This window comes from Sphingomonas sp. CD22, assembly GCF_034556155.1.
GTDB lineage: Bacteria > Pseudomonadota > Alphaproteobacteria > Sphingomonadales > Sphingomonadaceae > Sphingomonas.
Window position 1 is genome coordinate 230687 of sequence record NZ_JAYDYX010000006.1, and the last position, 55487, is coordinate 286173.

At 70.2% G+C, this 55487-nt stretch carries 56 protein-coding genes and 1 tRNA gene (2 of these 57 running past the window's edge); 17 read left to right on the forward strand and 40 right to left on the reverse strand.

The genetic code is table 11. The annotated features are described in order from the left end of the window. From uca to SFC76_RS13640, 11 genes are all read right to left on the reverse strand, one after another. A protein-coding gene (gene uca / locus SFC76_RS13590; protein WP_322849963.1) for an urea carboxylase crosses the window boundary here: on the reverse strand, window positions 1–1602 show its start. It extends 2022 nt beyond the left edge of the window; the window shows 1602 of its 3624 coding nt (coding positions 1–1602); it begins with the start codon at window positions 1600–1602; its stop codon lies off the left edge, out of view. Then, window positions 1602–2225: an urea amidolyase associated protein UAAP2 gene (locus tag SFC76_RS13595; RefSeq protein WP_322849964.1), complete on the reverse strand. Its 624-nt coding sequence runs from the start codon at window positions 2223–2225 to the stop codon at window positions 1602–1604. The genes uca and SFC76_RS13595 overlap by 1 nt, the downstream gene beginning before the upstream one ends. 9 nt (window positions 2226–2234) lie before the next feature. Then, window positions 2235–3044 (reverse strand): urea amidolyase associated protein UAAP1, encoded by an 810-nt coding sequence (locus SFC76_RS13600; RefSeq protein ID WP_322849965.1) that lies wholly within the window; start codon window positions 3042–3044, stop codon window positions 2235–2237. Beyond that, window positions 3041–3817 (reverse strand): ABC transporter ATP-binding protein, encoded by a 777-nt coding sequence (locus tag SFC76_RS13605; protein WP_322849966.1) that lies wholly within the window; start codon window positions 3815–3817, stop codon window positions 3041–3043. Before SFC76_RS13605 ends, SFC76_RS13600 begins: the two co-directional genes overlap by 4 nt. Continuing rightward, window positions 3814–4632 carry an ABC transporter permease gene (locus SFC76_RS13610; RefSeq protein ID WP_322849967.1) on the reverse strand — a complete coding sequence of 273 codons (819 nt, stop codon included), beginning with the start codon at window positions 4630–4632 and terminating at the stop codon, window positions 3814–3816. The genes SFC76_RS13605 and SFC76_RS13610 overlap by 4 nt, the downstream gene beginning before the upstream one ends. 187 nt (window positions 4633–4819) lie before the next feature. Then, window positions 4820–5914 (reverse strand): putative urea ABC transporter substrate-binding protein, encoded by a 1095-nt coding sequence (locus SFC76_RS13615; RefSeq protein ID WP_322849968.1) that lies wholly within the window; start codon window positions 5912–5914, stop codon window positions 4820–4822. Between the two features lie 162 nt (window positions 5915–6076). Then, entirely contained in the window at window positions 6077–7000 is a 924-nt protein-coding gene (locus SFC76_RS13620; protein ID WP_322850048.1) for a LysR family transcriptional regulator, read from the reverse strand. 116 nt (window positions 7001–7116) lie between these two features. Further along, window positions 7117–7800: a hypothetical protein gene (locus SFC76_RS13625; RefSeq protein ID WP_322849969.1), complete on the reverse strand. Its 684-nt coding sequence runs from the start codon at window positions 7798–7800 to the stop codon at window positions 7117–7119. After that, the gene (locus SFC76_RS13630; protein WP_322849970.1) at window positions 7797–8789 is read right to left on the reverse strand and encodes a sterol desaturase family protein; all 993 of its coding nucleotides are present in this window, start codon (window positions 8787–8789) and stop codon (window positions 7797–7799) included. The genes SFC76_RS13625 and SFC76_RS13630 overlap by 4 nt, the downstream gene beginning before the upstream one ends. Window positions 8790–8895: 106 nt before the next feature. Then, complete coding sequence (locus tag SFC76_RS13635) at window positions 8896–10089, reverse strand: MFS transporter (RefSeq protein WP_322849971.1); 1194 nt, start codon at window positions 10087–10089, stop codon at window positions 8896–8898. 67 nt (window positions 10090–10156) lie between these two features. Beyond that, window positions 10157–12457 carry a beta-glucosidase gene (locus SFC76_RS13640; protein ID WP_322849972.1) on the reverse strand — a complete coding sequence of 767 codons (2301 nt, stop codon included), beginning with the start codon at window positions 12455–12457 and terminating at the stop codon, window positions 10157–10159. Between the two features lie 198 nt (window positions 12458–12655). Between SFC76_RS13640 and SFC76_RS13645 the strand changes: the two genes are divergently transcribed. The 5 genes from SFC76_RS13645 (at window position 12656) to SFC76_RS13665 (ending at window position 20069) form a co-directional block, all read left to right on the forward strand. Then, complete coding sequence (locus tag SFC76_RS13645; RefSeq protein ID WP_322849973.1) at window positions 12656–15676, forward strand: TonB-dependent receptor; 3021 nt, start codon at window positions 12656–12658, stop codon at window positions 15674–15676. Between the two features lie 134 nt (window positions 15677–15810). Continuing rightward, window positions 15811–16512 (forward strand): SapC family protein, encoded by a 702-nt coding sequence (locus SFC76_RS13650; protein WP_322849974.1) that lies wholly within the window; start codon window positions 15811–15813, stop codon window positions 16510–16512. Further along, window positions 16505–17515, forward strand: a complete 1011-nt coding sequence (locus SFC76_RS13655) for a cupin-like domain-containing protein (protein ID WP_322849975.1) — start codon at window positions 16505–16507, stop codon at window positions 17513–17515. The genes SFC76_RS13650 and SFC76_RS13655 overlap by 8 nt, the downstream gene beginning before the upstream one ends. Further along, complete coding sequence (locus tag SFC76_RS13660) at window positions 17512–18999, forward strand: tryptophan halogenase family protein (protein ID WP_322849976.1); 1488 nt, start codon at window positions 17512–17514, stop codon at window positions 18997–18999. The genes SFC76_RS13655 and SFC76_RS13660 overlap by 4 nt, the downstream gene beginning before the upstream one ends. After that, window positions 18999–20069 carry a LacI family DNA-binding transcriptional regulator gene (locus tag SFC76_RS13665; RefSeq protein WP_322849977.1) on the forward strand — a complete coding sequence of 357 codons (1071 nt, stop codon included), beginning with the start codon at window positions 18999–19001 and terminating at the stop codon, window positions 20067–20069. Before SFC76_RS13660 ends, SFC76_RS13665 begins: the two co-directional genes overlap by 1 nt. Here SFC76_RS13665 and SFC76_RS13670 read toward each other — a convergent pair. Together SFC76_RS13670 and SFC76_RS13675 are read right to left on the reverse strand one after the other, a co-directional pair. Further along, complete coding sequence (locus tag SFC76_RS13670; RefSeq protein ID WP_322849978.1) at window positions 20037–20693, reverse strand: CPBP family intramembrane glutamic endopeptidase; 657 nt, start codon at window positions 20691–20693, stop codon at window positions 20037–20039. The genes SFC76_RS13665 and SFC76_RS13670 overlap by 33 nt on opposite strands. A gap of 100 nt (window positions 20694–20793) precedes the next feature. Beyond that, entirely contained in the window at window positions 20794–21249 is a 456-nt protein-coding gene (locus SFC76_RS13675) for a hypothetical protein (RefSeq protein WP_322849979.1), read from the reverse strand. 141 nt (window positions 21250–21390) lie between these two features. Here SFC76_RS13675 and SFC76_RS13680 point away from each other — a divergent pair, with 141 nt between their 5' ends. Further along, entirely contained in the window at window positions 21391–22380 is a 990-nt protein-coding gene (locus tag SFC76_RS13680; protein ID WP_322849980.1) for a bifunctional helix-turn-helix transcriptional regulator/GNAT family N-acetyltransferase, read from the forward strand. Here SFC76_RS13680 and SFC76_RS13685 read toward each other — a convergent pair. Both SFC76_RS13685 and SFC76_RS13690 read right to left on the reverse strand, forming a co-directional pair. Then, window positions 22343–23521 (reverse strand): HAMP domain-containing sensor histidine kinase, encoded by a 1179-nt coding sequence (locus SFC76_RS13685; protein ID WP_322849981.1) that lies wholly within the window; start codon window positions 23519–23521, stop codon window positions 22343–22345. The two genes, SFC76_RS13680 and SFC76_RS13685, sit on opposite strands and share 38 nt — an antisense overlap. After that, on the reverse strand, window positions 23511–24812 hold the full coding sequence (locus SFC76_RS13690) for a sigma-54-dependent transcriptional regulator (RefSeq protein WP_322849982.1): 1302 nt from the start codon (window positions 24810–24812) through the stop codon (window positions 23511–23513). Before SFC76_RS13690 ends, SFC76_RS13685 begins: the two co-directional genes overlap by 11 nt. A gap of 42 nt (window positions 24813–24854) precedes the next feature. On the opposite strand from SFC76_RS13690, the gene SFC76_RS13695 reads away from it, so the two are divergent. Genes SFC76_RS13695 through SFC76_RS13720 form a run of 6 tightly spaced genes read left to right on the forward strand, consistent with a single transcriptional unit; the run spans window position 24855 to window position 31481 of the window. Beyond that, entirely contained in the window at window positions 24855–26135 is a 1281-nt protein-coding gene (locus tag SFC76_RS13695) for an efflux RND transporter periplasmic adaptor subunit (protein WP_322849983.1), read from the forward strand. Window positions 26136–26153: 18 nt separating this feature from the next. Continuing rightward, complete coding sequence (locus SFC76_RS13700) at window positions 26154–26831, forward strand: ABC transporter ATP-binding protein (protein WP_322849984.1); 678 nt, start codon at window positions 26154–26156, stop codon at window positions 26829–26831. 23 nt (window positions 26832–26854) lie between these two features. Next, complete coding sequence (locus SFC76_RS13705; protein ID WP_322849985.1) at window positions 26855–27559, forward strand: head GIN domain-containing protein; 705 nt, start codon at window positions 26855–26857, stop codon at window positions 27557–27559. A 22-nt stretch (window positions 27560–27581) separates the two neighbouring features. Next, window positions 27582–27836: a hypothetical protein gene (locus tag SFC76_RS13710; protein ID WP_322849986.1), complete on the forward strand. Its 255-nt coding sequence runs from the start codon at window positions 27582–27584 to the stop codon at window positions 27834–27836. Beyond that, entirely contained in the window at window positions 27836–30250 is a 2415-nt protein-coding gene (locus SFC76_RS13715; protein ID WP_322849987.1) for an ABC transporter permease, read from the forward strand. The genes SFC76_RS13710 and SFC76_RS13715 overlap by 1 nt, the downstream gene beginning before the upstream one ends. Continuing rightward, complete coding sequence (locus tag SFC76_RS13720; RefSeq protein WP_322849988.1) at window positions 30243–31481, forward strand: TolC family protein; 1239 nt, start codon at window positions 30243–30245, stop codon at window positions 31479–31481. Before SFC76_RS13715 ends, SFC76_RS13720 begins: the two co-directional genes overlap by 8 nt. A 54-nt stretch (window positions 31482–31535) precedes the next feature. Here the strand turns inward: SFC76_RS13720 and SFC76_RS13725 are convergent. Beyond that, window positions 31536–31625: transfer RNA gene (locus SFC76_RS13725), tRNA-Ser, on the reverse strand. Window positions 31626–31787: 162 nt separating this feature from the next. Between SFC76_RS13725 and SFC76_RS13730 the strand changes: the two genes are divergently transcribed. Then, window positions 31788–32543: a DUF1134 domain-containing protein gene (locus SFC76_RS13730; protein ID WP_322849989.1), complete on the forward strand. Its 756-nt coding sequence runs from the start codon at window positions 31788–31790 to the stop codon at window positions 32541–32543. A gap of 21 nt (window positions 32544–32564) precedes the next feature. On the opposite strand, the gene pyrC is transcribed toward SFC76_RS13730, so the two are convergent. Next, window positions 32565–33602: a dihydroorotase gene (gene pyrC / locus SFC76_RS13735; protein ID WP_322849990.1), complete on the reverse strand. Its 1038-nt coding sequence runs from the start codon at window positions 33600–33602 to the stop codon at window positions 32565–32567. Window positions 33603–33672: 70 nt separating this feature from the next. On the opposite strand from pyrC, the gene SFC76_RS13740 reads away from it, so the two are divergent. Further along, complete coding sequence (locus SFC76_RS13740) at window positions 33673–34398, forward strand: folate-binding protein (RefSeq protein WP_322849991.1); 726 nt, start codon at window positions 33673–33675, stop codon at window positions 34396–34398. On the opposite strand, the gene SFC76_RS13745 is transcribed toward SFC76_RS13740, so the two are convergent. The 19 genes from SFC76_RS13745 to SFC76_RS13835 form a co-directional block, all read right to left on the reverse strand. Continuing rightward, a complete protein-coding gene (locus SFC76_RS13745; RefSeq protein ID WP_322849992.1) occupies window positions 34377–35678 on the reverse strand; it encodes a UDP-glucose dehydrogenase family protein in 1302 nt (433 codons plus the stop codon). The two genes, SFC76_RS13740 and SFC76_RS13745, sit on opposite strands and share 22 nt — an antisense overlap. Before the next feature lie 165 nt (window positions 35679–35843). Continuing rightward, window positions 35844–36965 (reverse strand): OmpA family protein, encoded by a 1122-nt coding sequence (locus tag SFC76_RS13750; RefSeq protein ID WP_322849993.1) that lies wholly within the window; start codon window positions 36963–36965, stop codon window positions 35844–35846. Window positions 36966–37079: 114 nt separating this feature from the next. Further along, window positions 37080–37583 carry a DUF2793 domain-containing protein gene (locus SFC76_RS13755; protein ID WP_322849994.1) on the reverse strand — a complete coding sequence of 168 codons (504 nt, stop codon included), beginning with the start codon at window positions 37581–37583 and terminating at the stop codon, window positions 37080–37082. Window positions 37584–37585: 2 nt separating this feature from the next. After that, on the reverse strand, window positions 37586–39745 hold the full coding sequence (locus tag SFC76_RS13760) for a phage tail protein (RefSeq protein WP_322849995.1): 2160 nt from the start codon (window positions 39743–39745) through the stop codon (window positions 37586–37588). Then, window positions 39745–40140 carry a peptidoglycan endopeptidase gene (locus SFC76_RS13765; protein WP_322849996.1) on the reverse strand — a complete coding sequence of 132 codons (396 nt, stop codon included), beginning with the start codon at window positions 40138–40140 and terminating at the stop codon, window positions 39745–39747. Before SFC76_RS13765 ends, SFC76_RS13760 begins: the two co-directional genes overlap by 1 nt. After that, window positions 40133–40930: a DUF2163 domain-containing protein gene (locus SFC76_RS13770; RefSeq protein WP_322849997.1), complete on the reverse strand. Its 798-nt coding sequence runs from the start codon at window positions 40928–40930 to the stop codon at window positions 40133–40135. The genes SFC76_RS13765 and SFC76_RS13770 overlap by 8 nt, the downstream gene beginning before the upstream one ends. Beyond that, complete coding sequence (locus tag SFC76_RS13775) at window positions 40927–43194, reverse strand: DUF2460 domain-containing protein (RefSeq protein WP_322849998.1); 2268 nt, start codon at window positions 43192–43194, stop codon at window positions 40927–40929. Before SFC76_RS13775 ends, SFC76_RS13770 begins: the two co-directional genes overlap by 4 nt. A gap of 252 nt (window positions 43195–43446) precedes the next feature. Beyond that, complete coding sequence (locus SFC76_RS13780; RefSeq protein ID WP_322849999.1) at window positions 43447–44052, reverse strand: tail tape measure protein; 606 nt, start codon at window positions 44050–44052, stop codon at window positions 43447–43449. Continuing rightward, on the reverse strand, window positions 44045–44194 hold the full coding sequence (locus SFC76_RS13785; RefSeq protein ID WP_416222428.1) for a phage tail assembly chaperone: 150 nt from the start codon (window positions 44192–44194) through the stop codon (window positions 44045–44047). The genes SFC76_RS13780 and SFC76_RS13785 overlap by 8 nt, the downstream gene beginning before the upstream one ends. A gap of 47 nt (window positions 44195–44241) precedes the next feature. Then, on the reverse strand, window positions 44242–44559 hold the full coding sequence (locus SFC76_RS13790) for a gene transfer agent family protein (RefSeq protein WP_322850001.1): 318 nt from the start codon (window positions 44557–44559) through the stop codon (window positions 44242–44244). Continuing rightward, complete coding sequence (locus tag SFC76_RS13795) at window positions 44556–44963, reverse strand: phage major tail protein, TP901-1 family (RefSeq protein ID WP_322850002.1); 408 nt, start codon at window positions 44961–44963, stop codon at window positions 44556–44558. The genes SFC76_RS13790 and SFC76_RS13795 overlap by 4 nt, the downstream gene beginning before the upstream one ends. Before the next feature lie 12 nt (window positions 44964–44975). Beyond that, complete coding sequence (gp17, locus tag SFC76_RS13800; RefSeq protein WP_322850003.1) at window positions 44976–45359, reverse strand: tail completion protein gp17; 384 nt, start codon at window positions 45357–45359, stop codon at window positions 44976–44978. Beyond that, a complete protein-coding gene (locus tag SFC76_RS13805; protein ID WP_322850004.1) occupies window positions 45356–45829 on the reverse strand; it encodes a hypothetical protein in 474 nt (157 codons plus the stop codon). Before SFC76_RS13805 ends, gp17 begins: the two co-directional genes overlap by 4 nt. Window positions 45830–45846: 17 nt before the next feature. Beyond that, window positions 45847–46872: a phage major capsid protein gene (locus tag SFC76_RS13810; RefSeq protein ID WP_322850005.1), complete on the reverse strand. Its 1026-nt coding sequence runs from the start codon at window positions 46870–46872 to the stop codon at window positions 45847–45849. A gap of 37 nt (window positions 46873–46909) precedes the next feature. Next, complete coding sequence (locus tag SFC76_RS13815) at window positions 46910–47293, reverse strand: HK97 family phage prohead protease (RefSeq protein ID WP_322850006.1); 384 nt, start codon at window positions 47291–47293, stop codon at window positions 46910–46912. Further along, window positions 47281–47583, reverse strand: coding sequence for a DUF6127 family protein (locus tag SFC76_RS13820; protein ID WP_322850007.1), 303 nt, complete (start codon window positions 47581–47583; stop codon window positions 47281–47283). The genes SFC76_RS13815 and SFC76_RS13820 overlap by 13 nt, the downstream gene beginning before the upstream one ends. Then, window positions 47580–48683: a phage portal protein gene (locus SFC76_RS13825; RefSeq protein WP_322850008.1), complete on the reverse strand. Its 1104-nt coding sequence runs from the start codon at window positions 48681–48683 to the stop codon at window positions 47580–47582. The genes SFC76_RS13820 and SFC76_RS13825 overlap by 4 nt, the downstream gene beginning before the upstream one ends. 202 nt (window positions 48684–48885) lie before the next feature. After that, window positions 48886–50211, reverse strand: coding sequence for a DNA-packaging protein (locus SFC76_RS13830; protein ID WP_322850009.1), 1326 nt, complete (start codon window positions 50209–50211; stop codon window positions 48886–48888). Further along, complete coding sequence (locus tag SFC76_RS13835; RefSeq protein ID WP_322850010.1) at window positions 50208–50720, reverse strand: hypothetical protein; 513 nt, start codon at window positions 50718–50720, stop codon at window positions 50208–50210. The genes SFC76_RS13830 and SFC76_RS13835 overlap by 4 nt, the downstream gene beginning before the upstream one ends. Before the next feature lie 407 nt (window positions 50721–51127). Between SFC76_RS13835 and SFC76_RS13840 the strand changes: the two genes are divergently transcribed. Next, window positions 51128–51826: a PAS domain-containing protein gene (locus tag SFC76_RS13840; protein WP_322850011.1), complete on the forward strand. Its 699-nt coding sequence runs from the start codon at window positions 51128–51130 to the stop codon at window positions 51824–51826. Between the two features lie 160 nt (window positions 51827–51986). On the opposite strand, the gene SFC76_RS13845 is transcribed toward SFC76_RS13840, so the two are convergent. The 4 genes from SFC76_RS13845 to SFC76_RS13860 all read right to left on the reverse strand — a co-directional run bounded on the left by SFC76_RS13845 (window position 51987) and on the right by SFC76_RS13860 (window position 54097). Next, window positions 51987–52274, reverse strand: coding sequence for a hypothetical protein (locus SFC76_RS13845; protein WP_322850012.1), 288 nt, complete (start codon window positions 52272–52274; stop codon window positions 51987–51989). Between the two features lie 47 nt (window positions 52275–52321). Further along, on the reverse strand, window positions 52322–52540 hold the full coding sequence (locus SFC76_RS13850) for a hypothetical protein (RefSeq protein ID WP_322850013.1): 219 nt from the start codon (window positions 52538–52540) through the stop codon (window positions 52322–52324). 106 nt (window positions 52541–52646) lie between these two features. Continuing rightward, the gene (gene dapF / locus SFC76_RS13855; RefSeq protein ID WP_322850014.1) at window positions 52647–53591 is read right to left on the reverse strand and encodes a diaminopimelate epimerase; all 945 of its coding nucleotides are present in this window, start codon (window positions 53589–53591) and stop codon (window positions 52647–52649) included. 74 nt (window positions 53592–53665) lie between these two features. Next, window positions 53666–54097 (reverse strand): DUF6456 domain-containing protein, encoded by a 432-nt coding sequence (locus SFC76_RS13860; protein WP_322850015.1) that lies wholly within the window; start codon window positions 54095–54097, stop codon window positions 53666–53668. 86 nt (window positions 54098–54183) lie between these two features. On the opposite strand from SFC76_RS13860, the gene SFC76_RS13865 reads away from it, so the two are divergent. Both SFC76_RS13865 and SFC76_RS13870 read left to right on the forward strand, forming a co-directional pair. Next, a complete protein-coding gene (locus tag SFC76_RS13865) occupies window positions 54184–54747 on the forward strand; it encodes a helix-turn-helix domain-containing protein (RefSeq protein WP_322850016.1) in 564 nt (187 codons plus the stop codon). Window positions 54748–54821: 74 nt separating this feature from the next. Further along, window positions 54822–55487, forward strand: partial view of an ABC-F family ATP-binding cassette domain-containing protein gene (locus tag SFC76_RS13870; protein ID WP_322850017.1) — the beginning only. It continues 1191 nt past the right edge of the window; 666 of the gene's 1857 nt are visible here — the first part of the coding sequence; its start codon is at window positions 54822–54824; its stop codon lies beyond the right edge, outside the window.

The following is a 55487-nucleotide window of genomic DNA, read 5'->3' on the forward strand; positions in this document are numbered from 1 at the left end:
CACCGGCCGACCGGCGATGCTCGCGCCGAAATCGGCGCCGGTCAGGCAGAGCCGCGTCGCGGCATTGAACAGCAGCGTCGGGCCGGCCGCTGTGATCTCAAGCCCCGCGGCATCGTCGGCATTGCCGAGCAGCCGGTTGCCGAGCCGGAAAGCGAGCGCGTCCATCGGCCCCGACGGGGGCACGCCGACGCTCCACAGGTGCAGGCGGCCGGGATGATCCTGCACCGTGGTCGCGGCGCCGCCGGCGAGCACGCGGATCGTGCGCGGGTGATAGGCGATGTCCGCCAGCGCCCGGGTCGACACCGCGCCGCTGGTGAAGACGGGGGAGCGCACCACCGTGCGCAGCCAGTCGAGGTTGGTCTCGATCCCCGCGATGCTGGTCCGGTCGAGCGCGTCCTGGATCGCCGCCACCGCCGCCTCTCGCGTCGGCGCGGTGACGATCAGCTTGGCGAGCATCGGATCGTACCAGGCCGACACCTCGGTCCCCGCGGCGATCCAGCTGTCGACCCGCGGCCCCTCGGGGAAGTACACGCCGACCAGCCGGCCCGAACTGGGGCGATAGTCCTGCGCAGGGTCCTCGGCATAGAGGCGGACCTGGATCGAGGCGCCCTCGGGCTTGGCGACGAAGCCGTCGAGGAAGCCGAAATCGCCCGCCGCGCCGCGCACCATCCATGCGACCAGATCGACGCCGGTCACCTGTTCGGTGACGCCATGCTCGACCTGCAGCCGCGTGTTGACCTCGAGGAAGAAGAAATCGTCGCGCTGCGCGTCGTAGAGGAATTCGACCGTTCCCGCCGAGCGATAGTGCGCGGCGGCGGTGAGCCGCACCGCGGCGTCGATCAGTGCCCGGCGCGTCGCCTCGGGCAGCAGCGGCGCGGGGGTTTCCTCGACCACTTTCTGGTTGCGGCGCTGGAGCGAACAGTCGCGCTCGCCGAGCGCGACGACATGGCCGGCGCCGTCGCCGAACACCTGCACCTCGATATGGCGGGCCTGCGCGACATAGCGTTCCAGGAACACGCCGCCATCGCCGAAATTGCCCGCGCCGAGCCGCGCGACGGTGGCGAAGCCGTCGCGGATATCGGCTTCGTCGGCGCACACCTTCATGCCGATGCCGCCGCCACCCGCGGTCGCCTTGAGGATCACCGGATAGCCGATCTCCGCCGCCGCCGCGATCGCCGCGCCCGCGTCGCGGAGCAGATCGGTCCCCGGCGCGAGGGGCACGCCCTGCGCCGCGGCGAGCGCGCGCGCGGTGTGCTTGAGGCCGAAGGCGCGGATATTCTCCGGCGTCGGCCCGATGAAGACGATGCCGCGCGCGGCGCAGGCTTCGGCGAAGGCGGTGTTCTCCGACAGGAAGCCGTAGCCGGGGTGGATCGCGTCCGCGCCGGTCGCCTCCGCCGCGGCGAGGATCGCCGCGACGTCGAGATAGCTTTCCGCCGCCGGTGCCGGGCCGATACGGACCGCGACGTCGGCCTGCGCGACGTGCGCGGAACCGGCGTCGGCATCGCTGAACACGGCGACCGATCCCACCCCCATCGCCTTCAGCGTGCGGATGATGCGGCAGGCGATCGCGCCGCGATTGGCGACCAGGACCCTGGCGAACATCAGCCGGCCACCTGCATGCGCACCGGCGTCGGGTTGAAGCCGTTGCACGGATTGTTGATCTGCGGGCAGTTGGAGACGACGACGACGACATCCATCTCGGCGCGTAGGTCGACGCCGAGGCCGGGGGCGGAGATGCCGTCGACGATCCCTAGCGTCCCGTCCGCCTCGACCGGCACGTTCATGAAGAAGTTGATGTTGGACACCATGTCGCGCTTGCCGCGCCCGGCGCGGCCGTTGGCGTCGAGGAAATTGTCGACGCAGCTGTGCTGCGCCTTGGTGTGGTGGCCGTAGCGCAACGTGTTCGATTCGCACGAACAGGCACCGCCGATCGTGTCGTGATAGGCGACGTCGCTGGCGACGATCGTCATCATCGGCCGCCCCTCGTTGGACAGCAGCACGGTGCCGGTGCGCAGGAACAGGTTGCGCTGCGCGGCGATCGTGTCCTGCGCGCTGTAGCGTTCGGCGTCGTCGTCGGCGGCGTAGATGAGGAAATCGACCGCCTGGTTGCCCTCAAGATCGATGATGCGCAGCGTCTCGCCGGCGGCGATGCGGTGCAGCCAGGGCGCGCGCGCCGGTACGATCTCGTCATGGCGGATGGTGCCGGACAGGGGGAAAGTGGTCATCATGGTCCTTCAGCGCGCGTAGACGTCTTCGGTGTTGAGGAAGGCGCGCAGGCCTTCGGGCGTCGACGTGCGGATCGGGTCGTCCGCCGCCGCCGGCGCGCCGCGCCACGCGGTCGCGCGCACCGGGGTGACGGTGTAGCGCGGGCGCGGATCGAGCACGTGCGGGCAGTTGGCGAGCACCACGATCAGCTCCATCTCGGCGCGCAGCAGCAGCGTGCGGCCCGGCGCGAACGGGCCGATCTCGGCCTGCGTGGTGCCGTCGGCGGCGATGCGGACGCCCTTGAACCAGGTGATGCAGGGATGGACGTCCTTGCGGCCGAGCCCGTGCTTGGCGACGCCGAGCATGAACCGGTCGCGCGCGCTGGGATGCGGCCCGTAATTGCCGCCGTCGCCGTAGCGGCGCACGTTCGACGCCGCGTTCGACGCGCCGCAAAAGGCGTCGTGCGTGCCCGCGTCGTCGGCGAGGATGCTCATCATCACCCGCCCCATGTCCGACAGCAGCAGCCGCCCGGCGCCGAGATAGCCGTTCCACTGCACCTTCAGCGTGTCGGCGACGTTCAGCCGCTCGCTCGGCATCTCGGCGTTGAACGCGAGCAGCGCGGCACAGCCATCCCCCGCCACGTCGATCAGCCGCAGCCGGGTGCCGCGGGCGATCCGCCGCGAGGCATAGCCGCCGGCCGCGATCGTCTCTTCCCAGGTCACCGCGCCCGGCGCGTCGGCGGCGGCGGCGGGCAGCGTCGGCATCGCCTCGACGCGGGTGCCCGCCATCGCCCGCGCGTGATCGCGCGCGCCGGAGGGTTGGGCGGTACTGGTCGTCATGCGAGGAGTCTCCCGGACAGGTCCGCGACGAGCGCGGGTGGCGGCGGATTCTTGCGGTCGAGCGACAGGTCGTAGGTCACGGTCGCGCCGAAGCGATGCGGGGCGTGCGGGTCGTGGCGCCGCTTGTCGAAGGCCAGCACCCGGGTGCCGAGCTTGAACGCCTCGCCGATGTCGTGCGTCACCATCACGATGGTCAGCCCGTGCTCCTGCCACAGCCGGGTGATCAGCGCGTGCATGTCGAGGCGGATGCCGGGATCGAGCGCACCGAAGGGTTCGTCGAGCAGCAGGATGCGCGGGTGCTTGACCAGCGCCTGCGCGATCGCCAGCCGCTGCTGCATCCCGCCCGACATCTGCGCGGGATAGACGCCGAGACTGTGTTCGAGGCCGACCGCGGCGAGCATCTCGATGGCGAGGTCGCGTGCCGCGCGCCGCTTCGCGCCGAACAGCCGCGCGGCGACCGGCGCCTGCGCGCACTCGATCCCGAACAGCACGTTGCCGAGCGCGGTGAGGTGCGGGAACACCGAATAACGCTGGAACACGACGCCGCGATCGGGGCCGCATTCGGCGCGCATCGGCCTGCCGTCCAGCAGCACCTGGCCGCGGGTCGGCGCCTCCTGCCCCAGCACGAGGCGCAGGAAGGTGCTCTTGCCCGCCCCCGACGGCCCGACCACCGCGACGAAACTGCCCTCGGCAAGCTGGAGCGAGACGCGTTCGAGGACGATCTTGTCGCCATATTCGACCCAGATGTCGCGCAATTCGAGAAGCGCGGTCATCGGCCGCCACCATGCGCCCAGGGGAAGCCGCGGCGGCTGACGAACAGCAACAGCGCATCGGCGAGGATCGCCAGCAGCGAGATCCACGCGACGTAGGGCAGGATGATGTCCATCGCGAAATAGCGGCGGACGAGGAAGATGCGATAGCCCAGCCCGACGTCCGAGGCGACCGCCTCCGCCGCGATCAGGAACACCCAGCCCGGCCCCATCGACAGGCGCAACGCCTCGATCAGCCGCGGCATCAGCTGCGGCAACGCCACGCGGATCGCCAATTGCCAGCTATTGGCGCCCAGCGTCTGCGCCTTGGCGAATTGTTCGGCGGGCAGGCCGGTGACGAAGCCGGTGAGGTCGCGCGTCATGAACGGGGCGATGCCGATCGCGATCAGCGCGATCTTTGAGGCTTCGTCCAGCCCGAGCACGATGAACAGGATCGGCAGCACCGCGACCGGCGGGATCACCGCGATGATCGCGACCATCGGCCCGAGCAGGGCGCGGGCGAGCGGTACGGTGCCGAGCAGCAGGCCGAGGAACAGCGCCGTCGCGGTGGCGATGGCGAGGCCGAGGCCGAGACGATAGAGGCTGGCGATCGTATCGGCGACGAGCACGATGCGATCGCTGGCGGGATCGCGCTGGGTGGTGAAATCATGCGCCGCCTGCGCCATCGCGGCGAAGGTGGGCAACACCTTGTCGGCAGGATTGTCGGCATGGCGCGCTTCCGAGGCGAGCAGGTAGAAGAGCAGCAGCGCGACGATCGGCAGCGCGCCGAGCAACAGCCGCGAGGCCCGTTGCGGGCGGATGTCGACCAGCCGCCTCACGACCGATGCCGCGCCCCGGCCGGATGCACGACGTTCCGATCCATGTCGTTCTGACCCATGTCGTTCCGATCCATGTCGTTCGTTCTCAGACCCATCGTGTTGCCAAATCCCAGCCGTGCCCGCGGGCACGCCGCGCCGTTCGCCGGGGCGGCACCCCGGCGGCGTCCGTCGATCGATCGAGGCGCCGCTACAGTTTGCCGCTCGCGGCGAGCTTCATGTAACTCGGGTCGAAGCGCAGCTTGACGTTCTTGGGGTCGCCGAGCGACTTGCCGCCGGCGAAGCTGATGCCGATCGCGTCGACCGATTTGGCGCTCGGCCCGAACAGGCCGTGCGCGAAGCTGAACTGCCGCACGCGATCGGTCACCGTGATCAGATCGGGATTTTCCGCATAGGCGGCGGCGTCCTGCGCACGGGCGTACAGATGCGTGGTCTTGAGCTGTTCGTCGAAGCTCGCCTCGCTGGTGCCGGCCGCCTTGGCCATCGCCGCGCGCGCGGCCTGCCCCGTCGCGTCGGTGCGGGTCATGATCGCCATCGTCTCGTACCAGATGCCGGCGAGCGCCTTGCCGAGGTTCGGATTGGCCTTCAGCGTCTCGGTGCTGACGTTGAGCGTGTCGAGGATCTCGTTGGGGATCTTCGAGCTGTCGAAGACCTCGGTCGCCCCCGGCGTGGCGCGGATCGTCGCCAATTGCGGGTTCCAGGTGGCGACCGCGGTGACGCCGGGCGAGGCGAAGGCGCCGACGATATCGGCGTCGCCGGTGTTCACCGTCTTGACGTCGCCCAGCTTCAGTCCGTTGAGTTCGAGGCCGCGGGCGAGCAGGAAGTGCGACACCGACAGTTCGACCAGCTTGACCGACCGGCCCTTGATGTCGGCCATCGTCCGGCCGTTCTTGAGCACGACGCCGTCGTTGCCGTTCGAATAATCGCCGATCAGCAAGACGGTGGTGTCCTTGCCGCCCGCCGCGGGAATGGTCAGCGCGTCCATCGTCGTCGCGGTGACGCCGTCGAGCTTGCCGGCCGCATATTGGTTCACCGATTCGACATAGTCGTTGACCTGCAACACGCGGATGCTGATGCCGTATTTATCGGCCCATTTCTTCACGATCCCGGCCTGCTGGGCGTAGGGCCACGGCATCCAGCCGGTGTAGATCGACCAGCCGATCGTAAAGTCCTTCTTGACGGCGCCGACCCCGGCCGCCGATCCCGCCGGCTTGCTGTCGCAGCCGGCCAGAGCCAGCAAAGCCGCTATCGCGGCGACGCCGCTGCGCCACGCTCGATCCACCATTCAGCGTCCCCTTCGTATTCCGACGCCGCCCGACCCGCCGGCCCCGTGTCACGGAACCGGTGAAATCATCAGCACATCAATGCATTACCGTTGCCAAGGAGGTTGCCGCGGTGCGCATCATCAATGAAGAGACAAAATTCCGATGAAAGGCATAGACCGTATCTATGCCCGGCGCTGGGCGCGGTGGCGGCGCATCACCTCGTCGAAGAACAATTGGGTGGCGGTATCGCGCGAGGGCTCGGCGCGGGCGAGCAGGAAGATGTCGTAGGACGGCTCGGTATCGGGATGGAGCAGCGGCCACAGCTTCCCCTTGGCGACCGCGGTCTCGGCGGCCAGGACCGGCAGGAAACCGATGCCGACCCCGAGCGTGATCAGCCGGATCGCCTCGTTGATATCCTCGGCCCGGCCGGTGGCGCGGGTGCCGAGCCGATAGCGGCGGCGCAGGCGGGTGATCGTCTCCAGCTCGTCCTCGCCGGTCAGCACGAAGCCCTCGTCCTTGAGGTCGCCGAGCCGCTCGACGCGGTGGCCGAACAGCGGGTGGCTGCGCGAACAATATAGCTGCTGGCGCTCGACCAGCAGAGGTTCGTAGATCAGCCCGCCGCGGACGTTGCTGTCATAGCCGACGCCGATCTCGGCCTCGCCATGCTCGAGCGCATCGAGCACCGCCCGCCACGGCGACACGCGGATCTCGATATGGATATTGGGGTTGCGGCGGTGGAAGCTGGCGATCGCCTCGTCGAATTCCACCGAGGTCACCGCGGAGATGAGCTGGATGCGCACCACCCCCTCGATCCGCTTGGTCGCCTGCGCGACCTGATGCGGCACCATCCGGGCGGCCTCCAGCATCTCCTCGCACAAGGCGAGCAAGGCGGTGCCCGCCGCGGTCATCTCCACCCCGCCCGCGGAGCGGTTGAGCAACTGGACGCCGACCTGCTCCTCCAGCCGCTTCAACGCGGCGCTGATGCTCGGCTGCTGCTTGTTCAGCTTGCGCGCCGCCGCGCCGATGCCGCCCGCGCGGACGATTTCGACGAAGGTGCGCAGCAGGTTCCAGTCGACGCGGCTGGCAAACGTCTTGTCAGGCAGCATCACGTCGTCGATCAAATGGCCAGCTCCGCAACCCCGTGCGGCGCACCTTTAGCCCTGCGCCCCTCATGCGCAACGGCCTTGCCGGACCGCGGAAACCGGCGGGGCGGATCGGCAGGTCAGGCGTCGAGCAGGGTTCGTGCGAACAACGCCCTGATCCGCCGCGCCTCGAAGACCCGCCCGATCACGTACAGCGCCGCGAAGATCCCGGCGAAGACATAGCCCGGGGTCGGCGACGGTTTCTTGTCCTTGTCGTCGTCGCCGCCCTTCTTCTTGGGCTTCTCCGGGGCGGGCGCGCCCAGCGCCTTGTCGATCGGGTTGAGCGGCGCGGGCGTCTTCTTCGCGTCGGGCTTCTTGTCCTTGGCCTCCGTCTTCGGCTTGTCCAGCTTCGCCAGAACGATGGTCGATTGCGCGAAGAAGAGGAACAGCAAGGGCGCCAGGAAGCAGAACAGCAAGGCGCGGCTCGTCAGCCGATAGCGCAGCACCGGGCCGGCGTCGCCGGCATCGACCCGCAGCACGCCGTCGGTGAAGACGACCATCTTGTCCTGCGCCGCCGCATCCTTCTTGCTGAAGGTCAGCGTATCGCCGGTCCGCGCGCGGCTGGTGCCGGTCTGGCGGAACAGCGGATCGAGCCGGTCGAAGGCCTCGTCCGCCGATTGGCCCGGGGCGAGGGCCACGCTGCCGCGGACGTGCCAGATCCAGTCGGTTAGCCGCGCATGCCAGTTCGGTGCTGCGGGCGCATCGGCGTGCGCGGCGCCCGGCGGTGTGGTCGCGGCCGCCGCCGCCGACGTGGCGGCGGTCATTCGGCCGGCACCGCCTGCTGACCATAAGAGGCCGGCGCGAACCGCGCCTTGACGCTCTTCCAGCCCTCCACGAAGGTGAAGCTCATCGTCTCGCCGATCGACATCGGCCGGCCGCCTTCCATCCCCAGCAACTCCGCCTCGCCGTCGACGCAGGTGCCGAACATGCGATCGATGATCACCCAGGTGTTGGAATAATTGCTGCGGCTCGCCTCGAAGTCCTGCGAGTGGTGCACGCTGTGATGCTCGGTGGTGTTGAACATGAACCGCCACCAGCGCGGCGAATTGAAGCGGACGTTGATATGCTGATAGGTGCCGACGGCGAGGCCGAAGGCGCCGGCGAGCAGGACCGCGCGCGGCACGAAGTCGAAGAAGCCGCCGACGCCCAGCCCGATCAGGAACAGCTCCACCGGGTTGCCGACCGCGCCTTTGTTGACGTTGAGCTGCGTGATGTAGTGATGCGGCGCATGCGCGATCCACAGCGGGTGCCAATTGTGCATCCCGCGATGCATCCAATATTGGCCGAAATCGAAGACGAACGAGATCAGGAAGGCTTGCAGCAGGAGCGGCAAGCCGGTGAACCAGGCGAGCTTGTCCCAGTCGAACGAATGCTGCACCGCCTCGATGATGACGCCGTCGCCGATATAGCTTTCGACGATCCGGAGCATCGTGAAGCCGAGCCCGACGTAGAAGAGGTCGCTGGTCAGCTCCTTCCAGGTCAGCCGCCAGCTCTCATGCCGCGGCACCAGCCATTCGAGACCGAGCAGCAACAGCTTGAAGCCGACGCCGATGGCGACCGCGGTCGAGGCCTTGGCGATGCTGTTGGGCGCGTAGAACCAGAAGGCGAGCAGCGCGAACAGCATCGTCGGCTGGAACCAGGTGAAGAAGAATTGTCTCAGCGGGCCGCCCTCGACCCTGGGGATATTGTCCCATCCGACCGTGACGGGCGCCTGCGCGCCGATCACCCGCTTGCCCACGCGAACACCGTCCATCTGCACCCTCGCACCGCCTAGTTCCGCGTGGAGAATGGCCGAAGACGCGCCGCAGCGTCATACGTCATCAGACGTATAAAGGGCTGTTAAGGGGCGATTTGGCCGTTCAGCGCAGCGCCCGCACGCGCAGCATGCCGAGCCCGCCGCAGCCGGTCAGGAAGGCGAGCAGCAGCAGCACCGCGGTGAAATCGTGCGGCGCCGCCAGCATCCAGGTCAGCGGCGGCCCGAGCAGCGAGGGGAAGGTATTGGCGAGGTTGAACAGGCCGAGGTCGCGTCCGCGATGCGCGGGATTGGGCAGCAGCTGCATCGCGAAGGCGGCGTGCAGCGCGACGAACACCGACGAGCCGGTGACGTAGACGCCGAAGGCGATCGCGCCGCCGGTCCAGTCCCGCGCCGCCGCCATGCCGAGCAGCCCCGCGACCGCGACGGCGGCGGCGATCAGCAGGAACGGCGTCCGCCGCCACGTCAGGTCCGACAGGCGGCCGAGCAGCACGGCGATCGGCAAGGGTATGACGAAGACGAGGACCAGCAGGCTGCCGATCCGCGCCGGCAGGTCGCCGCGCGCCGCGCCGCCGAGGATGCTCTCGAAATAATAGAGCAGATACGCCTGCGTCACCGCCGCGGCGACCTGCACCAGCAGTCGCGACACGCCGGCGATCACCAGATCGCGCCGCGACGACGCGACCGGCGCATGCGGCGCGATTGCCGCCGACGGTGCGCCGCGCACGATCAGCAGCGGCAGCACGCAGGCGGTGACGACGACCGGCACCAGCGCCAGCCGCGCCGCCTCCGGCAGGATCGCACCGCCGACCAGGATCGCCGAGAATGCCGACGCCACCGGACTGCCGAGCGACAGCAATCCGCCGGCGATGCCCTTCTGCGCGTCGGGCACCTCCTCCGCCATGATCGCCATCATCGGTGCGAGCAGCGCGTTGACGGCGAACTGGAAGGCGACGATCGCGGCGACCAGCGCGACCGGCGTCTGCGCGAGCGCGACCGCGGCATAGCTCGCCGCGGTGCCGACGATGCCGCCGACCATCCATCGCCGCCGGCCGCCGCCGCGCCGCAGCGACCGGTCGCTCAGCCAGCCGAACAGCACGTTGGCGCCGCTCGCCGACAGCGCGCCCGCGGTGATGCAGGCGGTGAACACCCCGATCCGCGCCGCCCCGCTCAGCGCCTCGACCTTGAGCGGCAGCAACAGCGTCAGCAGCGGCAGATAGGCGATCACCCCGCCGACGTTCGCCAGCGCGAAGACGATCAGGAACAGGCGGGTGGGCAGAGTGGCGGCGGCGGTGGGCATCGTGGCGTGGCGATCCTGCCCGCGATGCGCCCCGGCGACAACCTTATGCTTTGCCTCGTGGTTTTCCTTACGGCTTCATCGTCGTCGCTTGCAGCGTCGCGCTCGACACGATCGTCCGGTCGCCCGCGTCGCGCGCCAGCGCCACACGATAGCGCCCCGCCGCGATCCGCCACCCCGGCAGCTTCGTGTCGTAATCGGCGACGATGCGCGGCTCGGCGGTCAGCGTCACGCGGCGCGTCTCGCCCGGCTTCAGCGTCACGCGCGTGAACGCCGCGAGCCGCATCGGTGCGCCGCCATCCTCGCGCGCCACGTACATCTGCGGCACGTCGGCACCCGCCCGCTGGCCGGTGTTGACGACGTCGAACGTCACGGTCAGCCGCGCGCCGCCGGCGACCACCGGGTTGCGATAGGCGAAGCTGGTGTAGCTCAGCCCGTGACCGAAGCGGAACAGCGGCGTCAGCCCCTTCTTCTCATACCAGCGATAGCCGACGTCGGCACCCTCGACATAATCCGCCGGAAAGCTTTCCAGCGTCTTCTGCGATGCCACCGCCGGATTGGCCGCCGCCTCCGCCTCGAGTCCGGTCAGGCGGTCGAGCCCGACGGGGCGCGGGCGCGGCGGCTGCGATGCGTCGGCGGGAAAGGTGATCGGCAGCCGCCCCGACGGGTTGACCGCGCCGGTCAGGATCGCCGCCAGCGCCTCGCCGCCGCGCTGGCCGGGATACCAGGCCTGCACCACCGCGGGCACCGCCTTGATCCACGGCATCAGCACGGGCCCGCCGGTCTCCATCACCGCGACAATATGCGGCTGCGCGGCGGCGACCGCGGCGATCAGCGCGTCCTGCTGGTTGGGCAGGCGCAGGTCGGGGACGTCCTCCGCCTCGGTCGTCCATTGGGTGGCGAAGACGATCGCCAGATCGGCCCCCTTCGCCGCGTCGATCGTCGCGTTGAAGTTGCGGCCGTCCAGCCACGTCACCTGCGCCCCCGGCAGCGCCTTGCGCAGCGCGGCGAGCGGCGAGGACGCGTGATAGGTGATCCGCGCGAACGACGCCGATCCGCCGGTGGCGAGCGGGATCTCCACCGGTGCGCCGCCGACCGAGCGCACCTGCGACGATCCGCCGCCCGACAGCACGCCGACGTCGGCATTGCCGCCGATCACCACGATCCGCTTCGCACTGCGCGCGATCGGCAGCACGCCGCCCTCGTTCTTGAGCAGCACGATGCCCGCCTCGGCGGCGCGCTGCGCGACCTCGGCATGCGCGGCATAGGGCGGGGTCTGCGCGGTGGCGGGCATCGGCGTGTCATAGGCGCCGGTCGCGATCAGCCCGGTCAGATACCGCGCGACCATGTCGTCGAGCCGCTTGCCCGACACCTGCCCCGCCGCCACCGCGGCCTTGAGCGGCGCGCCGAAATAGATCGCCTTGTCCAGCTCCTGCCCGGATTGCTGGTCGAGCCCGCCGTTCGCCGCCTTCACCGTCGAATGCACCGCGCCCCAATCGCTCATCACCCAGCCGTGATAGCCCCAGTCGCGCTTCAGCACGTCGTTGAGCAGATGGCCGTTCTCGCACGCCCAGTCGCCGCCGACCTTGTTGTAGGCGCACATCACCGATCCCGGCTGGCCCTTCTCGATCGCGATCTCGAAGGCGAGCAGGTCGCTCATCCGGAACGCCGCCTCGCCGATCCGCGCATCGACGACGGTGCGCCCGGTCTCCTGCGCATTGAGCGCGAAATGCTTGACGGTCGAGACGATGCGGTTGCTCTGCACGCCCGCGATATGCTCGCCGGCCAGCGTCCCCGCGAGCAGCGGGTCCTCGCCGAGATATTCGAAATTGCGCCCGTTCCACGGATCGCGCGTCAGGTTGACGCCACCGGCGAGCAGCACGTTGAACCGTTTGGCGCGCGCCTCCGCGCCGATCATCGTGCCGCCGGCACGGGCGATGGCGGGATCGAAGCTCGCCGCGGTGGCGAGGCCGGACGGCAGCGCGGTGGCGACGTCGCCCTTGCGCTGCTCGACCTGGTTGGCGACGCCGAGCGACGCGTCGCTTTCGCGCACCAGCGGTACGCCCAGCCGCGCGATGCCGTCGACATGGCCCGCCGACGGGATCAGTTCGTTGCTCGACTTGCCCGCCGCCATCGGCGGGAACAGACCGTGGAGCAGCGCGATCTTCTCGTCGATCGTCATCCGCGCGACGATCGCATCCGCGCGCGCCCGCGCCGCCGCGCCCTGCGCCGCCGCCGGTGCCGGTGCCGGTGCCGGTGCCGACGCCGGTGCCGGCTTCGCCACGCGGCCACCCGCGGCGGGCGCGCCGGTCGTCAGCCCGACCGTCGCGATGATCGTCGCCGACGCACACCTTGTCCAAAATCGCTTCATGCATTCCTCCCGTCGCCGACGCATTCGCCGCCGGCCTGTCGCCCTTTGCAGGCATGGCGCCCTTCAAAGCATAATAAGAGAACGTTCACAACGGGGACGGGTCGTCGTCAGGATGCGCTTGACAGACAACGGCTTATCCATGAAGTGAACGTTCTCAAGAGCGCGGGATCGCCGCGCCTGTCATCGGGGAGGATTATCATGCGCCGCGTCCGGGCTCGCCTGCTTTCGCAATTCGCCATCGGGGTTTCGACCGCCGCTCTCGTCGCCCTGCCGGGTACCGCCGCCGCGCAGGACGCGGCCGCCACGCTCGGCAACACCGGCCCCTCGCAGATCGAACCGCAGGCCGCGACGCCCACGGACACACCGGACACCACCGGCGACATCGTCGTGACCGGCATCCGCGCCTCGCTGCGCGCGTCCGCGGACATCAAGCGCGACGGCCAGGGTATCGTCGACGCGATCTCGGCGGAGGATATCGGCAAATTCCCCGATACCAACCTCGCCGAATCGCTCCAGCGCATCACCGGCGTGTCGATCGACCGGTCGAACGGCGAAGGCTCGTTCGTCACCGTCCGCGGCCTCGGCCCCGAATACAATCTCGTCGTGCTCAACGGCCGCCAGTTGCCGACCGCGGTGATCGGCGACGGCAACAGCGCGCCGGGCTCGCGCGCGTTCGACTTCGCCAACCTCGCCTCCGAAGGCATCGCCGCGCTGGAGGTCTACAAATCGGGCCGCGCCAGCGTTCCCTCGGGCGGCATCGGCGCGACGATCAACATCCGCACGCCCCGCCCGTTCGACAAGGTCGGCACGCGCGGTTCGGTCGCGGCGCGCGGCGTCATCGACACCTCGCAGAACGGCAAGAACGACATCACGCCCGAAGTGTCGGGCATCTTCTCGACCACCTTCGCCGACGACCGGATCGGCATCCTGGCGAACGGCGTCTACCAGAAGCGCCGCGCCTCGGTGAATCAGGCCAATGTCGGCTGGCGCGACGGCTATCTGGGGTCGGAGAACAATTGGGGCTCGCTCGCGCAGCCCGGCGATCCGCGTGCGGCGAACATCACCAACCGCCCGAGCGCCACCAGCGTCTACGAAGTGCCGCAGAACGCCTCCTACGACGTCAACGACATCAGCCGCGAGCGTATCAACGGCCAGTTGGTGCTGCAGGCCAAGCCGACCGACACGCTGGTCGCGACCATCGACTACACCTATTCGCGCAACGAGGTGAAGACGCGCAACGCCAACGTCGGCATCTGGTTCAACCACAACGACACCTCGTCGTCCTGGACCGACGGCCCCGTCGCCGGCCCGCGCTTCTACACCGAGCGGTTCACCGCGGCGGAAGCCAAGGACCTGTCCTATTCCAGCGCGCTGACCGCATACCGGACCGAGAACAAGTCGCTCGGCGCCAACCTCGCCTGGGAGGCGCCAGGCGGCGTCACCGTCGCGCTCGACGCGCATCATTCGACCGCCGAATCGAAGCCGACCAACAAATATGGCAACAGCAACTCGCTGGGCACCGCGATCTTCGGCGTCGCCAACCAGACGATCAACTTCGACAACGATCTGCCGGTGATCTCCTATCAGATGCAGCCCGGCATCGACCCGCTGAACGCGTCGCTGATCGTGCCGACCGGCAACGCCTTCCGCAATTCCTACTTCCGTGACCGGATCAACCAGGCCCAGCTGAAGGGGCATTACGACCACAGCGGCAGCTTCCTCGATTCGATCGATTTCGGCTTCACCTTCACCGACAACAAGGTGCGCTCGGCCTATGGCGTGTTGCAGAACGACACCTGGGGCGGCACCGGCGGCGACAGCGCGGCGCAGCGTGCGGCGGCGGCGGCGCTGCTGCCCGACGACATCTTCAAGCTGATCGACATCCCCAGCAAGTTCAAGGGCGTCGGCGGGGTCGGCAGCGCCGACATCGCCAAGCAATTCTACGGCTATAATTTCGAACAGGTCGTCGGCCTGCTCGATTCGACCTACGGCATCTGCGGCGGCGACGGCAATTGCCTCACCCCCTACACCACCGATCGCCGCATCCGTGAAAAGACCGTCGCGCCGTATCTGCAGATCAACAACAAGTTCGACCTGTTCTCCAACCCGGCGCATCTGATCGCCGGCCTGCGCTACGAGAACACGACGGTGAAATCCTCGGCGCTGGTGCCGATCCCGACCGGGACGCGGCAGAATTCGCAGAACGAATTCAACATCGTCTATTCGGGCAACAGCGCCTTCACCACCTTCTCGGGCGGCTATGACGAATGGCTGCCGTCGGTCGACTTCGACGTCCAGCCGATCCGCAACGTCAAGCTGCGCGCATCGTACAGCCACACGATCACGCGTGCCGATTACGGCTCGCTGCAAGGCGGCCTGACGCTCGACCAATTGTTCCGCGTCGGCGGCGGCACCGGTGCGCAGGGCAACCCCAATCTCGTGCCCTACAAGTCGAAGAACATCGATCTGTCGGCGGAATGGTATTACACGCCCGAAAGCTACATGTCGGTCGGCTATTTCCGCAAACAGGTGTCGAACTACATCGGCGTCACCCAGCTCAACGGCCCGGCGTTCAACCTGACCAACCCGGCCAACGGCCCGCGCTATCAGGCGGCGATCGCCGCGCTCGGCGCCAATGCGACCTTCGCCGACATCCGCAACTATATCGGCGCCAATTACCCGGGCAGCGTCGTCAACGGCACGATCCTGGGCACCGCCGCGGACGCGCCGGTCAATTTCGTCATCTCGACGCCGTTCAACAGCGACCAGACCGCGACGATCAACGGCTTCGAATTCGCGATCCAGCACAGCTTCTGGCAGACCGGCTTCGGCACGCAGCTCAACTATACGATCGTCAACGGCAACCGGAACTACAACAACCTGCTGCCGGCGAGCACGTCGCAATTCGCAATCAACGGCCTCTCCGACAGCGCCAATGCGACGCTCTATTACGACAAGAACGGCTTCCAGGCGCGCGCATCGTACAATTGGCGGGCGCAGTTCCTGTCCGGCGGCGGCATCAATCCGTATTATACGGAAGGGTACGGCCAGCTCGACGGCACGATCAGCTGGCAGTTCGTGCCCGGCCTGACCGTCTTCGCCGAGGCGATCAACCTGACCGGCGCCGATCGCCGCGGGCATCGTCGTTCGGACCGCAACGTCACCTTCGTGGCGAAGCAGGACGCGCGCTACTCCGGCGGCGTTCGGTTCAACTTCTGATCGACCCGTGCCGACGGAAAGAGCCATCTCTGTGAAGAGGTGGCTCTTTTCGTCTTGTCGGCGCCGTGTCGGTAGATAGGACGAAGCCTGCGCGCCCGCCGCCACGGCGCCTGACCCACGGGATTGGATCGAATATGCCCGACCATGCCATCCTCACCGCCGCAGCGCACGCCGGCACGCGGATCCGCCGCGAACGCAGCGCCGCGCTGGGCGATGCGCAGATGAGCTGCCTGATCGTCCCCGACGAATTCCGGCGCGTGCAGTCCGAATATCTCATCCTGTTCCGCCGCAACCTGGCCGACGGCAGCACGCTCGCGCTCGCCATGTTCGGGTTCGAGAACGACGAGAACCTCTACCTTGCCGATGGCCGCTGGGATGCGCGCTACGTGCCGCTGGCGATGGCGATCCAGCCGCTGCTGATCGGTGCGAGCGCGCAGGGGCCGCAGGTCCATATCGATATGGCCAGCCCGCGGATCGGCGACGGCGACCTGCTGTTCGACCCCGATGGCCAGCCCTCGCCCCGGCTCGCCGCGATGATCGAGCAGCTCGGCGCGCTCGACGCCGGCTATCGCGACAGCGCCGGCTTCTTCGCCGCGCTCGACCGGCACGAACTGCTCGAACCGCTGACGCTCGAAGTGCCGCTCGACGACGGCTCGGTCAACCGGCTGGTCGGCTTCCATGTCATCGACGAGGATCGGCTGCGCGGCCTGACCGCCTCGGCGCTCGACGACCTGCATCGCGACGGGCATCTGCTGCCGATCTTCATGGCCTTGGCATCGCAGGGCAATCTGCCCGCGCTGATCGCCCGCAAGAATGCGACGCTGGCGCATGGCTGACATCTTCGCGGCGCTGCCCCGCGTGCCCGAGGTGGCGGTGGTCGACGCCGCCGACCTCGACGCGAGGCTGCGCGCCGCCGACCGGCCGTTCGTCGTCCGCAACCTCGTCGGCGACTGGCCGCTGGTCCAGGCGGGTCGCCGCTCCGCGCAGGACGCGCGCCGCTATATCCTCGCGCACCGCCGCGACGTGCCGTTCACCGTGTCGGTGGGCGCGCCGGGCAGCGACGGCCGGTTGTTCTACGACGATGCGATGGGGATGAACTTCGCGACCTTCCAGTCGAAGCTCGACGAGATCTTCGCGCATATCGATGCCAACGACGACGCCCGCACCATCTATCTCGCGTCGATCGACCTTCTCAACTTCTTCCACGGCCTGCACGAGGCGAACCACGTCGATCTCGGGACGCGCGACCCGCTCGTCAGCATCTGGATGGGAACGCGGACGCGGATCGCGGCGCATAACGACGTGCCCGACAATCTCGCCTGCGTCGCGGTCGGCCGCCGCCGCTTCACGCTCTTTCCGCGCGAGCAGTTCCGCAACCTGTATCTCGGCCCGATCGACAACACGCCCGCGGGCCGCGCGGTCAGCATGGTCGATTTCCACGCCCCCGATTTCGCCGCGCATCCGCGGTTCCGCGACGCGCTCGACCATGCGATCGTCGCAGATCTCGACGCCGGCGACGCGCTCTACGTGCCGGCGATGTGGTGGCATCACGTCGAGGGGCTGGCGTCGTTCAACGTCCTGGTCAATTACTGGTGGCGGTCGAGCCCGCGCTGGCTGGGTCAGCCGCAGGACGCGCTCAATCATGCGATCCTCGCCATCCGCGACCTTCCCGAAGACCAGAAGAGGCATTGGCGCGAGATGTTCGACCATTATGTTTTCGAGGATGACGCGGCCGTCTCGGCGCATATCCCGGAGGGCGCGCGCAGCATCCTCGCGCCGCTGACCCCTGAAACCGCCGGGCGGCTGCGCGCCTTCCTGCTGCGGGCGCTGGGGCGATGAAGGCGCGCCGCATCGTCATCGCCGGCGGCGGCACCGCGGGCTGGATGGCCGCCGCCGCGATCGCCCGCGTCATGGGGCGCGCCGCCGCGGTCACTTTGGTCGAATCCGATGCGATCGGCACCGTCGGCGTCGGCGAATCGACGATCCCGCCGCTCATCACCTTCAACCGTCTGCTCGGCATCAACGAAGCCGATTTCATGCGCGCGACGCAGGCGACGTTCAAACTCGGCATCGCCTTCGACGGATGGAAGCAGGCCGGCGACAGCTATTTCCATTCCTTCGGCCTGACCGGCACCGACCATTGGGCCGCGGGCTTCCAGCATTATTGGCTCGACGGCCAGACCCGCGGCCACGGCCAGCCCTATGACGATTACTGCCTCGAGCTGATCGCCGCGCGCGAGGGCAAGTTCGCGCATCTGCCCGACGAGCGCATGAACTACGCCTATCAGCTCGATTCCGGGCTGTACGGCCGCTTCCTGCGCCGGATGGCCGAGGCGGACGGCGCGCGCCGGGTCGAAGGCAGGATCGCGCAGGTCCAGCTCGACGGCGAAAGCGGCGACATCGCGGCATTGCTGCTCGATTCGGGTATGCGGATCGAGGGCGACCTGTTCCTCGATTGCACCGGGTTCCGCGCGCTGCTGATCGAACAGGCGTTGCACACCGGCTTCGACGACTGGACGCATTACCTGCCCTGCGACGCCGCGATCGCGGTGCAGACCGAAAGCGTCGCCCCGGCGGTGCCGTTCACGCGGGCGATGGCGCATGATGCCGGCTGGCAATGGCGCATCCCGCTGCAGCATCGCGTCGGCAACGGCATCGTCTATTGCAGCCGCTATCTCGATCACGACGCGGCGCTCGCCCGCCTGCTCGGCAATGTCGAGGGGCGGGTGCTGACCGAGCCCAACCGCATCCGCTTCGTCACCGGCGCGCGGCGCCGGCAATGGCATCGCAATTGTATCGCGCTGGGCCTGTCGGGCGGGTTCATGGAGCCGCTGGAATCGACCAGCATCCACCTGATCCAGCGCGCGATCCTGCGGCTGATCCGGATGATGCCGGCGGGCGACGTCAGCCCCCGCGACATCGCCGAATTCAACGACCAGCAGCATACCGACATGCTGCAGATCCGCGACTTCCTGATCCTCCACTATAAGGTGACCGAACGCCGCGACAGCCCGTTCTGGCGGCAGTGCGCGACGATGGCCATCCCCGACAGCCTCGCCCAGAAGATCGAGCTGTTCCGCGAAACCGGCCGCGTCTTCCGCAAGAACGAGGAATTGTTCGCCGAGAACAGTTGGGTGCAGGTGATGCTGGGCCAGGGCATCGTGCCGCGCAGCCACCACCCGATCGCCGCGAAGCTCGGCGACGACGACATGGCACGCTTGCTCTCGACGTTGCGCCAGAACGTCGCGACCACGGTCCGCGGCCTGCCGCCCCATGCCGCCTACGTCGCGCAATATTGCGGCGTGGCGCCCGACGCCGCCTGATGGTCCGCCGTCGCCAGGCCGTCACCATCCGCCACGTCGCGGCGGATGCGGGCGTCTCGCTCCAGACGGTCAGTCGCGTCATCAACAAGGAACCGAACGTCCGGCCCGAGATGACGCAGCGCGTCCAGGCGTCGATCGCCAAGCTCGGCTACGTCCCCTCGATCGCCGCGCAGCGCATGGGGGGATCGCGCTCGCATCTGATCCTGGCGCTCAACGACCGCGAACGGACGATCGCCGACTGGCGCAGCCGTCAGGGCGCGGACTGGGTCGATCAGATGCTGCTCGGCGGCATGCTCACCTGCGCCGAACACGGCTATCGCATGATCATCGAGCTGGTCGACACCCACAGCGACCATATCGAGCGCGAATTGCTCGCGGCGATCGCCGCGCTGCAACCCGATGGCGTCATCCTCACGCCGCCGCATTCGGAAAACCTGCTGATCACCCGCCTGCTCGAGGACCATGGCATCAGCTTCGCGCGCATCGGCTCGCTCAAGCCGGGCGGCGGCTTCGCCTTGACCATGGACGACGAGGGCGCGGCGCGCCTCGCGACCGAGCATCTGATCGCGCTCGGCCACCGGCGGATCGGCTTCATCGCCGGCCCCGCCGAATATGAACTCAGCGGCTGGCGCGTCACCGGTTGGCGCAGCGCGATGGCCGCCGCCGGCCTGCCGACCCGCGACCTGCTCGCCGAGGGCGATTTCAGCTTCGCCTCGGGCCGCCGCGCCGCCGCCGCCTTGCTCGACGCGTCGCCGCGCCCCACCGCGATCGTCGCGAGCAACGATCAGATGACGCTCGCGACGCTGGAGCTGCTGCGCGAGCGTCGTCTCGACGTGCCGTCCGACGTATCGGTCATCAGCTTCGACGACACGCCGATCGTCCGCTTCACCCATCCGGCGCTGACCGCGGTCGTCCAGCCGATCGCCGACGTGACGGCACGCGCGGTGGAACTAATCATCGCCGAACAGGCCGGCCGCACCCTCCCCGACGGCCCGACGATCGTCCCGGTGGGACTGGCCGTACGCGGCTCGACGGCATCACCGAAGCCGGCCGGCAGCCCTGCCGGCTAGCGCGCCCAACAGCATCAAACCGATATGCAGCACCATCAGCCACCACAGACTGGCGGTGACGGCATATCCGATCGTGAAGGCCAGGGCGGACACGATGCTCGCCACGAAGTGCTTGGCCGTTTTGAAGCCATGTGCCGCGCCATAGGCGCCCGCCGAGATGATGACGGCGCCCGAAAGGCCGGTCGTCGAGGGTAAATAGAACAACAGGAACCCGCGGTAGAGAATTTCCCATCCCGCGCCCGCCGCCAAGGTGACGAGCAGGAACAGTCGCATCTCGCCCGGCGTGTCGGGAAACAGCTCGCGTCGGACGGCTTCCACGTCCGGCCGCAGGGTCGTGGACGGATCGCGTCTGCTCAATCCCAATATCGCCAGTAGCACGACCGCGAGACCGAGCCCGATCAATGCCGGCATCGACGTAGGAATGCCGAGACCGAGCGCGTGAATGGATCGACCCGTCATCAGCCAATCGGTTGCCAGAAGGGTCAGCATCCCGCCCACCATGCCGATGACGGTCAGGTATCGGGCGGTTTTGCTGCCGGTGGATATCCGCCCCGATCGGCTGCGCCAAAGGGCGCGGGCGGGAACGACGAGAAGGAGCAGGACGGCGAGAAGATGATCCAGCAAGATGCACCTGTAGCTTAGGCCGAATCGTGATCGATGCGGCGTGAGGACGGAAGGCGTGGCGCCGGGCGGCGGACAGGCCGCCACCGACGAGCATTTCAGCTCAGTTCGCGCGTGCGAACTGCCTCCCGTCCTCATCATCGTTTGCTGGCAGGATACGGCTGCGGCGCGGCCCACGACGAGCCCGAGTCACCATGTTCTTGGGATGGCGTGGCATTGCGGACGACGCCGATTTGGCGGCGCTGCCCAGGGCTGCCACCGCCGCAAAGACACCGATCGATGCTTCGATGAGCGCACCGAGTTCGATGCCGGAGAGCCATAGCGCCACGTCCGGAGCAAACAGGGCGACCATCCGGATCGGATCGCCGTCGCCCGCATTGACGTGCAGGACGACCAACACGGTGACGACGATCGCCAGAGCGACATGCGCGGGTTTAAGCCGGTTTGCGGCTGTGGCGGGTATATCCACCATGACGCGGCGTAGGACACGGCCGACAGGGATGTCTCCCGCGACCAGCAGGGCGGCCCAGCACAGAAGAAGCACGATCGCTGCCGTCATTCGTCCACCCCCCGGTTTACGCTTGTAAGGTATAGAATGAGATTGCCGATAGGCAATGCGAAGTGTGTTTCCCCACATCCACCTGTGCGAACGACGGCACCGCCCGACTTGCGAGCATCATAACACGCTATATAACGCGACATGCTAGATGTTGTGGAGGATCGTATGGAGGACGTGCTCGCTCTCGAAGGTGCGGTGATGCTGGGCAGTCGGTTGAAGCGGCTTGCCGAGCGGTTGCAGGGCGGGGCCGAGCGGATCGCCGCGGAGTGCGGATTGCCGACGCAGCCCAGCCAGATGCCGCTGCTCACCGCGCTGTACCGACGCGGTTCGATGACCGTGGGCGATGCCGTACAAATGCTGGGGATCAGTCAGCCCGCGGTGACCCGCATCCTCGCGCGTCTGCTCGATTTGACCCTGGTCGAGACCAGCCGGGACGCGCGCGACCAGCGCAGCAAGATGATCGCGCTCACGCCCGCGGGGCGCGAGGCGATGGAATTGGCGACGACCGTATTGTGGCCGCGGCTGCGCGCCGCGGTCGACGAGGTCTGCGACGCGCCCGCGCTGCTCGACCTCATCGCCACGACCGAACGCGCGCTCGCCGATCGACCGTTGGAGCGACGTCCGCATGGCGGCCTTGCGATCCGCCGCTTCACCGATGCGCTGGCGGCGGATTTCTACCGCATCAACGCCGCGTGGATCGAGGATATGTACCAGCTCGAGCAGACCGACATCGACGTGCTGCGCGAACCCCGCGCGCGGATCATCGCGCCGGGCGGCGACATCCTGTTCGTGGAGGACCCCGAACTCGGCATCGTCGGCACCTGCGCGTTGCAGAAGACCGGCGAGCGCCAGTTCGAGCTGACCAAGATGGGCGTGCTCGCCACGGCGCGCGGTCGCAAGGCCGGGGAGTTCCTGCTCGCGGCGATCATCGCGCGCGCCGATGCGCTGGGATGCGACCGGCTCTATCTGCTCAGCAACGCCAAGAGTGCGGCGGCGATCCACCTCTACGAGAAGCTCGGCTTCCGGCACGATGCGGGGATCATGGAGGAATTCGGCAGGCGCTACGCGCGCTGCAACGTCGCGATGCGCTACGTCAGGCCAACCGAGGGCTTGCCCGCGCCGCGGCCGTGATCGGGGACGGCACGGCGAACCGGAAGGTGGTCGGCCGGACGGGCAGGAGGACCAGCGACCCGCCATGCGCGAGTGCGATATGGCGAGCGAGGCTCAGGCCGATGCCGGTCCCCTCCGGCTTGGTCGTATGGAACGGCCGGAAAATCCGCGCCCCATCGTCCGGCGTGACGCCGCCGCCATTGTCCTGCACCTCGGCGACCATTTCCGTCCCGGCGTAGCGGATCGTCAGCGCCACGCGGGCATCCGGGCCGCGATCGGCAGTGGCGGCCTCCGCGGCATTCTGCAGGACCGCCCATAATGCCTGATGCAGTTGATCGCGGTCCAACGGCCAATCGGGACCGTCCTCGATCCGCACGTCCAGCGCGACCTGCGGCCATCGTCCGGCGAACAGGCGCGCCAGATCGTCGGCAGCCCGCGACAGGGGCACGGGCGCAAGCCGCGGCGCGGGTAGCCGCGCGAGCTCGCGATAGGCTTCGGTGAACCGCTGCAACCCCTCGGCGCGCCGCGCGAGGGTGCCGAGGATCTCGCGGAGCAGCGCGGGGTCGAGGTCCGGCCGCCCGAGCGCCGCCTCCCCGCTTTCCGCCAGCGACACGATCGGCGCGAGACCGTTCAGCAGCTCGTGGCCAAGGACGTGGATCATCTCCGCGGTCGCCCGCGCTTCGGCGACACGCTCCTCCTGTTCGACGTCGATCAGCGCCGCCACCGACCGCTCGCTGGCGAGGCCGCCCAGCATCACGCGGTCGATGCGCCACTGCCTGCCCTCATGGCGCAGGTGGCTGGCGTCGGCGTCGACCAGCGCCTGCGGCACCGGCAGCAGGCGGTCGTCGGTGCCGAACAGGCGTCGCGCGGCGCGGTTGAGGGCGCGCGCGCGCCCGCCGTCGATCATCACCATCGGCGTCGGCGCGGCATCCAGCACGAGGCGATCGGCCGCTCCGTCGCCGCCCGCCTCGGTCTCGCCCGCCGCGACCGGATACTGCCGCACGACCAGCCACCACGTCAGCGCGGCGAGCCAGACCGCCGCCAGCAGCGCCCCCGCCAGCGTCCCCCACAATCCCGCGCGCCATGCCGCATCGGCCGCCATCCCGCACCCGACCAGCGCCGCCGCACAGCCGAGCGCGCGCCAGCCGCGCCTATAGGCCATAGCGCGCCATCCGCCGATACAGCGCGCCGCGGCTGAGACCCAGCGCGGCGGCGGCATGGGTGACGTTATGCCGATGCTCGCGCAGCGCCGCCTCGATCAGCGCGCGTTCCGCATCGGTGAGGCCGAAGCTCGCCTCGCCCGCGACGACCGGCACCGGCACCGATGGCGTCGGCTCCAGCAATGCCGCATCGATCACGCCATCGTCGGCGAGGACGACCGCCCGCTCCACCGCCAGCGCCAGCCCGCGCACCTCGTCGGCCCACGCCGTCGATCGGACGACCGCCTCGGCCGCCTGCGTCAGCCGCGCGCCCGGCTTGCCGAACCGGTCGGCGGCGATGCGCGCGAAGTGGCGCGCCAGCAGCACCGCATCCTCGCCCCGCGCGGCGAGCGGCGGCACGGCCACCTCGATCGTCGCCAGCCGCCGCCGCAGCGCGGGGATCAGCGGCGCGATCGTCTCCCCGACGGTGATGCAGGGGATCGCCGCGGAGAGATGGTCGAGCAGCATCTCCTGCTCGATCCGGTCGAGGCGATCGGCATAGCGCAGGATCACCGCCCCGCCCGCCGCACCGTCCGCCGCCGCCACCCGGTCCCAGCGATCGTCGCGGCGCAGGTCGATGCGGGTGACCGGCGCGCCCGCCGCCGGCGACGCCGCATGGATCGCCCGCGCGACCAGGGTCCGCCCGCTGCCCGGCGGACCGGTCACCGCGATGCCGGCCGGGATCGGCGCGACGCGGCGGATCAGCGCGCGCAACGCGTGCATCGCCGCGCTCTCCCCGATCAGCGCCAGCGGCGGCTCGGCACCCGCCGCATGCGCCGGCGCGGCCGCCGCGACCGGGCGCTGCTTCATCGCCGCCTCCATCTTGGCGATCAGATCGGCGTTGCGCCACGGCTTCATCAGGAAGTCGCGCGCGCCCGCCTGCATCGCCGCGACCGCGATGCGGATGCCGCTATGCGCGGTGATGACGATCACGCAGGCGGCGGGATCGTCGGCGACGATCCGGCGCAGGCAGGCCAGCCCCTCCTCCCCGTCCACCGCCCCGGCGCGGAAGTTGAGGTCGAGCAGGATCGCCGCATAGCGCCGCTGCGCGAGCCGCGACCACGCCTCCTCCGGCCCGCTCGCCGTATCGAACCGATAGCCGGCGATCCGCAGCGCGATGCCGATCGCGCGGGCGATGTCCGGATTGTCGTCGATCAGCAGGATTGACGCGTCCTGCGACCGTCCATTCGTGGACGGTGCGTCCGAAACCGGACGGTCACGCTCCGCCTGATCGTCAGAAAATCGTTCAGTCATAGTGGGTTAGGCTTTCCGGCCATGATCGGCGACACTGGCGCCATGATGACCGATCAGCCGACACAAGCAACCGCTTTGCCCGGAGCCGCGATGGACCGCCGGGTGGTACGCCGCCCCGCCCGCTGGTGGCGGCGACGCGCGACGTGGATCGTGGTGGCGCTGGTCCTCGGCGCGCTCGCGCTGTGGCGCGTCCTGCCGGCGAGCGGATCGACCAACGTCGCCGCCGCCGACATCGAGACCGACACGATCCGCCGCGCGCCGTTCGCCGATTACCTGCCGGTCCGCGCGACCGTCGCGCCGCGCGTCACCACGCTGGTCGGCGTCCTGTCGGGCGGGCAGGTCGAGAAGCTGCTGGTGCAGGACGGCGCGATGGTCGCCGACGGGCAGCCGCTCGCCAGCCTCGCCAACCCCTCGCTCAAGCTCGACGTGCTCACCCGCGAGGCGCAGATCGCCAGCCAGCTCGGCGGCGTGGCGGGCGAGAATCTCGGCATCGCGCGCAACCGGCTCGATCGCGCCGGACAGGTGGCGCAGGCGAATTACGACCTCATCAAGGCGCGCCGCGACCTGTCGATCCGCCAGCAGCTCCACGATCAGGGCTTCCTCTCGGACGAGGGGATCAAGGGCTATGCCGCCGAAGCCGAGTATCAGGCGAAACGGCTGGCGCAGCTGCGCTCGGGCAGCGCGGCGGAAGCGCGCATCACCGCCACGCAGGGGCAGCGACTGGAGGATACGCGCGGCCGCCTGACCAGCAATCTGGCGGCGGTGCGCGCCGGCCTCGATGCGCTGGTCATCCGCGCGCCCGTCGCCGGCCGACTGACCAATTTCATCATCCAGCCCGGCCAGACGCTCAAGCCCGGCGACCCCGCGGGTCAGGTCGACAGCGAGGGATCGTGGAAGCTGGAGGCCGATGTCGACGAATATTATCTCGGCCGCGTCCGCGTCGGCCAGACGGCGCGGGCCGATGCGATCCGGCTCACCGTCTCGAAGGTGCTGCCGAGCGTCAAGGACGGGCGGTTCCGCGTCGAATTGACCTTCGACGCCGCGCCTACCGGGCTGAACCGCGGACAGACGCTCGACACCCGCATCACGTTGGGCAGCACCATTCCCGCGCTGGTCGCGCCGGTCGGCGGCTGGCTCGAATCGGGCGGCGGCGCGTCCGTCTTCGTCGTCGACGCCGATGGCGCGCATGCCCGCCGCCGCGCGATCCGCACCGGGCGGCGCAATCCCGAACAGGTCGAGATCCTCTCCGGACTCACCCCCGGCGACCGCATCGTCACCAGCAGCACCGCGTCCGTGAAGGGCGACATCCTCAACATCCGCTAGGCCGAAAGGGCAAATCCCGTGATCCGTCTCGAGAACATCCAGCGCCGCTACGTTTCCGACGACGTGGAGACCACCGCGCTCCACGACATCGACCTGCACGTCGAAGCCGGCGAATTCGTCGCCATCATGGGGCCGTCGGGCTGCGGCAAATCGACCCTGCTCAACACGCTCGGCACGGTCGACCGCCCCACCGGCGGCCGCTATCTGTTCGGCGATCGCGACCTTGCCGCGCTGGACGAAAAGGCGCTGGCCGCCTTCCGCGGGCAGACGCTCGGTTTCGTCTTCCAGAGCTTCAACCTGATCGACGAACTGACGATCGAGGAGAATGTCGCGCTCGGCCTCGCCTATCGCAGGGATGCCGGCGACCGCGCCGCGCGCGTCGCGGCGGCGATGGACAAGGTCGGCATCGCGCATCGCGCGCGCCATTACCCGCATCAATTGTCCGGCGGCCAGCAGCAGCGCGCCGCCATCGCCCGCGCGATCGTCGGCGATCCCAAACTGATCCTCGCCGACGAGCCGACCGGCAATCTCGACACCGCCAACGGCGAGCAGGTGATGAACATCCTGACCGGCCTCAACGCCGAGGGCGCGACGATCGTGATGGTCACCCATTCGCCCAGCCATGCCGACATGGCGAAGCGTCGCATCGACATGCTCGACGGCCGCATCGTCGCCTCCGCCATGCGCGCCATCTGACCTCCACCGAAAGGACCCCAGCCATGCACAAATTCCTGCTGCCCGCCCTGATCGCCGGCCTCGCCACGTCGTTCGCCGGCCTCGCCACCTCGGCGATCGCCCAGTCCGACGCCGCGCCGCGCCGCTTCGCCGTCACCGGCTTCGACGCGATCGACCTGTCCGGGGCCGATTCGATCCGCGTGCTCCCCGGCGCGACGCTATCGGTGATCGCCGACGGCGATCCGCGCGCGGTCGCCGCGCTGGCCATCGACGTGCGCGACGGCACGCTGCGCGTCGGCCGCAAACCCGGCAACTGGCGCGACCAGGGCGCCCGGATCACCGTGACGCTGCCGCGATTGCGGGCGGCGCGCATCTCGGGATCGGGCGACATCCGCGTCGGCGCGGTCACCGGTCGCGACTTCACCGCCAGCATCTCGGGATCGGGCACGCTGGCCGTCACCGATCTCGACGCCGAGACCGCGCGGTTCGCGCTGCCGGGATCGGGGACGATCACCGCCGCGGGGCGTGCGACGCAGGTCGCCATCGCACTCGACGGATCGGGACGGATCGACACGCGCGCGCTCGCGACGCCCGCGGTGCGCGTGACGATGGGCGGCGCGGGCACGATCGCCGCCACCGCGACCCGCACCGCCGACATCGCCGCGAGCGGTTCGGGCAGCATCCGCGTTGCCGGCGGCGCGACGTGCGCGGTCCGCAACAGCGGCGCCGCCAGCGTCCGCTGCGGCTGACGCGACGCGCCGGATCGCCGCGATGCCCCGCGCCCCTTCGCCTATCCGCGCCCGCGACCTCTTCGCCGCCGTGCTGGCGGCGGGAGTCGCCATCGTGCTGCTCGCCGGCGTCCGCGTCGACGCGGCGCGGGTCGCGGTGCGCGGGTCGATCACCGCCTTCGGCCACGCCGGGCACCTCGCGATCGATATCCGCCGCGACGGTCATGCCCGCATCCTTGCCGGGATCGCACCCGTCCGCCTGTCCCTCCCCCCTCTTGCTGTGACGGACCCTTCGTGATGAACCGTTTCGCCTTGCTGTCGCTGTACCGCTCGCTCACCCGTCACAAGCTCTATGCCGCGCTCAACATCGGCGGGCTGGCGGTCGGGATCGCCGTCTTCCTCGTCCTCGGCCTCTACGTGCGGTTCGAGACGAGCTACGAAAAATGGCTGCCGGATCACGACAAGATCTATCTGGTCGAGACGGTGTGGAATCTCCCGGGCAATCCATACAATGGCCCGGCACCCGAGACGATGGGCGGCCTGCTCGACCAGTTGCGCGCGGATTTTCCAAACGTTGTCGGCACCCGGTTATCGGGCGGTCGGGGTGGCGGAAGCGTTCTGCGCGGCGGGATTGCGACGAGCGAGGACGTGGCACAGGTTGACCCAAGCTTCTTCGACGTCTTCGACCTGCCGATGGTGCGTGGCAATGGCCGTGCAGGCCTCTCGACGCCGACCGGCACGCTCATCAGCGAAAGCCTGGCAAAGAAATATTTCGGCAGCAGCGATCCCGTCGGCCAGTCTATGACGATCGTCGGCGAAGTGCCGGTGCAATATCGCGTCAACGGTGTGTTCCGCGATCTGCCGAAGAATAGCGAACAGCAGATATCGATCCTGATCCCGCTGCCCCGCACCGGGCATCCGTCGCAGTGGACGCATTGGGGCAGCACGTCGCTGGCGACCTTTCTGCGGTTCGATACGCCTGCGGCGGCGCGTGCGTTCGAGCAGAAGATGCCGACGTTCGTCAAGCGGCACGCCAGCAACGACATGGGGCCGCAGGCATCCGATGCGATCGGCATCGGGCTGCTTCCGCTGACCGAGGCGCATCTGACCCAGGACATGGGGGAGGGATCGCGGCTGACGGTGGTGACGCTGGGTCTCGTGGGGCTACTGACGCTGCTGATCGCGGTGGTCAATTACGTCAATCTCGCCACCGCGCGGGCCGGCCTGCGCGCGCGGGAAGTCGCGATGCGCAAGGTGCTAGGCGCCGACCGCACGATGCTGATCCGCCAGTTCCTGGGCGAGGCGGTGTTGACCGTCGCCATCGCCGCGCTGCTCGGGCTGATCCTTGCCGAGTTGGGATTGCCGCTGGTCAATGCGGCGGGCGGCCTGTCGCTGACCGTCCCCTATGCCGTCGTCGTGCCGGCGCTGGCGGCGCTGGTGATGGTCACTGGCGTGGCGGCGGGTTTCTATCCGGCGGTGTTGCTGGCGCGCTTCCCCGCCGCGGCGGTGCTCGCCTCTGCGCGGTCGCCGGGCGGCGGCCGCGCGGGGACGCGGACGCGCGAGGCACTGGTCGTCTTCCAGTTCGGCCTCGCCATCGCGTTCATGATCGGCACCGCGGTGCTGGTCGCCCAGACCCGCTATGTACGGCAGGCGGACCTTGGGTTCCAGCGACGTGGACTGCTCGTGGTCAGTGGTCTGTCCAGCGATCTGATCGGCCCGGCCCGCGCGCGCGCGATGCTCGCCGCGTTCCGTCGCCTGCCCGGCGTCGCCGCGGTCGGCATCTCGAACAGCGCGGTCGGCGGCAGCGGCAGTTCCAGCAGCGACAACGTGCCACTGCCCGGCGTCGCCGGCTCCGGCCCGATGCTGAACTGGGTTGACGTCGGGCGCGGGTTCTTCACCGCGCATGACGTCGTACCCGTCGCCGGGCGCCTGTTCGACGATGAGCATCGCGCCGACGACCACGGCAAGATCGCCAAGGGCGCAGCAGCGAACATCATCATCACGCGCAAGGCGGTGGACACCTTGGGGTTTCGCAGCCCGCAGGATGCGATCGGCAAGACCGTCGGTGGGAGCGTTCCGCGCACGATCATCGGCGTCGTCCCCGACCTGCGCTTCAAGTCGCCGCGCGATCCGATCATGGCGACCTATTATTTCTATACGCCCGATGCACCGTCGTTCGTTACCGTCGCGTCGCTGCGGGTGACCGGCGATCCGCGCGAGGTGCTCGCCCGGGTACGTGCGGTGTGGCAGCGGATGGCGCCGCAGGTGCCGTTCGCCGGCAAGACCGCCGACGAACGGCTCGCGCGCTTTTACGAAGCCGACGATCGTGCCACCCGCTTGTTCGGCATCGGCGCCGGGCTGGCCGTCCTGATCGGCTGCGTCGGGCTGTGGGGACTCGCCTCGTTCAACACGTCCCGCCGGGTGCGCGAGATCGGCATCCGCAAGACGCTCGGCGCCTCCTCGACCGACATCGTCAAGCTGCTCGTCGGGCAGTTCCTCCGGCCGGTCCTGATCGCCAATCTCGTCGCCTGGCCGCTCGCCTACGTCGCGACGCGGACCTGGCTGGCGGGGTTCGACGACCGCATCGCGCTCTCGCCGCTGTATTTCCTCGGCGCGAGCCTCCTCGCCACGGCCATCGCGGTGCTGACCGTCCTCGGTCAGTCGCTGCGCGCCAGCCGCGCCGCCCCCGCCTGGGCCTTGCGCCATGACTAGCAAGACGATCGCCGCGCTCGCGGCGCTGTGCCTCTCCGGCCCGGCGCCGGCCGAAACGCTGCGCGACGCCATCGTCGCGGCCTATGCCACCAACCCGCAGCTCGCCGCCGCGCAGGCGCGGCAGGACGCGCTGGCGGAGGCGCCGGAGCAGGCGCGCGCCGCCGGGCGGCTGACGGCGGCGGCGGACGGAGCGGCCGGCTACAGCCGCTTCGACTACGGCAGGGGCGGCAGCAGCAGCGTGACCGCCAGCCTGCCGATCTGGACCGGCGGCCGCGTGTCGTCCGCCGTCCGGGCCGCCTCGGGCGACGTCGCGGCGGGCGCCGAAGGCGTGCGCGATACGCAGGCGGCGGTGCTGGAGACGGTCGTCGGCGCCTATGCCGATCTGCTCTACGCGCAGGAGGCGGTGGGCGTCGCGCGTGCCGACATCGCGTTGCTCGACACGCAGGTCGCCGAGGCGCGATCGCGCTTCGGACTCGGGCAGGCGACCCGCACCGACGTCGCGCAGGTCGAGGCGCAGTGCGAATCCGCCGCCTCGACGCTCGCCGATGCGGAGGGGACGGCGGCGGCGATCGCCGCGACCTATCGCGCGACGGTCGGCCACGGCCCCGGCGTGCTCGATGCCGATCCGGCGGCGCCGGCGATGCTTCCGGCGACGCTCGACGTGGCGCGGCGTCGCGCCGCCGCGGCCAATCCGGTCGTCCGCCAGCAGCAACTGGCCGCCGGTGCGGATGCCGCGCGGATCGCGCAACAGCGGGCCGAGCGGAACCCCTATGTCGGGCTGGGCGGCACCTATGGCTATGCCGCCGGCGCGGGTCGCTCGGGCTATGCCGATGCCGCGGTCGCCGGCGTCACCTTGCGCGTGCCGCTGCTCACTTGCGGCCTGGTCGCGTCGCGCATCCGCCAGGCGGAGGCGATCTATCGCGCCGATCGCTTCGCGATCGATGCGGTGCAGCGCGATGCGGCCCGGCAGGCGGAAACGGCCTGGGCGACCCTCGCCGCCGCGCAGACCCGCGTTCAGGCCAACGCCCGCCGCGTCGCCGCGGCCGAATTGGCGCTGAAAGGCGTCAGGGCCGAATATTCCTTCTCGCTCAGGACGACATTGGACATCCTCATAGCCGACGAAACCCTCCGCTCCGCCCAACTCGCGCTGGCGCGCAGCCGTAGCGACGTGCTGATCGGACAAGCGGCGTTGCTGCGCGCTACCGGCCAATTGGGGCGGGATAGTTATTGATCGGGCGATCTGCGTGGCTCGACGAGCCGATACGGCGGGAGCCCAATGCGATCGTGGCGGAGACGGAGGGATTCGAACCCTCGGTACGGTTTCCCGTACGACGCTTTAGCAAAGCGTTGGTTTCAGCCACTCACCCACGTCTCCGGATGCGGCAGAGTGGGCGCTATAGCGGCGGTGTGCGGGCGGATCAACCGCGCTTGGCCGCGCGATCGGACGTAATTTCGCGGCATCCCGCCATTCGTTCATTGCCCGGCAAGCGCGACGATGGTTAACCTCGCGCGCGTCGGGTTGTCCGAGGGGGTTGGCATGCGTGTGTTCGGATTTTCCATAGCGGCGGCAAGCCTGCTGGCGGCGAGTGCGCCGGCGCAGGTGACGACGATCGATCCCAATCGCGCGATCGACGGCGATCTCGCCACCTCCGCGCCAGCGCGCGCGCGCGCACCCGCCCAACCGGCCCCGCGCCGCGCCGATTCCCCGGTCGAGCAAGGCGACACGCCGCAGCCGGGCTTCGCACAGCCGGCTCCGCAGGCCGCGGCCGTGCCGGAGGAGGCGCGGGTCGAGGCGGTCAACCGCGCCGCCGACACCTATCAGCGGGACGACCTGCTCGCCGCGGGCGAGGGCGTGTTCGGCAAGGGCGCGGCGGGGCTCGCCGGCCTGCTGGAAAAGGTGCTCAAGGAACAGGGCCAGCCCAACGCCTATATCGCCGGGCGCGAGGCGGCCGGCGCGTTCATCGTCGGGCTGCGCTACGGTTCGGGGATCATGAGCCACAAGGTCGAGGGGCAGCAGCCGGTCTATTGGACCGGTCCGTCGATCGGTTTCGACGCCGGCGGCGACGCCAACAAGGTGTTCGTGCTGGTCTACAATCTCTACGACACCGCGGATCTGTTCCATCGTTTCCCGGCGGCCGAGGGGCGATTGTATTTCGTCGGCGGCTTCGCCGCGACCTATCTGCGCCGTGGCAATATCGTGCTGATCCCGATCCGGCTGGGCGTCGGTTATCGCGCCGGCGTCAACGTCGGTTATATGAAGATCACGCGCAAGGCGCGCTGGATGCCCTTCTGACGTCGCGCGGCGGCCGGCGGCTCAGACCTCCAGCCGCCAGCCGATCGTCTCGCCGGCCATGAACGGCACGACCGCGGTATCGCCCGCGCCGATCCGATCCGGGACGGTGACGGGCGCGCGGACCAGCGTCACCGTGCCGCTGTTGAGCGGCAGTCCGTAGAAGCGGGCGCCATGTTCCGAGGCGAAGCCCTCGAACCGGTCGAGCGCATCCTCTTCGTCGAAGACGCGGGCATAGGCCTCCAGCGCATAAGGCGCATTGAAGATGCCGGCGCAGCCGCAGCCCGATTCCTTCGCGCCGACGACATGCGGCGCGCTGTCGGTGCCGAGGAAGAAGCGCGGGCTGCCCGACACCGCCGCGCGCCGCACCGCCAGCCGGTGCGATTCGCGCTTGGCTACGGGGAGGCAATACGCGTGCGGGCGCAGGCCGCCGTCGAAGATCGCGTTGCGGTTGATCAGCAGATGTTGCGGCGTGATCGTCGCGGCGATCGGATGCGCCGCTTCGGCGACGAACGCCGCCGCCTCGGCGGTGGTGATATGTTCGAGCACGATCTTGAGCGAGGGATAGTCGCGCGTCAGCGGCGTCAGCACGCGCTCGACGAACACCGCCTCGCGATCGAAGATATCGATGCTGCGATCGGTGACCTCGCCGTGGATCAACAGCGGCATGCCGATCCGCTGCAACGTCTCGAGCACGGTCGTCAGCTGCCGGATGTCGGTGACGCCATGTGCCGAATTCGTCGTCGCATGCGCGGGATATAATTTGCACGCCGCGAACAGGCCGGCGGCATAGCCCTCCGCGATCATCCCGGCATCGGCATCGTCGGTGAGGTAGCACGTCATCAGCGGCGTGAAGTCCGCCCCCTCGCCCAGCGCCGCCATGATCCGCGCGCGATACGCCGCCGCCGCCGCCAGATCGGTCACCGGCGGCGTCAGATTGGGCATGATGATCGCACGCGCGAACTGCCGCGCGGTGTGCTGCGCGACCGCTGCGAGCATCGCGCCATCGCGCAGGTGGACGTGCCAGTCGTCGGGGCGGCGGATGGTCAGGCGATCGGTCATCCCCCTCCCTATCGGCGGCGGACCGGTCCCGCCAGCTTGATGACGCCCGATCGGACACTAGGTAGGACGGATGAACACCACCCTCCCCGATCGCGCGCTCGTCCGGCTCGGCGGCGACGACGTCCGCGGCTTTCTCCAGGGGCTGGTCACCAACGACGTGATCGCAACGCTCCCTGTGTGGACGGCGCTGCTCACGCCGCAGGGCAAGGCCTTGTTCGACTTCGTCGTCTGGGCGGTTGGCGACGATTTGCTGCTCGATGCCGAGGCAGCGCAGGCCGATGCGCTGATCCGCCGGCTCGGCCTCTACCGGCTCCGCCGGGCGATCACCATCGCGCGCGACGACGGCCTTGCGGTCCATTGGTCGCGCGAACCCGGCCAGGGCGTGCCGGACCCGCGTCTCGCGCAACTCGGCTGGCGCTGGATCGCGCCCGCGTCCGCCGCAGCCACGGGCTGGCACGCGCATCGCCTGTCACTCGGCGTCGTCGAAGGCGTCGGCGAGCTCGGTAACGGCGAGACCTTGTGGCTCGAATGCAACGCCCGCGAACTCAACGGCGTCAGCTTCACCAAGGGTTGCTATATCGGCCAGGAGAATACCGCGCGGATGCACCATCGCGCCAAGGTCAACCGCCGCCTGGTCGTCGCACCCTTGGGCGAACCGGGGGATCGCACCCGCGCCACCTATCCCGATCTCGGCCTGATGGTCGAGCACCGCCGGGTCGAGGCGATCGGCGATGCGCTACGCCCCGACTGGCTGGCCGCAGCGCTCGCCGAGGATCAGCGCCCGACCGCGGTATAAGCGAAACCTGCCCCTTCGACGTCGTCGCGGCGATAGACGTTGCGCAGGTCGACCAGCACCGGCGCCGCCATGATCGACGCCAGCTTGGGCAGGTCGAGCGCCCGGAACGCATCCCATTCCGTCACGATCACCACCGCATCGGCGCCGGTCGCCGCCTCATAGGCGTCCTTGCAATAGGTCAGCTCGGGCATCATCCGCCGCGCCGGCTCGGTCCCCTCGGGATCATAGGCGCGTACCGTCACCCCGGCATCGTTCAGCGCCTGCGCGATCGCGATCGACGGTGCGTCGCGCATGTCGTCGGTATTGGGTTTGAAGGTCAGGCCGAGCAGCGCCACCGTCTTGCCCTTGGGACTGCCGCCCAGCGCGTGCAGCACCTTGCGGCCCATCGCACGCTTGCGGCTGTCGTTCACCTTCACCACCGCCTCGACGATATGGACCGGGCTTTCGAAATCCTCGGCGGTCTTGAGCAGCGCGAGCGTATCCTTGGGGAAGCACGATCCGCCATAACCCGGACCGGCATGGAGGAATTTGGCACCGATGCGATTGTCGAGGCCGATGCCGCGGCTGACGTCCTGGACGTTCGCGCCCACCGCCTCGCAGAGATCGGCGATCTCGTTGATGAAGGTGATCTTGGTCGCGAGAAAGGCGTTCGCCGCATATTTTATCAGCTCGGACGTGCGGCGCCCGGTGAACAGGATCGGCGATTCGTTGAGGTAGAGCGGCCGATAGACGCCGCGCATCACCTTGCGCGCCGCCTCGTCGTCGGTGCCGATGACGATCCGGTCGGGACGCTTGAAGTCGCCGATCGCCGCGCCCTCGCGCAGGAATTCGGGGTTGGAGACGACCGCCACCGCAATGTCGGGCCGCTTCTCGCGCAGGATCGCCTCGACCTTGTCGCCGGTGCCGACGGGCACGGTCGATTTGGTGACGACGACGGTCGGACCGGTTACCGCGGCGGCGATCTCTTCGGTCGCCGCGAAGACGTAGCTGAGGTCGGCATGGCCATCGCCGCGACGCGACGGCGTGCCCACCGCGATGAAGATCGCATCCGCCCCCGCGACCGACGCGGCGAGATCGGTGGTGAAGGTCAATCGCCCGGCCGCGACGTTGGTCGCCACCAGCGCGTCGAGCCCCGGCTCGTAGATCGGCATCCGCCCCGCCTCGAGCGCGGCGATTTTGCCTTCGTCCTTGTCGACGCAGATCACGTCATGGCCGAAATCGGCGAAACAGGCCCCCGATACCAGGCCGACATAGCCCGAACCGATCATCGTGATGCGCATCGATTACCCTCTTGGCGGATGGAGAACGCTCTCTAGCCGAACAGGGCACGAATGCCAGCCTGTGCCGGTGGAGCGATCCGGGGGCGGCGCCCGGCCCGCACATACAAAAAGGGAGGCCGGCTTGCGCCGACCTCCCGATTTGCATTCCAATGGTAGGAGCTGGTCTTACTGACCGGCGCCCGGGCCGTAGGTGACTTCCACGCGACGGTTCTGCACTTCGCGAACACCATCGGCGGTGTCGACGCGCGGACGGCTCTCACCGAACGCTTCCGTCGAGATGACACCGGCGGGGATGGCGTGCGACGTGAGATACGCCTTCACCGAGTCCGCGCGGCGCTGCGACAGGCCGACGTTGTACTTGGCCGAACCCGACTTATCGGCGTGACCGGCCAGCATGACCTGCGCGTTACCGCAGCTCTGGTACTGGCTGACGGCGTTGTCGAGGATCGACGCGGCCTCAGGCGTAACGTCCGACTTGTCCCATTCGAAGAACACGATGAACGGACCAGGCGAGCAAACCGGAGCCTCTGCAACCGGCGCGGGCGGCGGCGGCGGCGGAGCTTCGACCGGCGGCGGCGGCGGCGGCGGCGGCGGGGTCGGCGAGCCGAAGTTGTACGTCACACCACCGAGGATGCTGTGCGAACGATAACGACCTTCGAACTGACGGTTCGTCACGTCGACCAGCTTGACGTTGTCGGCGTTGAAGAAACGATACTTCAGCGTCGCGTCGATATGGTCGGTCAGCGGAGCGCGGACGCCGGCGAGACCCTGCCAAGCGAACACGGTGTCGGAATCGTCGACGAAGTTGCCACGGTTGTTGAGGCCGTAGTTCGCCTTGACGCGAGCCACACCGACACCGCCGCCGACGAAGCCCTGGATGCCGTCATCGTCGCCGAAGTCGAGCAGGCCGTTCAGCATGAAGCTGAGCGCCGAGGTCTTGCCGCCGGCATAGTCATAGGTGCCCTGCGGAACCGAGCTCAATGCCCCGTTCGCGGCGTAAGCCGGAGTCCGAAGCGTCGAGCTGTAACCGTCGACGGTCGCCGAACGGTAACCGACTTCGGTTTCGACGCGGAACCCGCCGAAATCGTAACCGATGACGCCATCGACGTCATAGCCGTAATTGTGGTCGACCGTGGCCGCCTTGGAGGTGGTGGCGATATCATAATCGATGTCTTCGACGATCATCGCGCCGCCTTCGACGCCAACGTACCACGACTTGTCGCGGGCGAGGGCGGGAGTGGCGAGCGCGGTGGATGCCAGTGCCAGTACGACGGCAAGCTTCCGCATAGGAGTCCCCTTTCTTGAGTGTCACTACGGACAGGGCAAACTCACTATCCGACGGTTGGTTTCCACGCAAGAATGCAAAAGCTCAGACCTGTTGCAAGGATGACACACCTGATTTCATCCCGCGATCAGACCATGTTGGCGCAAAGCATTGAGAATCCCCGTCAATGTTTTGCGTGCCCCCGTATCTACAACGGTGCCACCATCGGGATCGGCGATCGCGGCGCTACGCGAACCGACGACGGCGACGCCGCCGATCACGATCCGTCCGGCGACCACGTCGCCGTCGTGCCAGCGCCCGTCACGATAGACAATCGGTTGACCGGACATCGAGTTCCACGCGGCGAACCCATCGACGGGAACGACGAACCGCCAGCCGCCACCCGTCCAGCCGGCGAGCGCATCCCGATGCCCCGCCCAGGCATCGGTCGGTGCGGGGCCGACGATCCAGCATTGCCCCGGTTGCGGCGCGGCCGGCGGCGTGTTGCCGCCGATGCCCGCCACCGCCGGCTGCACCAGCATGTCGAGCCGCGTCAGCGCCTCGTTGTGCGTCACCTCCTTGCCGGCCTGCCCGGCGGCGAGCAACGGCAGCGCCAGCCGCGCGCTGATCTGATCGGTCATCGTCATGCTCCATCCGAAAGGGAAATACGTGCCGGCTGCGATGCGACCAGCGTACCCTGCTGGACGATCGCGATCGTCGTGCCGGGTGGCGGTCGCTCGCCGGCGGCAAAGCGCAGATACGGCGCCGCCGTCTCGACCACCCGCCGCGTGCCGTCCGCCCCAGTGACCGTCAGCCGATAGGCCTCCGCCTCCTCGACCAGCGGCGCGTCGACGCCGTCGGACCACGCCCAGCCGGCCCGGCTGCGTCGCGTCCAGCGGATCGCCAGCCCGCCATCTCCCTGCGTCTCGGCGACGGCACGGACCGGCGCGGGCGGCGCCACCGACGCGCCGGTGATCGCCACCGTGGTTTCCGCCGGCCCGTCGGCATCGCCCACCCCGCTGGCGAGCAGACGCAGCCGTCGTCCGATCGCCGCCACCGGCAGGTCGATCGTCGCGACCGCCTCCGGCTCGATCAGGACGAACCGGTCGCCGGCGGCTTGCGTGCCGATCGCCGCCTCGGTGCCGCGCAGCCCGCGATAGAGGCCGGTCAACGCCCAGCGCCCCTCCCCCAGCGGCGCCGCGCGCTCGAACTGGATGAGCTCGTCGCCGAGCAGCGCTAGGTTGTCGCCACGCACCAGGCTCGTCGCATCGGCGTCGCCCAGCGTCATGTCGCCTCGCCGCAGCACCACCACCGCCCGGCTGCGCCGGTCGGCGAGCAGCGCCGACGCCGCCGCCGGCGGGATTTCGATCCGGCCGATCGTCGCCGGCACCGCGGTCGCCCCCGCCCCGGTCCAGCTCGCCCCGTCGTCGAGGCTGTAGAGCAGCGCCGCCTGCCGCCACCCCGCCCCCTCGCCGGTCGCGAACACGCTCACCCGCGGCGCGCTCAGCGGCACCTCGCCGAGCCCCGGCAGCTCCGCCGCGATCAGCCATGTCCGGCCGATCGGCCGGTCGGGCGCCGCCGCCACCCGCCCGCTGCTCGCGCTCGCCAGCGCCGGCATCGCGCCGAGCGGCACCAGGGTCAGCGTCGTCATCATCCCCGACACGCTGCTCGCCGCGACCCGCCAGCGTCCCGCCTCGTCGGCGAGTGCGACGATCGCGCCCGGCGCGATGCCGAGCCCCTCGACCCCCAGCACCACCTCCCGCCGCGTCCGCTCGACCTCGCCGCGCGCCACCAGCGCCGCCGCGACCCGCTTCGCGGTCGCTGCCGCGACCACCGCGGGCAGCTCGACCCGGTCGATCCGCTCGCCGGCGCCGGGGCGGCGGACGCGCTGGACGCCGATCTGATAATCGCGCGCCAGGTCGTGATGCGCCACCGCCACCTCGCGCGGGACGCTCGCCAGCGCCGCCACCGTCCTCCGCCGCCGTGCCGTCCGCCCGCTCGCCGCCATGCCCGCATCCGCGACCACCAGCGCCGTGCCGCTATCGCCCTGCCGCACCAGTCGCGCGCCCGTGGTCCGCCACCAGCCGCCGTCCAGCATCGCCAGCGTATCGAGCACCCCGCGCACGCTCGCCCCCGACGCCGCAAAGCCGTCGAGCGCCAGCCCGCCGCCCGCCACCACCTCGGGCGCGAGCGCCGCGGCGATCGCGCCGCATCCCACCGCCGCGGCATCCGCGACCAGCTCGAAGGTCAGCGACGGGATGCGGTTGCCGAAAGCGCCGAGCTGCATCCCCTCGAACACCGCATAAGCGATCCCGCGATAGGCCGGCGTCTTCCCCATCGCCGAGGCGATCAGCGGATCGACCGGCTGATCCTCGCTCCCCAAGTGCAGGCGGAACCCGGTCTGGCTCTTCCAGTCGCCGGCCGCACCGCGCAGCAGCTTGCCCTCCGCCCAGATCCGCCGCACCGCCAGGATCGGCCGTGCCGACAGCGCCACCGCGAAGCTCGCCGAATAGGCGTAGCTGTTGGTCCCCGGCTGCCCCTTGCCGCCGCGCTGGCTGCTGCGCGTCTCGATCAGATCGGTCGACCAGATCACCGTGCCGGCGACCCGCATCGTCCCGAAGATCTTGGGCAGCGCCGTGCCGTAGCTCGACGTCTGCACCGCCAGTTCGGTCAGCCGCGGCCCCTCGCGCGCCGCGCCGCGGAACAGCCGTCCGTCGATCGCCTGACCGAGGATCGCCCCGACCGCGCCGCCGATCGGCCCGCCGACCATCTGCCCGACCGTGCTCAGCACCAGCGTCGCCATCAGCCCCTCCCCTCGTATCGCCAGGCCCCCAGCAGCGGCCAGTCCGGCACGCCGGGCCGCGCGACCACCCGCCGCAAGCCCGCATCGGCATGGACGATGCCCTCGGCCGTCCGCACCGCGCCATGCAGCTGCCCCGGCCCGACCCGGAACAGCAGCACGTCACCCGCCGCGCTGCCGTCGCCCCGTGCCAGCGCCGCATCGAACCGTGCGATCACCGCGGCGGGATCGCCGCCCCGCAGCGCATATCCGCTCGGCACGTCGCCGGCCCAGCCCGCCCCGCGCAACGCCGCCGCGATCACCCCGATACAATCGAGGCCATGCGCCGCCTCGCGTCCGTGCAGCCGGAACGGCGCGCCCACCAATCCCGAGGCGACCTGCGCGACGCGCTCACCCACCGGGATAGCGGGTCAGCAGGTCGACCCCCGGCAGATGCGGTTCGCCGCGGAAGTTCGCCGCATTGCCGAACCGCGCCGTGCACGTCGCGAAGCTCTTGTCGCACCCCTCGACCAGTTCCACCAACGCCCCCGCCGCCACCGCAAAGGCCGGCGCACCGCGCAGCGTCACGCTCGTCCCGGCGGACAGGTCGATCGCCTGCACCAGCCCGCCGTTCGCGCCGCCGCACCAGCGCAACACCCCGCCCGCATAGGCCCCCGCCACCGGCTCCGCGGCGTCCAGCGTCACCACCCGGTCGGCGACCGCCACCACGCGCGCGAACCGCCGCCGCCCCGCCATCGCGACGCGGCAGCGCCGGTCGCCCAGCTCGGCGCGGCATTCCGCCGACGTCTCCTCCACCACCGGCCGGTCGAGCGCCGCGCTTGCCCCCGCCAGCTCGGCGGTGAAGCCGTCCTCGCCCAGCTCGACCGCACCGATCCGCCCCTCGCCCAGCTCGGCGACGAGCGCCCCCGTCTCCCAGTCGACCGCGAACAGCCGCACCCGCGCCCCGTCCCAGCGCCCGGCGAGCAGGTCCGCCTCGCCGATCGCCGCGCTGGTCAGGCTGCCGCGCACGTCCATCGTATCCGCCTCCAGCCCCGCCGAGCGTTCGATCGCCGACGGCACCATCCCCGGCGCGGCGCGATGCACCAGCCCGTCGACGACGAGATCGCGGTCGTGCGTGGTCAGCCCGATCGCCACGCCGTCGCGCCGCTCGATCCGCCAGCAGAAGGCGACGCACGACAGCGCGGTCACGCGCGCACCTCGATGAGCGGCACCGAGACGGCCTCGCCGGCGAGGAAGGTCGCGCGGCTCACCCGCAACCGGTCCTCGGCGAAGCGGACGACCACGTCGAAGGCGAAGCTCGCGCGCACCACCGCCCCCGCCGCCGGCGCGGTATCGAGCAGCACCACGCCCCCCGCCTCCAGCACGAAGCCCTGCGTCGCGACGCCATCCACCGCGACGCGCACGCTGCCCGCCACCGGCCGCACGATCCGCCGCGTCGCCGCATCATAACGTTTGACCAGGGCGAACCGCCGCCGCACCCCGTCGCCGCTGCCGAGCGGCGCGTCGGTTGCGCCCGCATCGAACGGATCGCGCAAGCGGAACGCACGCGCCGGCCCCATCCGCGCGCGGAAGAAGGCGAGCAGCGTCGCGATATCCGCCTCGCTGCGCACCCCCGGCCCGACATCGTAGCCCGTCCGCGCCTCCGCCCAGCCGGCGTTGCGCTGCTCGGCGCCGCCCGCCGCGGTCAGGATCGTCGTCGCGAAGCCCGGGATCACCGCCGCCTCGCGCCCAAGCGCGATCGGGAACAGCACGTCGTCGTAATCCTGCACGTCATCCTCCCCCTCGAAATGGACGAAGCCGTCGCGCATCACCTGCGGCAGCGCCCACAGCACCGCCGCCGCGACGCCGCGCGTCCGCGCCGCCAGCGCCGCCGCCTCGATCAGCGGCCAATGCGCCGCCGCCTGGTCGCCGCGCAGCACGAACCCGGCGAGATAATGCTGCCGCGCCGGCGGATAGCCGAGCCGCGCCTGCGCCGCGGCGACGCCGCGCGCGGTCGCGGCGCCGTCCCCCGCGGTGACCCAGTCGTAATCCTCGAGCTGCAGCACATCGAACGCCGGCGCCGCCCAGCCGGGCGGCATGTTGGCGCGCTTCAGCTCGGGCGCCGCGGGGTCGAGCACCGTCGGCAGATAGGTGAGCAGATGGCTCCGGCACCCCGGAAACGCCGTCTTCACCGCCGCGACCAGCGCCGCGGTCGACGCCGCCAGCGCCGTCCCGGCGCGATCCAGCGTCACGCGCTGCGCCGCGTCCAGCGTCCCGCGGACCGAGGGGATCGCCACCGGCGCGAACGCCGCCACCGCCGCCGCGTCGTAAAGGCACGGCCGCCCGTCCGCCATCGTCCACCACCACGGCTCGCCGACCTGGAACATCGGCGCCAGCCCCGCGGCGACGCCGATCGCGACGAACGCCGCGGCGACCTGCCGCAGGTATCCCATCGCCCCGTCGTGCGACGGCGACAGCAGGGTCGACGGCGGCACCCAGCCGGTCTGCGCCGGCGCGCCGTCGGCGGCACGCTGCTTCCAGTCGTTCCAGCAATGCGCGTCGAGCAATTCGTAGCTCAGCGACCAGATGACATCGTAGCCGAACATCCCAGCGCGGGCGGCGAAATCGCGATGCCACGCGGCGCAGGCGACGTTGAGTACCCCGCCGCTCAGCCCGACGTAGAAGCCGCCGTACAGCGCATCGAGCCGGAAATAATGGCTCATCCCGACGTAATGCGTGATCGCGCCGCGATACCCCAGATGCAGCGCATTGCGCAGCAACCGCGCCGGGGTGAGATTGTAGCTGTCGTCATAGCCGCTCGCGATGGCGAAGCCGTGCTCTGGCATGACCGCGTCGCCGATCGCCAGCACCGCCCCCGGCCCGTCGCAGGCGATGCCGGTCAGCTCGACCCAGCCCTCCCGCGCCGCCGGCAGTGCCGCGGCGCTGCCGTCATACTCCGGCGCGACCAGCGACACGAACAGCCGGTCGACATCCCCCGCCCACACCGGCTGCGCCTCGTCGGGCAAGCGGAACCCGCCCGACAGCCGCGCGAAATCGAGCGTGACGACCGCATCCTCGGGCGTGCCCACCGCGTAATTCCACAGCCTGACATACCAGGCCCGCGCCACCCCCGCGGCATCGCGCCCCTCGATCGTCAGCGTCGGCCCGTTGACCGCATCCAGCGCCTTGATCCCCGCCGAGCGCCAGCGGAACCGCAACCGGCAGCCGCGGAAATCGCGATCGGTCTCATAGCGCAGCAACGGATGATCGAACCGGTCCTCCGCCTCCCAGATCAGCCCGGCGAGATCGGCGCGTGTATGGAAGACCGCATCGACCCGCATCGCATCCGCCGCGGGATTGGTCACCGCCGCCATCATCGGCCGCGGGAAATTGACCGTCCAGAACCGCGGATCGAACCGCGAGACGACCCCCTCCGCCTGCTGCTCCCGCCGGGAGCACAGCCAATACGCCATATCGGATCTCCCCTGTGCCGGCGGTGGACAGCCCCCGCCCCTCCGTCATCCCGGCGCAGGCCGGGACCCATGGACCCGCGACGCCCACAACGGCGCGCCACACCCCATGTCCCCCAACCATAGGTCCCGGCTTCCGCCGGGATGACGAAAGAGGGGTGAAGGCGACGCGCCCTAACGACCGCCCTCTTCGCGCCTTCGCGTCTTCGCGCGAACAAATCCTATGCGCCTCCCCCCGAACGCGACCGCGCCGCCTCACCCCTCCAGCGCCGCGCGCACCGCTCGCGCGACCTGCCGGCTCGACCGTTCCATCGCTGCCGGCGCTTCCCCCGCCCCGGCCTGCACGTGGATCGTCACCCGCACGTCGCGCGCGCCCGCCGCCGGTGCCGCCTCGACCCGCCCGCTCGCGGTCGGCACGAACAGCTCCGGCCCGCGCTCGCCGACGACATAGCCGCGCCCCGGCGCCACCGGCCCGCCGGTCGCGCGGCCGGGCAGCCCCAGCCCGAGCAACAGGTTGGACAACGACGCCGGCACCCCGATCCCGAAACAGCCCCCGCCGGACGGCCACGGCCCGTCGCGCGGTCCGCCGGCGCGCGATCCCCCCAGCACCGCCCCGACGCCGGCGTGCAGCGCCGCCTTGGCGATCTGCGCCATCGCCGCCAGCGCGACGCCCTTCAGCTCCTCGAAACCGAACGTGCCGCTGCGCACCGCGCGCAGCAGCGCGGCCTCGATCGACCGCCCCGCCCGCTCCGCCCCGGCGCCGAGCGAGCCTTCCAGCGTCCCGCGCATCGCCTCCACCTCGCGCGCGAACCCCGCCGTGTCGGCGTGCACGCCGACCATCATCCGCTCCACCTCATCCATCCGGAAACGCCTCCCGCATCGCCGCCAGCGTCGCGGCGTCGGGCGGCGTCGCCACCGCACCGCCGCCGCTCGCCGCCGCCACCACCGCCGCCAGTTCGGCCGGCGTCGCCCGCCAGAAGGCGTCGGGGCTCCACCCCAGCATCGCCCCGGCAGACCCCGCCAGCCGCACCGCACATGCCGCGAACTCGCTCACCGCCCCGCCAATATCTGGTGGAGCAGGTCGCGCAGCACCGGCGTCAGCTTCGCCAGCCCGACCCCGATCAGCGCCTCGCCCAGCGTCTCGCGTGTCATCCCCTCGGGCGGCTCGCGCAGGCAGTGCCAGAACAACGCCACCAGCTCGCCGATGCGCAGCTTGCCGTCGGTCGCGCGCACGACGAGGTCGAACAGCGAGCCCAGCTCCTGCTCCGCCGCGACCAGCGCCTGGAACGACGGCCGCAGCACCATCTCGCAGCCGTCGACCCGCAGCGTGCATTCGCCGCGCGCCGGGTTCGCGCCCGCGCCGCTCACGACGCCACCACCGGCCCGGAACTCTCCAGGCTCACCGTATAGGATCGCTCGCCGTTGAAATCGCCGGCATAGTCCAGCTTGGTGACCAGGAAGCGCCCGGTCATCGCATCGCCGCTCTCGAAGCTCAGCCGGTAATCGTCGATCGTGCCCGCGAGCGCGCTCGCCTTGATCCGCGCCTCGGCGGCGGAGCCGGTAAACACCCCCGCGCCCGACACGCTGACGCTGCGCACCCCGGCGCCCGACAGCAATTGCCGCCAGCCGCCCGAATCCTTGCTGGTCACCACCACCGCTTCGCCGTTGACGCTCAATTGCGTCGTGCGCAGCCCCGCCACCGTCGCGAACGCCGGCACCGCCGCGCCGTCGCCGACCTTGAGCAGGAACGCACTGCCCCGTTCCACCGCCATCGCCCGTCTCCTTCAGTTGATCCGAAACATCCGCACCGCGAACGTGCTGGTGCCGATCCAATGCTCGGTCTTGCCGCGCACCAGCCGGCTGCGCGCCAGCCGCAGCCCGGCGAGCCGCCACCCCTCCGCGCCGAGGTCGGCGGGCATCGCCTCCATCGCCGTCTCGACCGCGACGATCAGCGCGCGCAGCCGGTCGGGCTGTTCGCCGACATCGGTATAGGTCACCGCGATCGTCCCGACCCGGCCGCTGACGCCGCTCGCATCCGCCGCAGCCAGCACCGGATCGTCCAGCGTCACCCGCGGCATCGCCGCGCGCAGCGGCGGCGCGGCGAACACCCGCGTCCGACGCCGCAGGTGCGCGAGCGTCGCCGCGTACAGCACCGTCCCCGCGCTCACGACCGCGCCTCCGCCGTCAGCCGCATCCGCCGATACGGCCGCCACAGCGCCGCCACCGCGGCGGGCGGCTCGACCCGCCCGTCGCGATGTTCGGACAGATGCGCGGCGAGCAGCACGACGCCCTGTTGCAACGGCGCGGCGAGCAGGTCCCAGCTCGCCGCCAGCCCCGCGGAATAAGCGACCGTCACCGCCGCCCCGCTCCGCACCCAGCCGATGCCGTGGCCGTCGATGTCGATCCCCGCGCCCGCCGCCGGTGCGGTGATCGCCCGCACCGGCAGCTCCGCCAGCCGCTGCCAGCCGGGCGCGGCGACGAGCGTCTGCTCGAAGCCGCGCACGACCAGCCGCTGCCCGCAGAACGCCTCGCCCAGCGCCAATGCGGTCGCCGCCGCACGGCCGAGCACCGCATCCGCCTCCCCCAGCCGCAGATAGTCCGCCGCGGCCGCCGCCGCCGCCGCTATTGCCCCCTCCATATTTCCCCCTTCCCCGCTCAGGCGGCGGCGAATTTGATCAGCTTGATCGCCTCGCTGTCGGCGACGCAGCCACCGATCCGCCGCGTCGCGTAGAAGCTGACGAACGGCTTGTTGGTGTAGGGATCGCGCAGGATCGCGGTTTCGGCACGCTCGGCGATCAGATAGCCCGCGGCGAAATTGCCGAAGGCGATGGCGACCGCGTTGGCGGCGATATCGGGCATGTCCTCCGCCTCGACGACGGGATAGCCGAGCAGCCGCGCCGGCTGCCCCTCGGCAAGCCCCGGCTGCCACAAGGGATGGCCGTCGCTGCCCTTCAGCTTGCGGATGCGCGCCAGCGTATTGGCGTTCATCACCCAGCTCGCCCCCTGCCGGTACGGCGCGCGCAGGCTCTGCATCAGGTCGACCAGCCGTTCGTCGGCCGCGCCGCCGAAATCGCTCGCCGCGCCCGAGGGCAGATATTGCAGCGTCCCCAGCGGCCGCGCGCCGTCCTTCGCGGTGGACACCGGCTGGGTCAGGAACCCCTTGGGCCGGTTGACGCCGTTGCCGCCGACGAACGCCGCACCCTCCGCATGCGCGAATTCCGCCGCGATCTCGTCCGCCAGCCATTGCTCGACGTCGAACGCCGCATCGTCGAGCATCGCCTGGCTCGCCGAGGGGTTGGCGTAGAGTTCGCCCATCGGCGGCACCAGTTCGGTGAACACCGGCGTCGCGGTTTCGGGCCGCGGCCCGGTCTCGCTCGCCCAGCCCGACGGCGTGCCGCCGGTCGTGATGAGCTTGCGATAGCCCGCCGAGCCGACCTGCACGACATTGGCGATGGCGCGGATCGGCGAGGCGCCGGTCAGCACCCGCGCGATCCGCGCATCGATCTCGCGCGGCACCGCATAGCCGCCCGCATCGCCGCTCACCCCGGTGAACGCCTTCATCTCCAGCGTCGCGCCCTGCCGCACGAAGCCTTCGAAGGCTCCGTCCGCCTGCGCCGCACGCGCGCCGTCCCCCCGCGCCATGCGCGCGCCGTCCAACGCCGGCCGATCGACCACGTCCATGCTCATTCTCCTTGGTTGAAAACTCTTGGCCGCCGGCTCAGTCGATCCGGTCGATCCGCGCCCCCGGCTGCATCGGCACTGCGACGAGGCTCACCTCGACCAGCGCCACGCGCAGCAATTCGCGCCGCGCGCCCTGCGCCACGCTGAGCGGCCGATAGCCGACCGACAGGCCGTCGATCGCGTGCCCGCGCACCAGCGCCGCGACGCGCGGATCGTCCACCTCGCCCGCGATCCGCAGCCCGCGCGCATCCTCGCCGATGCCGACGATCCGCCCCACCGGTCGCCCGCGATGCTGCCACAGCAGCGGCACCGCGCCGGCATCCGCAAAGGCCCCCGGGCGCATCACGTCGCCCGCGCGGTCGGCACGGTCGAACAGCGCCGCATAGCCCGCGAAGCGCACCGGCGCGGTCACTCCAGCCATGCGCGGAACCCCAGCTTCACCGCCAGCCCCGTCAGCAGCAGCGCCCCGGCGATCCGCAGCAGCCACCCCGCCGCCGCCTTCCACACCGAGCGCTTGGCGTCGCGCCACGCGCCGAGCAGCTCGCGCAGCGCGGCCAGGTCGCCCTGCGCCTCCTCGTCGCCCAGCCCGAGCCGCTTGAGCGCGCGCATCGCCGACAGCTCGCCCGCCTCCTCGGCGATCGCGCGCATCGTCGCGATGTTGCTGCCCTCGCGCGCCGCCTGCGCCATCAATTGCGCCAGAACCTCGCTCATCGTCCTACTCCCACCATCATGCGTTTCTCCTCGTCCGACAGGAAGCCGGCCGCCGCGACGCTCGCCCACAACCGCTCGCGATCCTCGCTCAGCGCCGCGACGCGATCGAGGTCGACCGAGAGGCTCGCATCCTCGAACCAGCCGTCCAGCCCCTGCGCCAGCGCGGCGAGGATCGTCTCCGCCAGCGGCAGCACGGTCAGCCGCCACAGCGCCCGGTTGGCCTCGCGATAATTGGCGTAGGTCGCATCGCCCGGCAGCCCGAGCAGCATCGGCGGCACGCCGAAGGCGAGCGCGATCTCGCGCGCCGCCGCCGCCTTCAGCCCGACGAAATCCATGTCGGCGGGGCTCAGCGACAGCGGTTGCCAGCGCAGGCCCCCCTCCAGCAGCATCGGCCGCCCGGCATTGCCGGCGCCGGCGAAGCCCGCCTCCATCTCCGCCTTCAGCCGCTCGAACTGGTCGGGCGCCAGCGCGCCGCCGTCGCCGGGATCGTAGACCAGCGCGCCCGACGGCCGCGCCGCATTGTCGAGCAGCGCCTTGTTCCAGCGCGCCGCCGCATTGTGCACCGCGACCGCCCCCGCCGCCGCGCCCAGGCAGCCCATGCCGTAATGATCGTCGACCGGGTTGAAGCTGCGGATATGCACCACGTCGGGCCGCGGCCCCTCGGCATCCAGCCGCGTCCGCCGCTCGCCGACCCGATAGACATAGGCGGTCGGCCAGCCGCTCGCATCCAGCTCGGCGGTGACCCGCTCGGGCCGCAGCGCATAGAGCGCCGCCACCCCGCCGCCGCCGTCGCGCAGCAATTGCACATAGGCGTTGCCGTGCAGCAGCACCTGCGCCGCCGCGCTTTCCAGCAGCGCCTGCCCGCCCGAGCGCGCCGCGACCAGCGTCGCCAGCGCCGGCACGCTCGCCGCGATCGGCGCCGCCGCGACGCTCTCCGCCACCAGCTTCACCGCGCGCTGCGCGATCGCATTGCCCGCGAAGGCCTCGCGCACCTGCGCCTCATACGACCGCGGCCACTCGCCGAGCGCCACCCCCGTCCCCGTACGCGACAAGGCCGGCCGCCCGCCCTCGCGCGCACCCCTGCGTCCGAACAACCGCATGATGATCTCCCGTGATGTAAAGGATGGCAAAAATCCTCCCTCGCTTCAGCGGGGGAGGGGGACCGCCGGCCGCAGGCCGGTGGTGGAGGGGGCGTTTCCACATACGGCGAACGTGCCGTATCCTCCCCCTCCGTCACGCCCTTCGGGCGCGCCACCTCCCCCTGGCGGGGGAGGAGTTAGAAGGCTCACCCCAGGCGCCCCCCTACAACCCCCGCACCCCCGCCCGCGCGCGCCGGCCGAGCATCAGCTCGTTCATCGCCCACACCAGGGCATCCGCCCGGTCCGGCGACCGCCCCGGCCCGTGATAGCCGCCGCCCGCGACCAGCCCGCACATCTCGTCCTCCAGCGCGGCGAACCGGCCGCAATGCCGCACCCGGTCGCGCTCGTAGAGCGTCGCCACCGGTTCGGCGCGCGCGACCTTGCCGCGGCTCGCGCGCACCAAAGTCACCGGCAGCGCGACGTCGGCGGCGAGCAGCACCGATCGCACCATCTGCCCGCCCTGATTGGCCTCCGCCACCACCCGGTCGGCGCGATGCCGCGCCGCGCAATCCGCCACCGCGCGCGCCCAGCCCTCGGGCGACGCCGCCGCCACGCTCGCATCCTCCAGCACATAGGCGAGGCCGTCGCCGTCGCGCCCGACCGCGACGATCCCGCAGGCGTCGCCCGCGCCGGCATCGCTGCCCGCCGGCGGATCGACGCCGATCACCACGCGCACCAGCTCCGCGGGCGCGACGCCGCGGCTCGCCTCGATCCGCGCCCGTGACCACAAGGCACCGGCGAGATCCTCGATCATCTCGCCATCCAGCTCCTGCCGGCCCAACAGCGTGCCGCCATAGGCATCCTCGACATGATCGACGAAGACCGCGGGCAGGAACGGATTGTCGCGCGTCGCCCCGCGCGTCTCGACCAGCCCGCGGGCGCGCAGCACCCGCTTCATCAGCGCGGTCGGCCGCGGCGTCGTCGTCACCACCACCCGCGGTTGCACGCCGCGCCGCAGCCCCATCAGCAGATTGTCCCAGGCGGCATCGCCGCGCCGCCATTTGGCCAGCTCGTCGCACCAGGCGGCGCTGTGTTCGGGGCCGCGCAGCTGATCCGGCACATCCGCCGAATAGATCCGCGCCACCGCACCGTTGGGCCAGCGGACCTCGCCCCGCGACACCGTATAGCGTGGCGTCTGCCCGGTCTTGGCGACGGCGCGCACGCCGCTCGGCCCCTCGATCATCACCCGGCGCACGTCCGCCGCGGTCGCGCCGACCAGCGCGATCTCGGCGCCGTCGTCGGCACCGGCGACCGCGGTCACCCATTCCGCCCCGGCACGCGTCTTGCCGAAGCCGCGCCCGGCGCGGATCAGCCAGATCCGCCAGTCGCCCGCCACCGGCGGCGCCTGCCCGTGCTGCGCCCAGCCGCCCACCCAGCGCTCCGCAAGCTCGCGTTGCATCGGCCCCGGCAGCGACCGGACCAGCCATGTGCGGTCCGCCTCGGACAGCCCGGCGAGCGCCGCGAAGATATCGGTCGTCGCGTCGCTCATGCCGCCGTCTCGTTCTGCTTGCGCTTGGCGAGCGTGGCGAGCCGCCGGAGGATCAGCGCATCGCTCTCCTCGCGCGTCGTCACCTGCCGCGGCGGTTTGCCGCGCTGTTCGCGCCCGGCCCGCCGCTGGTCGTGCCAGATGAGCAGCCGCAGCCCATGGTCCCAGTCGAAGCGGCCCGTGCCGGTGTCCGCCGCCGCCGCATCGCCGCCCGACAGGACATAGGCCATCGCCTGCGTCTCGATCGTCAGATAGCCCGCGTCGAGCGCCGCCCGCCAGGCTTCGCGGAAGGCGGCGTTGGTCCGCTGCCGGTAATAGGCCTGCGCCGGATCGATCCCGATTCGCCGTGCCGCCGCGCTGATGTTCCCGGTGCGCGACAGATGATCCATGAATGCGTCGGTCAGCGCCGCCGTCCACCGCACGCGTCGGCCGCGCTCGGGCAGCACGATCGTGATCGTCTCGCGTTGGTCGGGCGTGGCCCCGTCTTGGTCTGCCGCGATACCTACCGCCATCTTTCGCCCCCCGTTCGCCAAAACGCGATCGGGCCGGCAGCGGCGGGGCTTCCACCCCGACCGCTCCGGCCCGACCCGCAATTCCTCATCGTTCCTGTTATGTACCCTAACAGCGTGACGATGTCAAGCGCTTTGTACCAAATAGGATAGCACGGTTTTCATCCGTGCTGTTACTATTCCACTGGTTGAAGGAGAGTTTGTAACTTGCGATAATCACACGCATTCGCGCATCGACCTGTCCAACAAATTGTGTCACAAACGGGTCCATCGCAGCATAGGATGTGACTCCCGGCCGCCGTCTCGCGCAATTCTGCGGCAGCCATGGCTCGGGTGACATCGATCAGGACGGGCCGTTCGGCAATGACCAGAAAACGTACATCGCTGAACGGAAAAGGCTTTTTATGAGGATGGCATTGGGTCCGGCCGCGCATGGCCTGATCGCCGGCGACCTTACCGTGGCCGAAGTCGATTCGGCCTATGAGGCGATTCTCGGTCTGCCCCGCGACGCGGTGATCGGCCGCAATGTGTTGGACACGCTGGCCGAGGCCGACCGCACCGCCGCCGAACGCCATTTGCGGCGTATCCTCGACACCGGCGAACCGCGATTCTTCTCGCAGCGCCACGTTCGCCCCGACGGCAGCGCGCTCTGGGTCAATCTGCACGTCTCGCGCATGGGGGTGGGCGACGACCGCAAGCTCGCGGTGACCTGCCAGCCGCTGCGCGAACAGACCACTTCGCCTTCGACGGTCGAATCGCAATGGCGGATGGCGCGGCTGCTGCTCACCGCGATCCGCAGCGGCAAGCAATCCTTCGGCCAATCGCTCATCGGCAACCCCGCGACTGAGATCCTGCTCAGCGCCTATGTCGCCGAGGCGGAGGCGAAGGCGATCCAGGGCGGCGAGATCGCGACGCGGATCGCGGTGGACTGGCTGCTCGCACGGCGCTGGCTGCTCGCGCTCGGCAACGCCGGCTTCATCGAACTCGAACGCCCCGGCCCGATCATGGAGGATACGCCGATCCGTTTGAGCCCGCAGGCGCTGACGATGCTGGAGGCGATCTTCGGCTCGCTCCTCGCCGTCGCCCAGGGCGCACCGGTCGAGGCCTAGGTAAATTCCTCCCCCGCCAGCGGGAGGTGGCATGCCGAAGGCATGACGGAGGGGAGGTAAGCGATGTCCGCGGCTGTCGTATCCTCGGCCTCCGTCACGACTTTTTCGCGCGCCACCGCCAGGGGGAGGAATTTACGAGAGATCGATCGGTCCTGACCGGTCAGCGCGATCGCGTCGCCGCGCGCGACCGCAACGCCAGCCGTGCCCTTGCGAGCCACCCGCGCGGTATGGTGGGTCGCAACGAGTCGCCCAGCAACGGCTGGAACTCATGCGGCTCGAACGGCACGTGCGCCAGATCGAGCATCAGACCGGTGACGTCCTTCGACAGGCTGGCGTGATTGTCGGCATCGTACGTCGCGCGCAACGCCTGCCCCAGCGGCTGCAGCTTGGCGTCCTGCCCGCGCAATCGTTCGGTATCTTCGTCGTCGCCGGTACCGCTGCCGTCCATGATTGCCGCCCTCGTCCATCCGCTCAACGAACGGCGCGGCCAGTGGTTCAGTCCGGACGCCCCGGCTTGTCCGCAGGTCCACCGGCGCCCTCGCCGCCCGGCGGGTCGCCGTCGGCCACCGCCGTCTCGCCGCCGCCGTAGCAGCGATCGAGATAATGGTTGGCGATGATGTAATGGGCACGCACCGCCTCGGGGTGGGTGGCGCGCTGTGCCAGCTCCAGCTCGGTCTCCGCCCGTGCGTAGAAATAAGTCGTGTCGTCGCGCATGTCCGTTGCTTTCCGGCGATACGTAGATCGCAAATCCTATAGGGTGGCGGTGGCCGCGCCGATCAATGGGGGCGCCGCTGCGGCGGCGGCGATCCGCCCGACCGCGTCAACGGCTCGCCGCATCGGCGAGTCCTGCCCAGGCGGCGATCTCGGCATCGCAATGGCCGTGGACGATCAGGTCCCCCGCGCGCTCCGCCGCCAGATCGACCGTCACCGTCCCGCGCCATTCCCAGGTCGCATTGCCCGACAGGCTGACCATCGCGTCGCGCGCGACCTCGGCACGCACCAGCCCGCCCTTGTTGAAGACGGTGATCGGCGCATCATAGGCCAGCCGTCCGGTTAGGCACGCGGCGAAGGCGGAGGCGGCCATCGCGCTGCCGCAACTGTCGGTCAGCCCGACGCCGCGCTCGAACGTCCGCACGAACAGGTCGCCCCCCCGCATTTCGACGAACGACACGTTGGCGCGATTGGGCAGCCAGTCCGGCGCCGCCTCGCACGCGCTGCCCAGCGCGACCAGCTCCGCCTCGTCGACGCGATCGACGAAGCTCACCAGATGCGGATTGGGCATCGCGACCGCGGTGAACAGCCGCGCGCTGCCCAGCGGCGGCACGACCGCCTCGACGATCCGGGCTCCCGCGCCGTGCAGCGGCCAGGCTGCGGCATCGAGCCCCGCCGGCCCCGCCGTCTCGCGCACCGTATAGACCCCAGGCGCCAGCTCGGCATCGCGCACCACCGCGGCGCTCGACGTCTTGAGCCTCACCTGGCCTGCGTCGATCCCAAGCGCCTCGAACCCCAGCCGCGCCACACACCGCAGCCCGTTGAGGCACGTCTCCGCCTCGCTCCCGTCCGAATTGTACATGACCATGGAAAACTGATGTTCTTCATCGCCTTGGCCGAGCAGGAGCAGGCCGTCGCCGCCCACCGGCCCGCGCCGGTCGGCGAGCGCCCGCGCCACCGCCGCCCATTCCGCCGCGGCCAGATCGATGGCGCGCGCATCGATCAACGGAAAATCATTGCCAGAGCCATGGCATTTCACGAAATCGAACTTCACCACACCCGTCCCGTTGCGGCCCTATGGACCGCTTATGTTCTCGTCTCGCCGCGCCGATACACCCGCGGTGGCGGTCACGGCAAACGATAATGATCGGCCAATCGGTCGAGCGCGAGCGTCAGCACCAGCCGCCCGGCGCGCGCCGGCCAGCCCAACGCCTTCTCCGCCACGGGCAGCCCCTCGCCCGCGCAGATCACCCGCCACGCGACATCGGCGAGCCCCTTGCCCGCCGCGGCCAGCGCCGCGTCGAACCGGCGTTTGGCGGCGATCTGCGCCGTCGTCGGGTCGAGCCCCGCGCCGCCGCCGCCATCGACCCGCGCCACCCAGCGCATCGTCACCCGCGGCCCCAACGCCGCCGTCTCGTAATCGCCGCGCAGCCGCTCCCCCGCCTCGAACTGCCGCGCATCGACCAGTCCGCGCGCGCGCAGCCAGCCGAGCGGCGATTCGGCGACGTTCACCGTCACGCTGCGCCCCTTGCCTATCGTTCGTTCGACCAGCTCCCGCATCACCGCCTCCATCCGAGTCGCAACCCACTTGCCACAACGTCAGCTTTGTAGGACAGGGAAATAACCGCAGCGGTTAGGAGGCAGAGATGATTACCGCCATTCGTGAGGTGCGCAGAGCGAAGAACCTGACCCTTGAGGAGGTCGCGCGCCGCTGCGTCCCGCCGACGACCGCACAGACGATCGGCCGGCTCGAAACCGGCACGCGCACCGTCTCGGTCGCCTGGCTCAACCGCATCGCCGCCGCGCTGGGGGTCGCGCCCGCCGATCTCGTCACCCTCCCCGACCGCGCGACGCTGCCCGTCGCCGCGACGCTCGATGCCGAGGGCGCGCACGCCCCGCGCCAGCCGCTCACCCTCGTCCCGCCGCAGCCCGCCCCCGGCGGCGTCGCGATCAGCGTCACCGGCGGCATCGGCGATTATCGCGCCGGCGACGCGATCTGGTGCGAGCTGCGCGCGCCCGACCGGTTCGACCAGGCGCTCAACCGCGACGTCCTCGTCCCGCTGCCCGCCGGCCGCTTCCTCTTCGCCCGCCTCATCGGCCGCGACGGCGACGCGCTGCTCCTCCTGCCCCTAACCCCCAACGCACGCCCCACCTCGGTCACATCACCGGCATGGTTGGCGCAGGCCTCCCGCCTGATCCGCACGCTATAGCGTTCACGCGAACCAAATCGTCGGGGCCAGCGACCCGCTTTAGCTGCACCGCAACATCTGCTACAGGCGCACGCATGCTCAACCTCAACGGCATCACCGTGCGCCTCGGCGGCCGCACGATCCTCGACGGCGCGACCGCGGCGCTGCCGCCCGGCGGGCGGATCGGGCTGATCGGCCGCAACGGCGCCGGCAAGTCGACGCTCGTCCGCGTCATCGCCGGCATGCTGGAACCCGACGACGGCTCGGCCGACATGCCCAAGGGCGCCCGCCTCGGCTATATCGCGCAGGAAGCGCCCTCGGGCACCGCGACGCCGTTCGAGACGGTGCTCGCCGCAGATACCGAGCGCGCCGCGCTGATGATCGAATCGGAGACGAGCGAGGACCCCGACCGGCTCGGCGACGTCTACGAGCGCCTCATCGCGATCGATGCTTATACCGCGCCGATGCGCGCCGCGCAGATCCTCCTCGGCCTCGGCTTCGACGAGGAGATGCAGCAGCGTCCGCTCGACAGTTTCTCGGGCGGCTGGAAGATGCGCGTCGCCCTCGCCGCCCTCCTTTTCTCGCAGCCCGATCTGCTGCTGCTCGACGAGCCCTCCAACCACCTCGATCTCGAAGCGGTGATGTGGCTCGAGGATTTCCTCGTCGGCTACAAGGCGACGATCGTCGTCGTCAGCCACGAGCGCGACTTCCTCAACAACGTCGTGGACAACATCCTCCACCTGCAGAACGGCAAGATCACG

Coding starts and splice junctions, on each gene's coding strand:
- SFC76_RS13595 (WP_322849964.1), bottom strand. CDS start 2,225: ATGACCACTTTCCCCCTGTCCGGCACCATCCGCCATGACGAGATCGTA.
- SFC76_RS13600 (WP_322849965.1), bottom strand. CDS start 3,044: ATGACGACCAGTACCGCCCAACCCTCCGGCGCGCGCGATCACGCGCGG.
- SFC76_RS13605 (WP_322849966.1), bottom strand. CDS start 3,817: ATGACCGCGCTTCTCGAATTGCGCGACATCTGGGTCGAATATGGCGAC.
- SFC76_RS13615 (WP_322849968.1), bottom strand. CDS start 5,914: ATGGTGGATCGAGCGTGGCGCAGCGGCGTCGCCGCGATAGCGGCTTTG.
- SFC76_RS13620 (WP_322850048.1), bottom strand. CDS start 7,000: ATGCTGCCTGACAAGACGTTTGCCAGCCGCGTCGACTGGAACCTGCTG.
- SFC76_RS13625 (WP_322849969.1), bottom strand. CDS start 7,800: ATGACCGCCGCCACGTCGGCGGCGGCGGCCGCGACCACACCGCCGGGC.
- SFC76_RS13630 (WP_322849970.1), bottom strand. CDS start 8,789: ATGGACGGTGTTCGCGTGGGCAAGCGGGTGATCGGCGCGCAGGCGCCC.
- SFC76_RS13635 (WP_322849971.1), bottom strand. CDS start 10,089: ATGCCCACCGCCGCCGCCACTCTGCCCACCCGCCTGTTCCTGATCGTC.
- SFC76_RS13640 (WP_322849972.1), bottom strand. CDS start 12,457: ATGAAGCGATTTTGGACAAGGTGTGCGTCGGCGACGATCATCGCGACG.
- SFC76_RS13645 (WP_322849973.1), top strand. CDS start 12,656: ATGCGCCGCGTCCGGGCTCGCCTGCTTTCGCAATTCGCCATCGGGGTT.
- SFC76_RS13650 (WP_322849974.1), top strand. CDS start 15,811: ATGCCCGACCATGCCATCCTCACCGCCGCAGCGCACGCCGGCACGCGG.
- SFC76_RS13655 (WP_322849975.1), top strand. CDS start 16,505: ATGGCTGACATCTTCGCGGCGCTGCCCCGCGTGCCCGAGGTGGCGGTG.
- SFC76_RS13660 (WP_322849976.1), top strand. CDS start 17,512: ATGAAGGCGCGCCGCATCGTCATCGCCGGCGGCGGCACCGCGGGCTGG.
- SFC76_RS13665 (WP_322849977.1), top strand. CDS start 18,999: ATGGTCCGCCGTCGCCAGGCCGTCACCATCCGCCACGTCGCGGCGGAT.
- SFC76_RS13675 (WP_322849979.1), bottom strand. CDS start 21,249: ATGACGGCAGCGATCGTGCTTCTTCTGTGCTGGGCCGCCCTGCTGGTC.
- SFC76_RS13680 (WP_322849980.1), top strand. CDS start 21,391: ATGCTAGATGTTGTGGAGGATCGTATGGAGGACGTGCTCGCTCTCGAA.
- SFC76_RS13685 (WP_322849981.1), bottom strand. CDS start 23,521: ATGGCCTATAGGCGCGGCTGGCGCGCGCTCGGCTGTGCGGCGGCGCTG.
- SFC76_RS13690 (WP_322849982.1), bottom strand. CDS start 24,812: ATGACTGAACGATTTTCTGACGATCAGGCGGAGCGTGACCGTCCGGTT.
- SFC76_RS13695 (WP_322849983.1), top strand. CDS start 24,855: ATGATGACCGATCAGCCGACACAAGCAACCGCTTTGCCCGGAGCCGCG.
- SFC76_RS13705 (WP_322849985.1), top strand. CDS start 26,855: ATGCACAAATTCCTGCTGCCCGCCCTGATCGCCGGCCTCGCCACGTCG.
- SFC76_RS13710 (WP_322849986.1), top strand. CDS start 27,582: ATGCCCCGCGCCCCTTCGCCTATCCGCGCCCGCGACCTCTTCGCCGCC.
- SFC76_RS13715 (WP_322849987.1), top strand. CDS start 27,836: ATGAACCGTTTCGCCTTGCTGTCGCTGTACCGCTCGCTCACCCGTCAC.
- SFC76_RS13720 (WP_322849988.1), top strand. CDS start 30,243: ATGACTAGCAAGACGATCGCCGCGCTCGCGGCGCTGTGCCTCTCCGGC.
- SFC76_RS13730 (WP_322849989.1), top strand. CDS start 31,788: ATGCGTGTGTTCGGATTTTCCATAGCGGCGGCAAGCCTGCTGGCGGCG.
- pyrC (WP_322849990.1), bottom strand. CDS start 33,602: ATGACCGATCGCCTGACCATCCGCCGCCCCGACGACTGGCACGTCCAC.
- SFC76_RS13740 (WP_322849991.1), top strand. CDS start 33,673: ATGAACACCACCCTCCCCGATCGCGCGCTCGTCCGGCTCGGCGGCGAC.
- SFC76_RS13745 (WP_322849992.1), bottom strand. CDS start 35,678: ATGCGCATCACGATGATCGGTTCGGGCTATGTCGGCCTGGTATCGGGG.
- SFC76_RS13750 (WP_322849993.1), bottom strand. CDS start 36,965: ATGCGGAAGCTTGCCGTCGTACTGGCACTGGCATCCACCGCGCTCGCC.
- SFC76_RS13755 (WP_322849994.1), bottom strand. CDS start 37,583: ATGACCGATCAGATCAGCGCGCGGCTGGCGCTGCCGTTGCTCGCCGCC.
- SFC76_RS13760 (WP_322849995.1), bottom strand. CDS start 39,745: ATGGCGACGCTGGTGCTGAGCACGGTCGGGCAGATGGTCGGCGGGCCG.
- SFC76_RS13775 (WP_322849998.1), bottom strand. CDS start 43,194: ATGGCGTATTGGCTGTGCTCCCGGCGGGAGCAGCAGGCGGAGGGGGTC.
- SFC76_RS13780 (WP_322849999.1), bottom strand. CDS start 44,052: ATGGATGAGGTGGAGCGGATGATGGTCGGCGTGCACGCCGACACGGCG.
- SFC76_RS13785 (WP_416222428.1), bottom strand. CDS start 44,194: ATGCTGGGGTGGAGCCCCGACGCCTTCTGGCGGGCGACGCCGGCCGAA.
- SFC76_RS13795 (WP_322850002.1), bottom strand. CDS start 44,963: ATGGCGGTGGAACGGGGCAGTGCGTTCCTGCTCAAGGTCGGCGACGGC.
- SFC76_RS13805 (WP_322850004.1), bottom strand. CDS start 45,829: ATGGAGGGGGCAATAGCGGCGGCGGCGGCGGCCGCGGCGGACTATCTG.
- SFC76_RS13810 (WP_322850005.1), bottom strand. CDS start 46,872: ATGGACGTGGTCGATCGGCCGGCGTTGGACGGCGCGCGCATGGCGCGG.
- SFC76_RS13815 (WP_322850006.1), bottom strand. CDS start 47,293: ATGGCTGGAGTGACCGCGCCGGTGCGCTTCGCGGGCTATGCGGCGCTG.
- SFC76_RS13820 (WP_322850007.1), bottom strand. CDS start 47,583: ATGAGCGAGGTTCTGGCGCAATTGATGGCGCAGGCGGCGCGCGAGGGC.
- SFC76_RS13825 (WP_322850008.1), bottom strand. CDS start 48,683: ATGCGGTTGTTCGGACGCAGGGGTGCGCGCGAGGGCGGGCGGCCGGCC.
- SFC76_RS13830 (WP_322850009.1), bottom strand. CDS start 50,211: ATGAGCGACGCGACGACCGATATCTTCGCGGCGCTCGCCGGGCTGTCC.
- SFC76_RS13835 (WP_322850010.1), bottom strand. CDS start 50,720: ATGGCGGTAGGTATCGCGGCAGACCAAGACGGGGCCACGCCCGACCAA.
- SFC76_RS13840 (WP_322850011.1), top strand. CDS start 51,128: ATGGCATTGGGTCCGGCCGCGCATGGCCTGATCGCCGGCGACCTTACC.
- SFC76_RS13845 (WP_322850012.1), bottom strand. CDS start 52,274: ATGGACGGCAGCGGTACCGGCGACGACGAAGATACCGAACGATTGCGC.
- SFC76_RS13850 (WP_322850013.1), bottom strand. CDS start 52,540: ATGCGCGACGACACGACTTATTTCTACGCACGGGCGGAGACCGAGCTG.
- SFC76_RS13860 (WP_322850015.1), bottom strand. CDS start 54,097: ATGCGGGAGCTGGTCGAACGAACGATAGGCAAGGGGCGCAGCGTGACG.
- SFC76_RS13865 (WP_322850016.1), top strand. CDS start 54,184: ATGATTACCGCCATTCGTGAGGTGCGCAGAGCGAAGAACCTGACCCTT.